General features: G+C 45.3%; 51 protein-coding genes and 1 pseudogene (2 of these 52 running past the window's edge). 34 read left to right on the top strand and 18 right to left on the bottom strand.

Annotation, left to right across the window (positions count from 1 at the left end; all coding sequences use genetic code 11):
- The 8 genes from fabF to MSG33_RS15210 all read left to right on the top strand — a co-directional run.
- On the top strand, positions 1-1,231 hold the 3' portion of the coding sequence (gene fabF / locus MSG33_RS15175; RefSeq protein WP_005396984.1) for a beta-ketoacyl-ACP synthase II. The gene continues 20 nt to the left of window position 1, outside the view; only the last 1,231 of its 1,251 coding nucleotides appear in the window; its start codon lies beyond the left edge, outside the window; its stop codon occupies positions 1,229-1,231.
- A 107-nt stretch (positions 1,232-1,338) separates the two neighbouring features.
- On the top strand, positions 1,339-2,154 hold the full coding sequence (gene pabC / locus MSG33_RS15180) for an aminodeoxychorismate lyase (RefSeq protein ID WP_248381377.1): 816 nt from the start codon (positions 1,339-1,341) through the stop codon (positions 2,152-2,154).
- A complete protein-coding gene (gene mltG / locus MSG33_RS15185) occupies positions 2,151-3,167 on the top strand; it encodes an endolytic transglycosylase MltG (protein ID WP_248381378.1) in 1,017 nt (338 codons plus the stop codon). The genes pabC and mltG overlap by 4 nt, the downstream gene beginning before the upstream one ends.
- The gene (gene tmk / locus MSG33_RS15190; protein WP_031780597.1) at positions 3,164-3,796 is read left to right on the top strand and encodes a dTMP kinase; all 633 of its coding nucleotides are present in this window, start codon (positions 3,164-3,166) and stop codon (positions 3,794-3,796) included. Before mltG ends, tmk begins: the two co-directional genes overlap by 4 nt.
- A 27-nt stretch (positions 3,797-3,823) precedes the next feature.
- Entirely contained in the window at positions 3,824-4,786 is a 963-nt protein-coding gene (locus MSG33_RS15195) for a DNA polymerase III subunit delta' (protein WP_248381379.1), read from the top strand.
- Positions 4,777-5,544 (top strand): YchF/TatD family DNA exonuclease, encoded by a 768-nt coding sequence (locus tag MSG33_RS15200; RefSeq protein WP_248381380.1) that lies wholly within the window; start codon positions 4,777-4,779, stop codon positions 5,542-5,544. Before MSG33_RS15195 ends, MSG33_RS15200 begins: the two co-directional genes overlap by 10 nt.
- Before the next feature lie 444 nt (positions 5,545-5,988).
- Positions 5,989-7,419, top strand: a complete 1,431-nt coding sequence (ptsG, locus tag MSG33_RS15205; RefSeq protein WP_006743155.1) for a PTS glucose transporter subunit IIBC — start codon at positions 5,989-5,991, stop codon at positions 7,417-7,419.
- Positions 7,420-7,629: 210 nt separating this feature from the next.
- A complete protein-coding gene (locus MSG33_RS15210) occupies positions 7,630-8,031 on the top strand; it encodes a hypothetical protein (RefSeq protein WP_005396996.1) in 402 nt (133 codons plus the stop codon).
- 64 nt (positions 8,032-8,095) lie between these two features.
- Here MSG33_RS15210 and MSG33_RS15215 read toward each other — a convergent pair whose 3' ends face one another.
- The 3 genes from MSG33_RS15215 to MSG33_RS15225 form a co-directional block, all read right to left on the bottom strand.
- Complete coding sequence (locus MSG33_RS15215; RefSeq protein WP_005372963.1) at positions 8,096-8,191, bottom strand: MetS family NSS transporter small subunit; 96 nt, start codon at positions 8,189-8,191, stop codon at positions 8,096-8,098.
- On the bottom strand, positions 8,188-9,654 hold the full coding sequence (locus MSG33_RS15220; protein WP_005398219.1) for a sodium-dependent transporter: 1,467 nt from the start codon (positions 9,652-9,654) through the stop codon (positions 8,188-8,190). The genes MSG33_RS15215 and MSG33_RS15220 overlap by 4 nt, the downstream gene beginning before the upstream one ends.
- A gap of 570 nt (positions 9,655-10,224) precedes the next feature.
- Positions 10,225-10,815, bottom strand: coding sequence for an outer membrane beta-barrel protein (locus MSG33_RS15225; RefSeq protein ID WP_005398217.1), 591 nt, complete (start codon positions 10,813-10,815; stop codon positions 10,225-10,227).
- 127 nt (positions 10,816-10,942) lie between these two features.
- Here MSG33_RS15225 and MSG33_RS15230 point away from each other — a divergent pair, with 127 nt between their 5' ends.
- The gene (locus MSG33_RS15230) at positions 10,943-11,035 is read left to right on the top strand and encodes a YnhF family membrane protein (RefSeq protein WP_005372970.1); all 93 of its coding nucleotides are present in this window, start codon (positions 10,943-10,945) and stop codon (positions 11,033-11,035) included.
- Between the two features lie 44 nt (positions 11,036-11,079).
- A complete protein-coding gene (locus tag MSG33_RS15235) occupies positions 11,080-12,231 on the top strand; it encodes a patatin-like phospholipase family protein (protein ID WP_048625754.1) in 1,152 nt (383 codons plus the stop codon).
- A gap of 120 nt (positions 12,232-12,351) precedes the next feature.
- Here MSG33_RS15235 and pyk read toward each other — a convergent pair whose 3' ends face one another.
- Positions 12,352-13,794 (bottom strand): pyruvate kinase, encoded by a 1,443-nt coding sequence (pyk, locus tag MSG33_RS15240; protein ID WP_248381381.1) that lies wholly within the window; start codon positions 13,792-13,794, stop codon positions 12,352-12,354.
- 412 nt (positions 13,795-14,206) lie between these two features.
- Between pyk and MSG33_RS15245 the strand changes: the two genes are divergently transcribed.
- Positions 14,207-15,424 (top strand): ROK family protein, encoded by a 1,218-nt coding sequence (locus MSG33_RS15245; protein ID WP_005398213.1) that lies wholly within the window; start codon positions 14,207-14,209, stop codon positions 15,422-15,424.
- A gap of 370 nt (positions 15,425-15,794) precedes the next feature.
- A complete protein-coding gene (locus MSG33_RS15250; RefSeq protein WP_005398212.1) occupies positions 15,795-16,748 on the top strand; it encodes a chemotaxis protein CheV in 954 nt (317 codons plus the stop codon).
- Positions 16,749-16,823: 75 nt separating this feature from the next.
- On the opposite strand, the gene MSG33_RS15255 is transcribed toward MSG33_RS15250, so the two are convergent.
- From MSG33_RS15255 to MSG33_RS15270, 4 genes are all read right to left on the bottom strand, one after another.
- Positions 16,824-19,898: an error-prone DNA polymerase gene (locus MSG33_RS15255; RefSeq protein WP_248381382.1), complete on the bottom strand. Its 3,075-nt coding sequence runs from the start codon at positions 19,896-19,898 to the stop codon at positions 16,824-16,826.
- A 27-nt stretch (positions 19,899-19,925) separates the two neighbouring features.
- Positions 19,926-21,329 (bottom strand): DNA polymerase Y family protein, encoded by a 1,404-nt coding sequence (locus tag MSG33_RS15260; protein WP_248381383.1) that lies wholly within the window; start codon positions 21,327-21,329, stop codon positions 19,926-19,928.
- Positions 21,330-21,333: 4 nt separating this feature from the next.
- Positions 21,334-22,026 carry a translesion DNA synthesis-associated protein ImuA gene (imuA, locus tag MSG33_RS15265; RefSeq protein WP_248381384.1) on the bottom strand — a complete coding sequence of 231 codons (693 nt, stop codon included), beginning with the start codon at positions 22,024-22,026 and terminating at the stop codon, positions 21,334-21,336.
- 129 nt (positions 22,027-22,155) lie between these two features.
- Positions 22,156-22,902 carry a YciK family oxidoreductase gene (locus MSG33_RS15270; protein WP_046874431.1) on the bottom strand — a complete coding sequence of 249 codons (747 nt, stop codon included), beginning with the start codon at positions 22,900-22,902 and terminating at the stop codon, positions 22,156-22,158.
- Between the two features lie 254 nt (positions 22,903-23,156).
- Here MSG33_RS15270 and sohB point away from each other — a divergent pair, with 254 nt between their 5' ends.
- From sohB to MSG33_RS15310, 8 genes are all read left to right on the top strand, one after another.
- A complete protein-coding gene (gene sohB, locus MSG33_RS15275) occupies positions 23,157-24,218 on the top strand; it encodes a protease SohB (protein WP_005385819.1) in 1,062 nt (353 codons plus the stop codon).
- Between the two features lie 208 nt (positions 24,219-24,426).
- Complete coding sequence (gene cmk, locus MSG33_RS15280) at positions 24,427-25,107, top strand: (d)CMP kinase (protein ID WP_005397113.1); 681 nt, start codon at positions 24,427-24,429, stop codon at positions 25,105-25,107.
- Between the two features lie 110 nt (positions 25,108-25,217).
- The gene (gene rpsA / locus MSG33_RS15285; protein WP_005385817.1) at positions 25,218-26,888 is read left to right on the top strand and encodes a 30S ribosomal protein S1; all 1,671 of its coding nucleotides are present in this window, start codon (positions 25,218-25,220) and stop codon (positions 26,886-26,888) included.
- 213 nt (positions 26,889-27,101) lie between these two features.
- Positions 27,102-27,383, top strand: a complete 282-nt coding sequence (ihfB, locus tag MSG33_RS15290; RefSeq protein WP_005385816.1) for an integration host factor subunit beta — start codon at positions 27,102-27,104, stop codon at positions 27,381-27,383.
- Positions 27,384-27,647: 264 nt separating this feature from the next.
- The gene (locus MSG33_RS15295; RefSeq protein ID WP_005397112.1) at positions 27,648-27,944 is read left to right on the top strand and encodes a lipopolysaccharide assembly protein LapA domain-containing protein; all 297 of its coding nucleotides are present in this window, start codon (positions 27,648-27,650) and stop codon (positions 27,942-27,944) included.
- 18 nt (positions 27,945-27,962) lie between these two features.
- Positions 27,963-29,138 carry a lipopolysaccharide assembly protein LapB gene (gene lapB / locus MSG33_RS15300; RefSeq protein ID WP_005376665.1) on the top strand — a complete coding sequence of 392 codons (1,176 nt, stop codon included), beginning with the start codon at positions 27,963-27,965 and terminating at the stop codon, positions 29,136-29,138.
- An 83-nt stretch (positions 29,139-29,221) separates the two neighbouring features.
- The gene (pyrF, locus tag MSG33_RS15305; protein ID WP_248381385.1) at positions 29,222-29,923 is read left to right on the top strand and encodes an orotidine-5'-phosphate decarboxylase; all 702 of its coding nucleotides are present in this window, start codon (positions 29,222-29,224) and stop codon (positions 29,921-29,923) included.
- Between the two features lie 497 nt (positions 29,924-30,420).
- Positions 30,421-32,259 (top strand): extracellular solute-binding protein, encoded by a 1,839-nt coding sequence (locus tag MSG33_RS15310; protein ID WP_248381386.1) that lies wholly within the window; start codon positions 30,421-30,423, stop codon positions 32,257-32,259.
- A 64-nt stretch (positions 32,260-32,323) separates the two neighbouring features.
- Here MSG33_RS15310 and MSG33_RS15315 read toward each other — a convergent pair whose 3' ends face one another.
- The 9 genes from MSG33_RS15315 to dsrO all read right to left on the bottom strand — a co-directional run bounded on the left by MSG33_RS15315 (position 32,324) and on the right by dsrO (position 43,467).
- On the bottom strand, positions 32,324-32,563 hold the full coding sequence (locus MSG33_RS15315; protein WP_005397103.1) for a hypothetical protein: 240 nt from the start codon (positions 32,561-32,563) through the stop codon (positions 32,324-32,326).
- A 208-nt stretch (positions 32,564-32,771) separates the two neighbouring features.
- Positions 32,772-33,350: an ABC-type transport auxiliary lipoprotein family protein gene (locus MSG33_RS15320; RefSeq protein ID WP_124008334.1), complete on the bottom strand. Its 579-nt coding sequence runs from the start codon at positions 33,348-33,350 to the stop codon at positions 32,772-32,774.
- Positions 33,350-34,996 (bottom strand): intermembrane transport protein PqiB, encoded by a 1,647-nt coding sequence (gene pqiB / locus MSG33_RS15325; RefSeq protein WP_145473695.1) that lies wholly within the window; start codon positions 34,994-34,996, stop codon positions 33,350-33,352. Before pqiB ends, MSG33_RS15320 begins: the two co-directional genes overlap by 1 nt.
- Entirely contained in the window at positions 34,989-36,320 is a 1,332-nt protein-coding gene (locus tag MSG33_RS15330) for a paraquat-inducible protein A (protein ID WP_046874435.1), read from the bottom strand. Before MSG33_RS15330 ends, pqiB begins: the two co-directional genes overlap by 8 nt.
- A gap of 305 nt (positions 36,321-36,625) precedes the next feature.
- Positions 36,626-37,678, bottom strand: a complete 1,053-nt coding sequence (locus MSG33_RS15335) for a c-type cytochrome (RefSeq protein WP_248381387.1) — start codon at positions 37,676-37,678, stop codon at positions 36,626-36,628.
- 8 nt (positions 37,679-37,686) lie between these two features.
- A complete protein-coding gene (locus tag MSG33_RS15340) occupies positions 37,687-38,298 on the bottom strand; it encodes a c-type cytochrome (protein WP_248381388.1) in 612 nt (203 codons plus the stop codon).
- A 164-nt stretch (positions 38,299-38,462) separates the two neighbouring features.
- Positions 38,463-41,555: a tetrathionate reductase subunit A gene (locus MSG33_RS15345; RefSeq protein ID WP_248381389.1), complete on the bottom strand. Its 3,093-nt coding sequence runs from the start codon at positions 41,553-41,555 to the stop codon at positions 38,463-38,465.
- A 17-nt stretch (positions 41,556-41,572) separates the two neighbouring features.
- Entirely contained in the window at positions 41,573-42,703 is a 1,131-nt protein-coding gene (gene nrfD, locus MSG33_RS15350) for an NrfD/PsrC family molybdoenzyme membrane anchor subunit (RefSeq protein ID WP_248381390.1), read from the bottom strand.
- Complete coding sequence (gene dsrO, locus MSG33_RS15355) at positions 42,700-43,467, bottom strand: sulfate reduction electron transfer complex DsrMKJOP subunit DsrO (RefSeq protein ID WP_248381391.1); 768 nt, start codon at positions 43,465-43,467, stop codon at positions 42,700-42,702. The genes nrfD and dsrO overlap by 4 nt, the downstream gene beginning before the upstream one ends.
- Positions 43,468-43,647: 180 nt before the next feature.
- Between dsrO and MSG33_RS15360 the strand changes: the two genes are divergently transcribed.
- The 5 genes from MSG33_RS15360 (at position 43,648) to MSG33_RS15380 (ending at position 49,292) form a co-directional block, all read left to right on the top strand.
- Positions 43,648-45,474 (top strand): sensor histidine kinase, encoded by a 1,827-nt coding sequence (locus MSG33_RS15360; protein WP_248381392.1) that lies wholly within the window; start codon positions 43,648-43,650, stop codon positions 45,472-45,474.
- 25 nt (positions 45,475-45,499) lie between these two features.
- Complete coding sequence (locus tag MSG33_RS15365) at positions 45,500-46,102, top strand: response regulator (protein WP_047010025.1); 603 nt, start codon at positions 45,500-45,502, stop codon at positions 46,100-46,102.
- A gap of 102 nt (positions 46,103-46,204) precedes the next feature.
- Positions 46,205-46,603 (top strand): hypothetical protein, encoded by a 399-nt coding sequence (locus MSG33_RS15370; protein WP_248381393.1) that lies wholly within the window; start codon positions 46,205-46,207, stop codon positions 46,601-46,603.
- 65 nt (positions 46,604-46,668) lie between these two features.
- Entirely contained in the window at positions 46,669-48,780 is a 2,112-nt protein-coding gene (locus MSG33_RS15375) for a protein-disulfide reductase DsbD domain-containing protein (protein ID WP_248381394.1), read from the top strand.
- On the top strand, positions 48,777-49,292 hold the full coding sequence (locus MSG33_RS15380) for a protein disulfide oxidoreductase (protein ID WP_248381395.1): 516 nt from the start codon (positions 48,777-48,779) through the stop codon (positions 49,290-49,292). The genes MSG33_RS15375 and MSG33_RS15380 overlap by 4 nt, the downstream gene beginning before the upstream one ends.
- A gap of 49 nt (positions 49,293-49,341) precedes the next feature.
- On the opposite strand, the gene MSG33_RS15385 is transcribed toward MSG33_RS15380, so the two are convergent.
- Positions 49,342-49,875: a hypothetical protein gene (locus MSG33_RS15385; protein WP_012841605.1), complete on the bottom strand. Its 534-nt coding sequence runs from the start codon at positions 49,873-49,875 to the stop codon at positions 49,342-49,344.
- Between the two features lie 314 nt (positions 49,876-50,189).
- Here MSG33_RS15385 and MSG33_RS15390 point away from each other — a divergent pair.
- The 9 genes and pseudogenes from MSG33_RS15390 to MSG33_RS15430 form a co-directional block, all read left to right on the top strand.
- Positions 50,190-50,486: pseudogene (locus MSG33_RS15390) on the top strand (hypothetical protein); the annotation flags it as partial.
- A 25-nt stretch (positions 50,487-50,511) separates the two neighbouring features.
- On the top strand, positions 50,512-51,267 hold the full coding sequence (locus tag MSG33_RS15395; RefSeq protein WP_248381396.1) for a class I SAM-dependent methyltransferase: 756 nt from the start codon (positions 50,512-50,514) through the stop codon (positions 51,265-51,267).
- A gap of 19 nt (positions 51,268-51,286) precedes the next feature.
- Positions 51,287-51,712 carry a GNAT family N-acetyltransferase gene (locus tag MSG33_RS15400; protein WP_025502999.1) on the top strand — a complete coding sequence of 142 codons (426 nt, stop codon included), beginning with the start codon at positions 51,287-51,289 and terminating at the stop codon, positions 51,710-51,712.
- Between the two features lie 3 nt (positions 51,713-51,715).
- Positions 51,716-52,276: a GNAT family protein gene (locus tag MSG33_RS15405; protein ID WP_229628260.1), complete on the top strand. Its 561-nt coding sequence runs from the start codon at positions 51,716-51,718 to the stop codon at positions 52,274-52,276.
- Positions 52,277-52,503: 227 nt separating this feature from the next.
- The gene (locus tag MSG33_RS15410) at positions 52,504-53,637 is read left to right on the top strand and encodes an efflux RND transporter periplasmic adaptor subunit (protein WP_248381397.1); all 1,134 of its coding nucleotides are present in this window, start codon (positions 52,504-52,506) and stop codon (positions 53,635-53,637) included.
- Positions 53,630-54,901 carry a TolC family protein gene (locus MSG33_RS15415; protein ID WP_248381398.1) on the top strand — a complete coding sequence of 424 codons (1,272 nt, stop codon included), beginning with the start codon at positions 53,630-53,632 and terminating at the stop codon, positions 54,899-54,901. Before MSG33_RS15410 ends, MSG33_RS15415 begins: the two co-directional genes overlap by 8 nt.
- On the top strand, positions 54,898-56,112 hold the full coding sequence (locus MSG33_RS15420; protein WP_248381399.1) for an ABC transporter permease: 1,215 nt from the start codon (positions 54,898-54,900) through the stop codon (positions 56,110-56,112). The genes MSG33_RS15415 and MSG33_RS15420 overlap by 4 nt, the downstream gene beginning before the upstream one ends.
- Before the next feature lie 2 nt (positions 56,113-56,114).
- Positions 56,115-57,398 (top strand): ABC transporter permease, encoded by a 1,284-nt coding sequence (locus MSG33_RS15425; RefSeq protein WP_140116105.1) that lies wholly within the window; start codon positions 56,115-56,117, stop codon positions 57,396-57,398.
- A gap of 22 nt (positions 57,399-57,420) precedes the next feature.
- Positions 57,421-57,671, top strand: the beginning of a protein-coding gene (locus MSG33_RS15430) for an ABC transporter ATP-binding protein (RefSeq protein ID WP_248381400.1). Its footprint extends 454 nt past the window's final position; only the first 251 of its 705 coding nucleotides appear in the window; it begins with the start codon at positions 57,421-57,423; the stop codon falls past the right edge of the window.

Below are 57,671 nucleotides of genomic sequence, written 5' to 3' on the forward strand. Positions count from 1 at the left end.
TGTCACTGGCATGGGTATGTTGTCACCGGTAGGCAACACAGTAGAATCATCTTGGAAAGCCCTGCTAGAAGGTCAAAGTGGTATCGTGAATATCGAGCACTTTGATGCTACGAACTTCTCAACTCGTTTTGCAGGTCTTGTTAAAGATTTCGATTGCACAGAGTACATGTCTAAAAAAGATGCTCGTAAGATGGATCTTTTCATCCAGTACGGCATTGCAGCGGGTATTCAAGCTCTTGATAACTCTGGCTTACAAATTACCGAAGAAAATGCGGCTCGAGTTGGTGTTGCTATCGGCTCAGGCATTGGCGGTCTAGATCTGATCGAAACAGGTCACACTGCATTAGTAGAAAAAGGCCCTCGCAAAGTTAGCCCATTTTTTGTTCCTTCGACCATCGTAAATATGGTTGCAGGTAACCTATCTATCATGCGTGGTCTTCGTGGTCCAAATATCGCGATTTCTACAGCATGTACTACTGGCCTACATAACATCGGTCATGCTGCACGAATGATTGCGTACGGCGATGCAGATGCGATGGTTGCTGGTGGCGCAGAAAAAGCGTCTACGCCTCTTGGCATGGCTGGCTTCGGTGCAGCTAAAGCGCTATCTACTCGTAATGACGAACCTCAAAAAGCGTCTCGTCCATGGGATAAAGGCCGTGATGGTTTTGTTCTAGGTGATGGTGCTGGCATGATGGTGCTTGAAGAGTACGAACACGCGAAAGCACGTGGCGCGAAGATTTACGCAGAACTGGTTGGTTTTGGTATGTCTGGTGATGCTTACCACATGACTTCTCCAAGCGAAGATGGCTCTGGTGGTGCACTTGCGATGGAAGCGGCAATGCGTGACGCGAACATCACAGGTACCCAAGTGGGTTATGTGAATGCTCACGGTACATCTACTCCTGCTGGCGACGTTGCAGAAATCAAGGGCGTGAAACGTGCTCTTGGTGAAGAAGGTGCGAAGCAAGTACTTGTATCATCAACTAAGTCTATGACTGGTCACCTATTAGGTGCAGCAGGCTCTGTTGAAGCAATTATCACGGTTATGTCTTTGGTTGACCAAATCGTTCCACCAACGATTAATCTTGATGATCCAGAAGAAGGTCTAGACATCGACCTTGTGCCGCACACTGCGCGCAAAGTTGAAGGTATGGAATACGCTATCTGTAACTCGTTTGGCTTTGGTGGTACAAACGGTTCTTTGATCTTCAAAAAGTTCGCTGAGTAACACTATCTAACCTTATTTAGATAAGCGAAACTTGTATTCTAACGGCTCGATGCTTAGCATTGAGCCGTTTTGTTTTATTTGTTGTCTGCTAATTTGAAGGTACGCGAATGTTTTGGGTAAATGGAGTTCCACAAACGCATGTAGAACTGGGTGATCGCTCATTCCAATACGGTGATGGAGGTTTTACCACCATCCTGACCCAAAACGGAGAGTTGGTTTACTGGCAAGAACACATTGAGCGTATGAAGTCCTGCCTTGACGCATTGAAGATCTCTTCCCCTGACTGGCAAGTTGTGCATGATTGGGCAAGCAAAGCGGCTTTATCTGACGCACAAGCGGGGGTGAAAATTCACGTTAGCCGTGGTATTGGTGGGCGAGGGTATAGTCCTAATGGGATTGAAGGCCCTATCGTGACGATCTCGAATTTTGCGTTTCCTTCTCATTACTCTTCTTGGCAAGAAAAAGGCGTGGATTTGGGCGTTTGTGAGACTCGTCTCGGGATCCAACCTTTACTTGCTGGACACAAGCACAACAACCGTTTAGAGCAGATTCTCGCCAAGGCTGAAATCGACGATACCGAGTTTGCAGATGCAATAACGTTAAATGTGCAAAACCATGTCATTGAAACTACAATGGCCAACCTTTTTTGGGTTAAAGGTAATAAAGTATTTACACCGGATCTGACCTTATCTGGCGTTGCGGGCGTAATGCGTCGTAAGGTGCTTGAGTTACTAAAAGTAAGTCATATTGAAGTCATCGAAGGGCGTTTTATACTTCCAGATTTGCTGAGCGCAGACGAGGCTTTCATGTGTAACTCAATATTAGGTGTCGCACCAATTCGCAGCATAGTGGCATCTAACTCTAAGACTATATTTCCGATAGGAAAATTGACTCAACGACTGCAAGGGAATTTAACTACGTGATTAAAAAACTGTTGGCTTTTGTTGTGCTGATCGCAGTGATAGGCGCAGCAGCTGTTTTTTATATAATTTCACAGGCTAAACAATACGTTGAAAAGCCTATTCTATTGGAACAACCTCAGCTGTTTACTGTAGAAAGTGGTACAAGCTTTCATCATGTCATGCGTGCCTTAGTTGAAGATGAGGTAATTGAAACGTCGGAGTACATCCGTTTAATACCTCACTTATATCCAGAACTGTTGCAAGTGCGAGCGGGTACTTATCAACTAGAGCCTAGTATGTCGCTTTCGCAAGCATTGGAGCACCTGAATACCGGAAAAGAATACCAGTTTGCGATCACTTTTGTTGAAGGCAGCCGCTTTTCTGAGTGGGTAGAGCAATTGAAAAGTGCTCCTTATTTAGAGCATGATTTAACCGATCTTTCAGAAAAAGACATGGCTGCGAAGCTTGGAATTGAGAGAGAAAAGCTAGAAGGGTTGTTTTTAGCAGAAACCTACCATTACACAGCGGGTGCGAGTGAAAGCCAGTTGTTAAAACGAGCGCATCGAAAACTCAATAAAATACTGGATGCTAGCTGGGAAGCTCGTCAAGAAAAGCTGCCATTGCAAGACAAATATGAAGCCTTGATTCTGGCGTCTATCATCGAGAAAGAGACGGCCATTGACTCTGAGCGTGAGCGCGTCGCTTCTGTGTTTATCAACCGATTGAACAAACGCATGCGTTTACAAACGGATCCGACGGTTATTTATGGTATGGGTGATGCTTACGACGGAAATATTCGTAAGAAAGATTTGCGCACGCCGACACCATATAACACCTATACCATCAATGGCTTACCTCCAACCCCAATTGCGATGGCAGGTGAAGCCTCTATTGAAGCGGCTTTGAATCCAGAAAGCAGCAACTATTTATATTTCGTAGCAAGTGGAAAGGGCGGACACGTATTTTCGAAATCCCTTGCAGAGCACAATCGTGCTGTTCGAGCCTATTTAAGAGAACTAAGAAAGAACAAATGATGAAAGCAAACTTTATTGTCGTTGAAGGCCTAGAAGGCGCGGGTAAAAGCACTGCGATTAAAACCGTTTTAGATACGCTAAAAGCGGCAGGTATTGAAAATATCGTAAATACTCGTGAGCCAGGAGGCACGCCGCTAGCAGAAAAGATGCGCGCTCTGGTGAAAGAAGAGCATGAAGGCGAAGAACTTAAAGACATGACGGAGTTGCTTCTTCTATATGCTGCACGTGTCCAGTTGGTTGAGAACGTGATCAAACCAGCTTTGGCGAATGGTCAGTGGGTGGTGGGTGACCGCCACGATATGTCATCGCAGGCTTATCAAGGTGGTGGTCGTCAGATTGACGCGTCGCTAATGAAAAACCTTCGAGACACAACGCTTGGTGATTTTAAACCTGCTTTCACTCTCTATATGGATATCGACCCTCGCGTTGGGCTTGAGCGTGCGCGTGGGCGTGGTGAGCTCGATCGTATCGAGAAGATGGATATCAGCTTCTTTGAACGTACACGAGAGCGCTATTTGGAGATTGCTCATGCTGATCCTTCTATCATTATCATTAACGCTGAGCAGGCGATCGAAGACGTGTCGCGTGATATTCGGGACGCTCTTAACGAGTGGTTAGCTCGTCAATAATAAGTGAAACTTAAATTTAGGTGACTCATGTTAAATGATTATCCATGGTTGCAGCCAGTATGGGATAACCTCAAAGTAGGGCTAGAGTCGGACAGAGTACCAGGTGCGCTTTTATTGCAAAGCGAGCAAGGCTTAGGCATCGAAAAACTTATCGAGTTTTTTAGCCAAGCACTTCTTTGCCAAAATTACGCCAGTGAAGCGTGCGGTTTTTGTCATAGCTGTCAATTAAATCAATCACACAACCACCCAGATTTACACTGGATCAAACCAGAAAAAGAAGGAAAAGCGATAACGGTGGACCAAGTTCGATCTTGCAACCGTCTTGCTCAGGAATCATCACAGCTTAATGGTTATCGCCTATTTGTTATAGAGCCAGCGGACTCTATGAATGAATCGGCATCGAATGCATTGTTAAAAACGCTAGAAGAGCCTGGGGCAAAGTGCTTGTTTTTGCTCGTTACCCACAATCAGGAGCACCTGCTTCCAACGATTCGTAGCCGTTGCCAACACTGGGTTGTTGCGCCGCCGTCAACGGAACAAGCGATGCAATGGATGCGCGAACAAGGGGCGCAGCAAGTTCCTGCTTACGCCTTAAAACTGAATATGGGCTCTCCGATAAAAACATTGGATGCGTTAAATAATGGCGATCTCGATGCTTACGTGGCTTTTGAGCGCACTTTTATTAAGGCGATGTCTTCTCCTGCCTCAGACATTTCTGAGTGCGCTTCTTTAATGGCTAAACACTCGGAGCAATCACTAGACTGGGCGTGGTATTTACTGACAGACGCTCAGAAAGCGCAGTTTGGTGTATCAGAAGCACAAATGCTTCCTGGCGCTATAAAGTTTCAGCCTAACAACTACAACGGTTTGTACTCATCAGCGAAGGCGCTGATGGACCTCAAAGCTCAGGTGCAAGCCTTTCCTGGTCTAAACCTTGAGCTACTATCAATGAACTGGTTAATTGAATCACGAGAGGCATTATGTTCGTAGATTCTCATTGTCATTTAGACAAATTGAATTACGACGATCTCCACATCAATGTGGAAGACGTTATTAACAAAGCTAAACAAGCAAAGGTAACCGAGCTGCTTTCTGTGGGAGTTACGCTGGATTCTTTCCCTAAAATGATGGAAATGATTGAGCCTTATGAGAATGTTTATGCTTCGTGCGGTGTACACCCACTTGATGTTGAAAGCGACTTTTCGATGGACGTGCTACGTCACCACGCATCGAATGAAAAAGTCGTTGCCATTGGTGAAACAGGCTTGGATTATCATTACAAGCCAGAAACGGCAGCGTTACAGAAAGAGCGTTTTGAGCAACACGTTGATCTGGCGGTGGAGCTCGACAAACCTTTAATTATCCATACCAGAAACGCACGTGCGGATACTCTAGATATTTTGCGTAAGGGTGGGGCGGAGAAATGTGGTGGTGTTATCCACTGTTTTACAGAAGATCTTCCATTTGCTGAAGCTGCACTTGAGCTGGGGTTTTATATTTCTATCTCGGGGATTGTCACTTTCCGTCAAGCTACAGAGTTGAAAGAAGTGGTGAAGACTCTACCTCTAGAGAAGCTTCTCATTGAGACAGATTCTCCTTACTTGGCTCCAGTCCCTCACCGAGGTAAAGAGAATCAACCTGCTTATGTTGTCGAGGTGGCTTCTTATATTGCGCAACTCAAATCGTGCTCTCTTTCTGAAGTGGCACAAAAAACCACCGAAAATTTCCGAAATCTTTTTTTGCGATGAAAAATCAATAAGAGCATAAAAAAGGAGCGTATGCTCCTTTTTTGTTGATAAAAACAACAGATATACTCATGAGTTTAATGTTTACTAAAAATGTTGATTTAATAACATTCAAAAATCACAAATGTAATTTTGTTACTAAAAATAACATTGGGGCGTATTTTATTTACGCCTTAAAATTAATTATATAAATAATAAACTCTTTATAAAACAGTAATATAACCACAATGCAAACCTTTTCATCAGCTGTTTTTGGGTGTGATCCAAGACTTGTTTTGAAACTAAATTTCGTAACTGTGTGGAAAGTTTGAGGGTCATCAATATATATTTAGAGCCGGAAAATATAATGCAGTTGTGGTTACATTTTCATTGGGTGCTAACCTTTAGGCTACGGGGGTGTGCCGTTAGTGCCCAAATAATACTTATAAATTTATCAGGAGCATAAACATGTTTAAGAACCTTTTTGCTAACCTGCAAAAAGTTGGTAAGGCGCTGATGCTTCCAGTATCAGTTTTACCAGTTGCAGGTATTTTATTAGGTGTGGGTGCTGCCCATCTAAGCTTTATTCCAGAGATCGTTTCTAATCTTATGGAACAAGCTGGTGGTTCAGTATTCGGCCAAATGGCACTTCTATTTGCAGTAGGTGTAGCTCTAGGCTTCACTAATAACGACGGTGTTGCTGGTCTTGCAGCAATTGTTGGTTACGGCATCATGACGGCAACGCTAGGTGTAATGGCGGGTGTTATGGGTGTTGAGAAAATCGATACAGGTGTACTAGGTGGTATCCTTGTCGGTGGTGTGGCTGCTTGGGCATTCAACCGTTTCTTCAAAATTCAACTTCCAGAGTATCTTGGCTTCTTCGCTGGTAAGCGTGCAGTGCCTATCATCACTGGTTTTGCAGCGATCATCCTTGGTGTTATCCTTTCTGTAATTTGGCCACCAATTGGCGGTGCAATCTCTGCATTCTCTGATTGGGCTGCGCACCAAAACCCACAACTAGCATTCGGTATCTACGGTGTTGTAGAGCGTTCTCTAATCCCATTCGGCCTACACCACGTATGGAACGTACCGTTCTTCTTCGAAGCTGGTTCTTGTGTTAACGCTGCTGGTGAAGCTCAAAACGGCGTACTAACTTGTTACCTAGTTGCTGATGAAGCATCTCGTGCTGCTGGTAATGGCTTCGGTCAGCTAGCGGGTGGTTACATGTTCAAGATGTTTGGTCTACCAGCTGCAGCAATCGCAATTGCTCACTGCGCTAAACCAGAAAACCGTGCAAAAGTAATGGGTATCATGGCGTCAGCTGCACTGACTTCATTCCTAACTGGTATTACTGAGCCTATCGAATTCTCATTCCTATTCGTTGCTCCACTACTATACGGTATCCACGCTCTACTAGCTGGTTCTGCATACATTGTTTCTAACACTCTAGGCTTTGTACACGGTACTTCTTTCTCTCACGGTCTGATCGACTTCCTAGTTCTATCTGGTAACGCTCAGAAGATGGGTCTAATGATTGCTGTTGGTCTAGTATACGCAGTGATTTACTACGTAGTGTTCCGTGGCGTAATCACAGCACTTGACCTAAAAACTCCTGGTCGTGAAGATGAAACAGAAAGTGCGGCAGCAACTTCTGGCTCTGACATGGGTGGTGAACTGGTTGCAGCGTTCGGTGGTAAAGCTAACATTACTGGTCTAGACGCATGTATCACTCGCCTACGTGTAGCGGTTGCAGATACAGCAGCTGTTGACCAAGACAAACTGAAACAACTTGGCGCTGCTGGTGTTGTAGTTGTTGCAGGTGGTGTACAGGCTATCTTCGGTACTAAGTCTGACAACCTAAAAACTGAAATGGATGAGTGGATCCGTAACCACGGCTAATCACCGTCATTCATAACAATGAATAAAAGGAGGCTTCGGCCTCCTTTTTTAGTTCCTCTCCCATTGCTAAAAGTGCTTTCTGAGTGTGATCCTAAACTCATCTTTACTTTTGCCAGTCTTTTCATACATCGCGCTTACTCATCGTTGACATATTGAAACACCACTATGTTTGAATAACGCATGATGTTTTTTTAATAATTGATAACGTGTATGAAGAGCAAATTAATTTTATTAGCAGGACTAGTTTCTAGTACCGCAATGGCGGCAAATGAGCCAACAAACTTGTCTGTTGGTATGGCTGTCGATCAACAGTTGAGTGTTGTTGTTGAGTTAGATAATAAGTATCGCGGCATTATCGGTAACGATGGTATGGCGTTTGATTACATCGCTAAACGTGGAACATTCGATCAAAACATGCCTGTGACTTGGTATGTTGGCGTTGGTGGTTGGTATGAATGGGATGATGAGTTTGGCGTGCGTGTACCTCTCGGTGTGAACTGGGATTTATCACGCGGCTGGGATCTTTATGGTCAAATACACCCAGAGCTAGATCTTTACAAAGGTGCTGACTTACAACTTGGTGGTGCCGTTGGCATCAAATACAGTTTCTAGAATAAAAGAAACATAAAAAACGCCGGTAAATACCGGCGTTTTTTATGTTTGGAATGCAATACTGCTATTGTTTATCCATGGCTCGCTTGATACAAACGGCAGCGCCGCCCCAAGTGATACCTAAACCAATAACCATCATAATAATTGCGCTGATTGTCATTTCGCTGTCTCCTTGCGATTCACTGCGTTAATCACTAGACCAAAGATAAATAGTGCGGCGATAAGTGCCCAGCCTACAGTTAGATCATAACCACCGTAGCCTTCAGTAAATAAAGCATAAAGCTTAGTCGCTAAGATAATGGCGAGCATAATCGGTGTTACGAAGCGTAAACAGATCTCAAACCATTGACCAATAGAGAAATCAGAGCGCTCATTTACGTAATTACGTACTTCAGGCACGCGTTTCAATAGCCACGCCATCAATACAATCTCAACCAAGCCGCCTACCATAATGCCAACGTTGTTTGCGAAGTGGTCTACTAGGTCTAGCAGCAATAGACCGCCATTTGTTGCGAACGCCATAGAAACCACAAAACCAGTTCCGATTACAACGTTGGCAGCTTTTTTTCGGCTCCACTTTAGCTTATCGATGATGGCGGATGTTACGGCTTCCATGATAGAAATGTGCGAACTTAGACCAGCAACCACCAGTGCAAAGAAGAACAGAGGACCAAGAATATATGGTGCGGGTAATAAGTTAATTGCCGCAGGTAAAGTAACAAAAGCAAGGCCAACGCCTGCAGATACCACTTCTGTTAGCGGTTTACCTTGTTCTTGAGCCATGTAACCCAAGACAGAGAAGATCATAATACCAGCTAGGATGGAGAAGCCACAGTTGATCAACACGGTCATAAACGCGTTATTCGTGATGTCTGACTTTTCTGGCAGATAACTAGAGTAAGCCAGCATGATCGCGAAGCCGATGCTTAGGGTAAAGAAGATCTGACCGTACGCAGCTGCCCATACTTTCACATCCCAAATTTTGCTGAAATCGGGTTCAAACATGTAGTTAACGCCATCCAAAGCTCCTGGCAAGAAAACCATACGTCCGATTAAAAAAATCACCATCAAAAATAGTATTGGCATCATGATTTTAGATGCGCGCTCAATCCCTGATTTCACGCCTTTGGCAATGGCGGTGTAAGTAATAGCCCAAGCAATCACCATAGATAAGGCAATTTTCCATTGAATACTGCCTAAGTCTGTTGGTGAGTTATCACCTAACTTTAGGTACTCACTAAAGAAAAATGCGTTTGTATCGGTTCCCCAACCTTGAGTGAACGACAACCCAAAGTAAGAAATTGACCAACCGATAACTGCAACATAGTAAACGGCGATAACTGCTGCAACACCAACTTGGAACCAGCCAAGCCATTCAAATTTAGAATGAATTTTCGCTAGCGTTTTTGGTGCTGAGCCTCGGTACTTTTGTCCCATACTGAACTCAAGGATCATAAATGGAATACCGGCCGTGATCATGGCGAAAATGTAAGGAATAAAAAATGCGCCGCCACCGTTTTCATAGGCCATATATGGAAAACGCCAAATGTTTCCCAAACCGATAGCAGACCCGACTGCTGCTAAGATGAATCCCGCTCGGGATCCCCATTGTTCTCGCTTCATATTTGACTCCTATACGACTCCCTGAGGAATGAAGCTCTCTCCGTAACACAGTAATATTTGCGTAAACTGTTGGAAGAAAGGACCGCTGTTATCTATCAGCTTTTCTATCCTTAATTCTAGCTTATTATAATTTTCTAGAGCTATATTCTGGTTACTGTGAGAGAAAGTAGATTATTAATCTTAAAATTTTGATGTGTGTTTGATAAAACTGAAATATTTATCTGTTTTCACTAATCAGACTAACTTCTAATAATACTTAGCGCAATAGAATCTAAATGTTAACTCAGATGCGTTGTCTGGTTTTAATCTTGTTAAATTTGAGTTTGATTATGGTTTTGTGTGGGGGATTGGTTGGTTGTATGGAATAAATGACTAGAATCCAATAATCGACTTGGTGTTTAAAACTATTTTGATGAACTAGGGCGTACGGCTATCTTTTGCGCACCCCGCTAGAGAATGCTTCGTTACTTTTCTAAGCGATGATTTTTAGATGATATTTTCTATCTGCTTTGTGTAGGACTCGCCCAGCACTCTTTGCGGAGAGCCCTACGAAGTGAAGTGTACAAAAAATTAGAAACGGAAACTAAAACCAATATTTGATTGGAATTGATTCATCCAATCGGTATCGAACTTAATGATGCAGTTTGAGCCGTCATTAGGTAGGGTGCAGGCTCCAGAGGTATCGTTATCAACGACCGTTCCTAACCATCTCAATTGGGCTGTCAACGCAAAGTTCTTTGAAAACTCATATTCCAGCCCTGCAAAAGCGCTAGCCGAAAATCCGTATTTTTTGTCTACCCAATCAACATCGGTGTAAGAGGCTCCCAAGCCAACACCAATATAGGTTTGCCAGTTTTCTGCAACAGGGTAGTACATGCTGCTTTGAAATTGCAGGTAATGGATGTCTGCCGAATTTGATAACTTTTCAAGTTCTGTTGATTGGTTGGAGTAAAATAATCCAATTCTTCCTTTCTCAAAAGGCGTCTCGATTGAAAGTGCGTAGTTCACTGCGGGATCGAGGTCGTATGTATTGCCACTTTCGTCTTCTACTTGACCGCCACCTGTATAGCCTATGAATGGAGTAACGATAATATTGGCTTGTGCACTTACCGCGGTGCTGAGCAGTATGCTTCCTACCAGCCAGCTGAGTTTTTGGTTCATGTCCTATCTCCTTATTATGACTAAGCTAATTGTGATGGGTTAGTCAAAATTGCGCGACTAAATTAAGCAAATCTTGAACATATTTCACACTGGTGTTATTAATTTGTTACATATTAAGGAGGTGTTTATGGAACACGATCTAAAATCCGCATTAATCATCGTGGTGACTGTTTTTGCAGTACTTTTGTCGTTTGGCATCATTGCGATTACAACGGCTTAAGATAACTACTTTTACCAAACGTTTTAACAAAATGGCGTGAGCCTATGATACGTAACAGCGGTATAATCACAGAAAGCCACACTGAGCTTGATGTCAAAGTTTATGAGCATTTCAGGCATGGAAAAACTGCTTTAGTCACGCAAGGTGGAGGGCAGAGAGGGATTTTTACCGCTGGCGTATTAGACGCATTTTTACTTTCCAACTTTGATCCTTTCGATGAATTCTACGGTACCTCTGCTGGGGCACTCAATTTATGCTCTTACTTATGTCGTCAACACGGTATGGGCAAAGCTTTTATTACCGAACTGACAACGTCTCCCGAATTTTTTAATCTGTTTCGTTATATTCGAAAGCAGCAGTACTTGGGTTTAGAGTGGGCGTTAGAGCGGATTCAAGATTTCCCTTACAAGCTCGATCTTGATTTAGGCCGCAGTGCACTAGGAGGACGAGGTGCGTTTGCAGCGGTAACAAATGTAGAGACGCTATCGGATCAATATTTACCAATCCTGGGTGAAACGTGGTTTAACACCATGTTAGCAACATGCGCGATTCCTAAGTTGTACCACGGACCTGTCGACGTTAATGGCAATAAGTTTGTTGATGGTGGTGTGTCGGCTTCTATCCCTGTTCAAGAAGCGTGGCGTCAGAATGCTCGCAACATTATTGTCATCCGAACAGAACCGTTCTCGGAGATTGAAGCGAGAGCGCAAAGTGAAGTAGGGGATGTGCCTGTCGAGTGGTATCGAGAGTCTATCAATTCGGTGCAGCAATCATGGCAGCAAAAAGTGAATCGATGGAAGTTGGATTGGGCTTCGTTCTTCCAACAAAAAATTAATGCCGCCCATCAGTCGAAGCTTGCCGGAAAAATGCTATTGAATGGAGGCCGTTGGTTGTTCGGTGCTGATAATTTGTATCGTCTAAGCCATTTAATCGGTGAGAATTTTGACTCAGGTTTAGCCGACATGCTGATGATTCACTATCAAACATTTGAGCTCACTCAGGCCTTTATATCTGCTCCACCTGACGATACTTTCATTTTACAAATTGCGCCTAAAGAGGGGCTTCGTTCTTCTTCTTTGTTAAGTGACCAAGAATCATTAGAGCATGATTATCAACTCGGACTTCAGGCGGGGTTTAATCTGGTTCAACTCTATGACCAACTGAATATTGAAATTGATGGCAGAGAGAGTGCATAACCTTTTGTATTAACGACATACGCTAAATACAAAGTGAAGTGTAAATAAATGAGGCTCCGTTTCGGAGCCTCATTCGTGTGCGTACCTAATCTCTGTGGTTAATAGGGTTAGGTATAAAGGTTATGCTTGCAGAATTCGCATGCAGTTGGTTGAACCAACGACATCCATTACATCGCCTTGAGTGATCATGACTAAATCACCCTTGTGCAAGAACCCTTGTTCTTTAAGGCTGGCAATCGCAGCTTGAGCTGTCGGTAAACCTGCATCACTTCTTGACTCGAAATATACCGGTGTCACGCCTCGGTATAGTGCAGCTCGATTGAGCGTGGATTCATTACGTGATAAGGCAAATATTGGTAAGCCAGAGCTTAAGCGAGACATCATCAACGCAGTCCTGCCAGATTCTGTTAACGAGATCATCGCTTTAATTCCTTCCATGTGATTCGCAGAGTACATGGTTGCCATTGCGATGGTTTCTTCAGCGGTTTCGAAGGTGCGATCTAAGCGATAAGTGGATAGGCTTGCCTCAGACATCTTTTCTGCGCCCACACACACCTCGGCCATGGATTTGACCGTTTCTACAGGGTATTTACCTGCTGCGGTCTCTCCAGATAGCATCACCGCGTCAGTGCCGTCTAGAACCGCATTGGCCACGTCCATCACTTCAGCACGCGTCGGCATCGGGCTAGTAATCATGGACTCCATCATTTGTGTCGCAGTAATCACGATGCGGTTTAAGCTGCGTGCGCGGCGAATCAGCTTTTTCTGGACGCCAATAAGTTCAGGATCGCCGATTTCTACCCCCAGATCGCCACGCGCTACCATCACCACATCGGATGCGAGAATAATATCGTCAATAGACTCATTGGTCGCGACGGTTTCTGCTCGTTCGACTTTAGCCACCAACATGGCTTCAAGGCCTGCATCTCTGGCTAGACGTCGAGCGTAATGCATGTCTTCGCCGTTACGTGGGAACGAAATAGCAAGGTAGTCCACTTGAATTTCTGCGGCGGTAAGAATGTCGGCTTTATCTTTCTCTGTGAGCGCATCGGCTGACAGTCCGCCGCCTTTTTTGTTGATACCTTTGTTATTAGATAGTGGGCCACCAACAATCACACGGGTATGAACTTTATTGCCTTCGACGCTGGTGACTTGCAGTTGAACGCGTCCATCATCGAGTAACAGAATGTCGTTTGGTGACACATCTTGCGGCAGTTCTTTATAATCTAGCCCTACGGACTCTTGGTTGCCTTCATCTTTTGGTAAATCACTGTCTAATGTGAATTTATCGCCCACATTTAACATGACTTGGCCGTCTTTAAAGGTCGATACGCGGATTTTAGGGCCTTGCAAGTCACCAAGAATTGCAACCTGACGCCCAAGTTTTGCCGCAATAGTACGGACTTTTTTGGCGCGTTGAATGTGGTCTTCACTGGTTCCATGTGAGAAATTCATACGGACAACGTTTGCACCGGCTTTGATGATCTCCTCAAGTACATTGTCCTTATCCGTTGAAGGACCAAGCGTGGTGACAATTTTTGTTCGTCTTAGTTTGGAAGTCATAGATTCTCCGATGAATGTATGTGTAAAGGTAACTTGAACTCTATCCTTACTTTCCTCAATCGCTCTCAAGGTCTGCCTCGTTGCTGAGCCCACACCTTAAAGCTGCTTGAGTATAAGTATATGCACAGAATGTTTACATTAAGAGTAATCCCGGTAAAACAGACAGATATTCCATAGGCTTCAGCTCCTATTGATGAGAATGCGCTGGTGTAACAGGAGTTGCTTCATAATTTAGTGAATAAAAATAAGTTATTTTTCAAACAATTTAACAGGAGTAGATTCTTCGTTATTTGATTGAATACACAAACAAACAGGTTTATACGTGATGCTTGTCACGGGGATTTATTAATTCACTTCACAATTAGTTCGCAAAGTAAAAAAATTGTCTCGTTATAGAATTTCGGAGTGCAAGATGTACATGGCTCAACCGGGCCATATTGATCATATCAAACAGGTCAATGCTGGTCGTGTATATAAACTAATTGACCTAAAAGGTCCTATTTCTCGAATTGATTTGTCCAAGCAGAGTGAGCTTGCTCCTGCCAGTATCACCAAAATCACTCGAGAATTAATTGAAGCGCACTTGATTCATGAAACCACAGTACAAGAAGCGACGAGTCGTGGTCGACCTGCCGTCGGTTTGCAGGTCAACAACGAAGGGTGGCAATTTCTTTCAATGCGTTTGGGGCGAGGTTATTTAACTATTGCTCTGCATGAGCTAGGTGGCGATGTGTTGATCGATACTAAAATCGAGATACACGAACGTGACCAAGACGATGTGCTTGAGCGTCTGCTCTACGAAATTGATGAATTCTTCCAAACTTACGCGGATCAACTTGACCGTGTTACCAGTATTGCAATTACGCTGCCTGGCCTTGTGAATTCAGAGCAAGGTGTCGTGCTGCAAATGCCTCATTACAATGTCGAAAATCTTGCTCTTGGACCAGAGATATACAAAGCAACGGGCTTGCCAGTTTTCATTGCCAATGACACGCGAGCTTGGGCATTAGCAGAAAAGCTTTTCGGCCATTCTCAAGACAATGACAACTCCGTTCTTATCTCTATTCACCATGGTTTAGGTGCCGGCATCATTCTGGATGGGCGCGTTTTGCAAGGCCGTCACGGCAACATTGGTGAGCTTGGGCATATTCAAATCGATCCAAATGGAAAACGTTGTCATTGTGGCAACATTGGTTGTTTGGAAACCGTTGCCAGTTCTCAAGCCATTCGTGAAGAAGTCGTAAGACGAATTGCTGATGGCGAAGACTCTATTCTTGCTGAGCAAGAAGAAATGAGTATTGAGAGCATTTGTGAAGCGGCAGCGAATGGTGATCCGTTGGCAGTTGATGTGATTGAAAAGCTTGGACGCTATTTAGGCTCTGCAATAGCTATTGTGATCAACTTATTTAACCCTGAGAAGATCTTGATCGGTGGTGTGATTAACCAAGCAAAAGATGTACTTTATCCTGCGGTGCGTCGCTGTATCGAAGAGCAGAGTTTACCGGTTTATCACCAAGATCTTGAGCTGGTGGAATCTCGTTTCTATAAGCAAGCAACAATGCCTGGTGCCGCGTTGATCAAGCAAGCGTTGTACGATGGTCAGTTATTGATGAAGGTTGTGGAAGGCTAATTGCTTCAAACATGATGAAGTGCTTAGGTGTCGAGCCTATACATTTTTAGATGATTTAGGGTGAGGCTTAACAGCTCACCCTTTTTGATCGCCTATTACTAGAAGGTGAATTTGAGTTGTGCTGCATTGCTATATCTGCGCCATTCATGTAATTTCCTAAAAAGCTCAAGTAAATAAACCCAAATGGCTTTCAATGTGTAGAGTGACTTTGTGTCTGATACAAATAGAAGGGAAGTAATGCGCTGAAACCGTTGTACTTTCAAGCCATGCTCGAAAAACAAATATCTTAAGGTTATTTGGGTTTAGAACATTGATGTGTCTGTATTGATTTCGAGTAAAAATAAGAATTATCCATAATTTAGGTAGTAGTATGTCCGGAGTGTTAAATACGGTTGACCAGCGTACAAACTTGGTTGGTGAAAACCGACTAGAGCTTCTGCTGTTCACTTTAAATAGTCGCCAATTGTTTGCGATTAATGTGTTCAAAGTGAAAGAGGTCATCAAGCTGCCACCGTTAACCAAGCTTCCTGGCTCACACTACAACATTCGTGGGGTCGCTTCTCTACGAGGTGAAGCAGTGCCAGTGATTGATTTGCGTGGCGCGATAGGTTTCCCAGCTTTGCGTGGTGAAGCGGAAGAAGAAAATTTGATCGTGACAGAGTACAACCGCACGGTGCAGGGCTTCTTAGTCGGTCCGGTCAAGAATATTATTAATACGGCATGGACTGAAATTCAGCCGCCTCCTTCCACGTCTGGTCGCTCGAATTACCTCACAGCTATCACGCAAATCAAAGAGGGGGATGCCTCTCAAATTGTCGAAATTATTGACGTTGAAAAAGTTTTAGCAGAGATCGTGCATTACGACGTCACGATTTCAGCGGACATTCTTGATCAAGAACTTGCCCAAGCAATGGTCGGGCGTAATGTTCTGATTGTGGATGATTCATCTACAGCTCGTAATCAAGTTCGCGATACGCTTTCTCAATTGGGTATGAATATAATCGAGTGTCGTGACGGACTAGAAGCGCTAACAGTTTTAAAACGCTGGTGTGATGAAGGGAAAGACGTAGAAAAAGAGCTGTTGATGATGATTACGGATGCTGAAATGCCTGAAATGGACGGTTATAAACTGACTCATGAAGTGCGCCAAGATCCACGTATGTCTAAGTTGTTTATTACGTTGAACACCTCTCTGAGCGGCAGCTTTAATGAAGCCATGGTACAAAAAGTAGGTTGTGATCGTTTTATCTCTAAATTCCAACCAGATCTGTTGGTTGAAGTTGCTCAAGACCGGTTACGCCAGATGCTTTCTAAAAGTGCATGATTAGATATAGTGAAATCAGAGGGGGAGCAGCTCTCCCTCTGGTTTTTTAACGCCTCGCTTATTAATATCTCTGTACTAATGAAAGTCGCGAGATTTACTTTGTAGATTATTCAAATAGTGCGTGCAATCAATCAACTTGCCAGCAATAACGTGCGTGACTTCTCCCTCTCTTTCAAGAATGCCTTTCACCATTAATACTTTAGCGCCTAAATACGCTTGCTTTTGGGCTCGTGCTGTCGCTTGCCAAACGACCACATTAATGTTGCCTGTGTCATCTTCTAACGTAAAAAATGTCACGCCAGCGGCGGTGCCTGGAGATTGTCTTCCCGTTACCACGCCTACCACTGTGACCAATGACCTATGCGGTTTCTCTGCCAGTTGCCTCATGCGGGTAAAATGAGGGAGTTTGCCCGTTTCTTCTAATAATTTAATCGGGTGGCGGCTAAGAGATAGTCCCGTGCTCGCGTAATCCTCAATTAAATTTTCATATTCTGAGGGCTGAGTTTGGTAGCTAACACTGGGTTCTTCGACCTTGTGAAACAATGGTAGGTCAGATAAGGAATCCATTGCTGCCCAGCGTGCGTTATAACGATTCCCCGATAGGATCTGAAATGCATTGGCTGAAGCCAATAATTCAATGTCACTTCGGCTTCTTAATATCTGCTTTACTTCTTGAATCGAGCGGTAACCATTAAGTGGTTTGCGCTCAATAAGCCTTTGCGCACTTTCTGCGTTAAAGCCTTTCACCAAGCGAAAACCAAGTTGCACGCCGAGCCTGCCATTCGGGCGTGAGACGAGATGATGCTGATATTTTGAATGATTGACGCACACCGGCAATACTTCGACGCCATGTCGGCGAGCATCTTGTACTAATTGCGATGGGCTATAAAATCCCATTGGTTGGCTGTTCAACAGTGCAGTGTAAAATTCTGCTGGGTAATAATATTTTAACCATGCAGAACAATATGCCAGCACTGCGAAAGACGCTGAATGACTTTCAGGGAAGCCGTACTCACCAAAGCCGCAAATCTGATCGAAAATGCGCTCAGCAAACGCTAAGTCATAACCTCTCTCTTGCATACCATTGATCAGTTTTGGCCTGAATTTAGCCAGATCGCCATTCTTTTTCCATGATGCCATTGCTCGACGGAGTTGATCGGCCTCACCGCCGCTAAACCCAGCTGCTACCATGGCTAACTTGATTACTTGCTCTTGGAAAATTGGGACGCCCATAGTCCGCTCAAGAACGCTTTTTACTTCTTCCGATGGATAACTGACAGGCTCTTTGTGATCACGCCGTTTTAAAAAAGGATGCACCATATCACCCTGAATAGGGCCTGGACGAACAATCGCAATTTGAATCACTAAATCGTAATAACAAGCGGGCTTTAAGCGAGGGAGCATGCTCATTTGTGCATGAGATTCAATTTGGAATACGCCTATCGTGTCGGCCTTTTGAATCATGCGGTACACGTGTGGATCATCTTGTCGGCGAGTGATCTCGGAAATAGAGAGGGAGCGCTGGTGGTGTTTCTCGACCAGTTGAAAGCACTTTCTGATGGCGTTTAACATGCCGAGTGCGAGCACATCGACTTTTAATAGCTTCAAGCTTTCTAAATCGTCTTTGTCCCATTGAATGATAGTGCGATCTTCCATCGAGGCATTTTCAACAGGTACTAACTCATATAAAGGGCCAGATGAAATTACAAAACCACCCACGTGCTGAGATAAGTGGCGTGGGAAGCCAATTATCTCGTTGACCAATTGGATAAACTGCTGCCCTTTGAGAGATTCTGGTTGTAAGCCAAGTTCAATAATTTGAGCTTGCCAGCCTTGGCTGCGATCTCGGCGATTAACGTTCTTAATGAAAAAATCTAATTGGGTCTCTTCAATCCCTAGCGCTTTACCGACTTCACGCACGGCACTTTTAAAGCGATAGCTGATCACTGTTGCAGCAAGTGCTGCACGCTCACGGCCATATTTTTTGTAAATATATTGGATAACCTCTTCACGGCGCTCGTGTTCAAAGTCCACATCAATATCCGGCGGTTCCTTACGTTCTTTACTGATAAATCGTTCGAATAAGACAGCGATTTGCCGAGGATCGACGGCGGTAATTTCCAGGCAATAACACACCACAGAGTTTGCAGCGGAACCCCGCCCTTGGTAAAGAATGCCTTGCTGTTTCGCGAACATTACGATGTCGTGAATAGTAAGGAAGTAGTAGTGGTATTTCAGCTCTTGAATAAGCGCCAGTTCATTCTCGATGGTTTGATTGACTTCTGCTGGCACGCCTTCAGGAAAACGCAGCTTTTTACCGCGCTCGACCAACATACGTAAGTAAGAGTCGGGTGTATAACCATCTGGGATCAGCTCGGTAGGATATTCGTATTTTAAATCTGAGAGCTTAAACTCGCATAAATCGGCGATGTAAGTGCTTTCTTCCAGCCATTCTGGTTTGTAAATCCGAATCAACTTTTTAAAAGGACGAAGCGCTCGCTCTGTATTCGAAATACGATCAAAACCGAGTTTATCGACGCTACACCCATGCTTTATAGCAGTAAGTACATGCTGTAATGGCAAGCGTTCAACATCATGCATGAGAACGCCTCCGCAGGCAGTTATAGGTAATTGAAATTCATGTGCTAACTGCTCGCAGTGCGCAATGTACTCAGTATCGTTGTTACTCAAATGGCGCTGAATCGCTACCCACAAACGATTAGCGTGGTGTTGATTGAGCCAGCGCCCCCAATAGTGATCACTTTCTTTATGTGTGGGCAGCCACAATACCAAACAATGTCGAACCGACATCAAATCCCATTCGAACAGTTGATAGTTGCCTTTTTCACTGCGTCTCCTTGCGTTTGTGATGATACGACACAACTCGGCATAAGCCTTGCGACAAGGGCAAAGCAGTACGATTTGGCATTCATCATTTAACCAAAACATACTTCCAACGATTTGTTTGATATCGAGTTTATGTTGTTCGATGGTTGCATGGGCTTTGACAACGCCCGCGACCGAACATTCATCCGTTATAGCTAAAGCTTGATAGCGATAGAAAGCAGCTTGGAGTACCAGCTCTTCTGCATGAGAAGCACCAGTCAAAAAAGAGAAGTTAGACTGACAAAATAGTTCCGCGTAACTCATAATGACCCAACAAAAATAACTGTCGATTTAACAAAAATAGCCATGAAGAAACCAGTGCTTGTGCTGATCGCGAAATATCCATAACCAGCGGCCTTGCTTGGTGTGTGCAATGTAGTAATCACGCATGATCTCATCACCATCCCACCACCCAGAAACTATTCGCTCAGGTCCGTGGACCAAAGAAACTTGCTCTTGCAATACAATGGGAGTCGGTAATTGCATTGCTGGGCGTAGTATGGAGGGTATGGCGTGCCCCTTTTCATCCGGAGCATCAGCAGGGCGATACTGACTGGCCTTTTCTGGTCTAGGATCGCAAGCAATATTGGGTTTTAAAACGGCACTTTTTCCCAATTTAGCTTGCAGTAAAGAGAGCAGCTCTAAAGCATTCATGTTTCCTTTCTGCCCAGCAAAGAGATCGCGTGATGCACTAAGAGGCTCACCTTGACGGATGACTTTTAACGTTAGCCCTGTGACTGGGCCATTAAGCGAGAGTGACTCTAAGCTCAAACTCGCTAACTGTTGCCAACGCTGACATAGGTAATCACCTTGCGCAGAAGTGAGTTGAAGGTGTTGCTCTTGTTTCTCACGCTGGTGGAGTGTTAAACACAGTTCAAAAGCGACCTTATCTCTTAATTTAAGAAAGGTTTCGAGTTGACGAAGTAATTTGGCCAACGGTTTTTCAATCCATTGGACGTTTTCGCTCTCAAACAGTAGCTCCAAATAAACCTGGAAGGATTCGGTTGGATGATAAAAGTCGACCGGATGCTTGAACTGCCCAGTCAGTCGACCAACGTAGTTCACCAAATCGATATCAAAGCGTCGTGCGATGTCTTGCAATGGCAGTTCAAGTAACCCTTTTAAGGAAGTAACGCCTACGCGGTGCAGCTTTTCAACCATAGAGATCGATAAATCGGTTAGAGGCAGAGGTAATGGGAATAACATTTGTTCGATAAGAGATTTGTCGTCACTAAGAACATTTGCTCCTGCCAATGCCATTAACTTGGCCGACAGAGGTGAAAAGCCACAACCAAATTGAAAGCTTAACTGCAGTTTAGTTAAGTGATTACTGACTTTATTCCAGTAATTGTCCAACCCTTCATATAGGGTGAGCATCGGTGTGGCACGCAGTAAAATACCTTGGTTTGGCATCAACACAACGTCAGATGTGATCAAATACAGCCATTGAGCAATTTCTTGTAACTTGCTCCATTCGGTGTGCGGATGATAAGGATGCACTTGTAAATCTCGACACAAGGACGCAGCACTGCCTAGGCCCATACCTGGCTTAATGCCTTGTTGTTCGGCAATCTCGTTGTATTGAATAATCTGGCAACGTTGGCTTTCGACAATCACCACGGGTTGTTCTTGGTTATCACCAAAGAGTGCGTCTAGCTGCAGGCGAGGGAAGTGCAAGTAAATCCACAGAGCCATATCACTAACCTTGGTTCGCCAGTGGGAAATTGACCACAGTCGAGTGCACAGTTTCAGATGATGGTTTCACCAGTTGCGGGTAATGGTGTTGGAAGCCGATACTAACGCTACCTCTATTCCAGCCTCCTTTCCTTTTCAGCACTTCAACATTAATCCCTTGCTCGTCGCCTTTCAGTTTTAAACTGAGTGACACAGGCAAAGACAAGCGGTTGGTAGTATCTGTTTTAAGCATAAAGAGAGGGCAACTCCCTTGTTCACTTGCTACCTGTAAGCGTTTCACTTGATGTATTTCAAGCTCTTCTTGCCATAATAAAACATTACTGCATACCCCACTTTTCAGACATTGCTCTGCAGCCCAAAGAGCATCTTTGGGGTGAGTTGGAGTGACGACCCACACTTGGTTTATATCCAAACCGATGTAGTGTAAGAACAGAGAATTCACTAACGCGGGAGGTTGAATAAATGCAGTCACACCATTGGTCTGGGTGGCTTTTAAATAAGGAGCGAGCAAACGCAATTCACCAATACTACCAATAGATTCCATCTCCACTACGCCATGAGGTGGAAAGCCTCCGCCGAGCAAATCATCTAATTCAGAAAACCCGGAACTAGTCCGCAACTGCTGAGGATCTGTTTTCGTTAAATTTGCTTGCCAAACAAGGTGCTGGCTTTTTAAGTGCTGAATAATATCGTGCATAATAAATACCTGTATATATGTACAGTATATTTCTGTGGCAGAAAGTCGCAAGATTTTTATGAAGAGAGAAATGAAAAAAGGCAGCGTTTGCTGCCTTTTCAATCGATTATGTGAGGTAACCTGAATTAGTTATTTACGCTTCGGTTGAGCGTCGATGCACTGACCATTCACATCGGTAACCGCTGGATCCATTAAGTGCAAATATAGCGGCATGATATCCAATGGCGTTTTGAGAGTATTTGCATCTTCACCCGGGTATGCTTTTTCACGCATGCGAGTACGAGTTGCTCCAGGGTTAATTGCGTTAACACGGATCGGCGTATCACTCAGCTCGTCAGCCAAAACTTGCATCATGCCTTCTACGGCAAATTTAGAGATAGCGTATGGCCCCCAGAAAGCGCGACCAGAGTGGCCGACGGTCGAAGAGGTAAAGATAATACGCCCAGCTTCTGATTTACGCATCACAGGCAGTAGTGCTTGAGTCATTAACACTTCTGCTTTCACGTTGATCTGCATGATATCGTCGAAATCTTCCTCTTTGATTTGATCAAATGGACACAGCGAACTCAAGACACCTGCGTTGTGTAATAGGCCATCCAAACGACCAAACTGTCCTTCGATTGTCTCTGCCATATCAATGTAATTTTGCTTAGTTGCACCCTTGAGATCCAGAGGAATGATAGCAGCTTGTGGGTAGCCAGCTGCTTCAATCTCATCATAGATAGATTCAAGGTTTTGCACATTTCTACCCAAGAGAATAACAGTTGCACCGTGCTCGGCATAAGAAAGCGCGGCTTGACGGCCGATGCCATTACCAGCGCCAGTAACAAGAATGACTTTACCTTTTAGAGCATCAGCTGAAACGGAGTAGTTCACGGCGATAAATCCTTATTATTGTAAGAGGGTCCATGATAGTTAATTGACGCTAAAAAACGCCTGTTTCTCAATGGAAAATCTTGGTAATCGTGACAAGATGGTTACAATACACCAATTCATGTGTTATACCAATTCCAGAACTTTCGTTAGGTATGCTATCAATCAGAACAAGTGGTTACAAACCGCGCTGCCTTCTCGCTGATGTTTCTGCGTAACATACTAACGTCATCTGAAATGAGATAAAGGAGCTCTCGTTGGAATTTTTATTAGATTATGGTCTGTTTCTGGCCAAAATTATCACGGTGGTTGCTGCGATAATTGTTCTGCTCATTATTGCAAAATCGGCTGGTGGCAAATCGGGTGCGGCGAAAGGGGAGTTAGAGATTACCAACCTTTCAGAGCAACACAAACAATCTGTTGAGCAGTTAGAACATCATTTGCATGACGATGCTTTCATCAAGGCTCGAGATAAAGCGGTCAAGAAAGAAGAGAAAGAGAAAAACAAATCTCGTGAAAAAGAGATCAAACAAGCGAGCAAAGACGGTTCATTAGATAGCAAGCGTGAACCACACCTATTCGTTCTTGATTTCAACGGCAGCATAGACGCAAAAGAAGTCGCGTCTCTACGTGAAGAGATCACTGCTATTTTGGCTGTCGCACGTGAAGGTGATGAAGTATTACTTCGTTTAGAATCTGGCGGTGGTATGGTTCATGGTTACGGCCTTGCCTCTTCTCAACTGGACCGAATCAAAGCTGCGGGTCTTCCTCTGACCATCTCTGTTGACAAAGTTGCGGCAAGTGGCGGTTACATGATGGCATGTGTCGCAGATAAGATTGTTTCTGCACCGTTTGCAATTGTGGGCTCTATTGGCGTTATCGCGCAAATTCCTAACTTCAACAAACTGTTGAAGAAACATGACATTGAATACGAACAACTAACCGCGGGTGAATATAAACGCACGCTAACGATGTTTGGTGAGAATACCGATAAAGCGCGCGATAAGTTTAAGCAAGAGCTTGAAGAAACACATGTCTTGTTTAAAGACTTTATTCGCGAGCGTCGTCCTAGTTTGGACCTAGACAAAGTAGCTACAGGTGAGCACTGGTTCGGTACACAAGCGAAAGAGCTTGGTTTGGTGGATGATATTAGTACATCTGATGATATCGTTGTTGCGGCATGCAAAGATAAAACCGTACTTTCTGTGCATTATGTGCAGAAGAAAAAACTGGCAGACAAGCTAGCAGGTGTCGCGGGCAAAGTTGCTGACAGTGTGATCTTAAAGTTAGCTGAGCGTGGTCAAAAACCGATTGTTTAATCGAACCTAAGATCATGACATTTGAAACGGCGAGGGTGGAAGCTCTCGCCGTTTTTGTTGAACCTTATGTTTATTGATGAATCCAATTGCGCATTAGGTGTAATGCTTTACACGACATTTTTCCTCGCTCCAAAAGGCGATTACCCGTATAATGCGCGCCTCGAAAACCGAGCAAATTGCTGAAAAGAAACTATAGGTGGAGAAGAACATGTCCTCTCAAACTCCGGTTGTAACCGTAGATGGACCTAGTGGTGCAGGTAAAGGCACTTTATGTATGTTGCTGGCGAAAAAGTTGGGTTTCCAACTCTTAGATTCTGGCGCAATTTATCGTGTACTTGCACTCGCTGCGATTCACCACGGTGTCGACACAGAGTCAGAAGACGCACTTGTCCCACTGGCAACACACCTAGACGTTCAATTTATCGCAGAGGGTGACTTAGTTAAGGTCGTTCTAGAAGGCGAAGATGTGTCAGGGGAGCTTCGCAAAGAAGAAACGGGTATGGCAGCATCTAAAGTTGCGGCTCTGCCACGTGTTCGTGAAGCATTATTACGTCGTCAGCGTGCATTTGAAGCCGCTCCGGGCCTAGTGGCTGATGGTCGTGATATGGGCACAATTGTATTCCCAAGTGCACAAGCGAAAATCTTCCTTGATGCGAGCGCAGAAGAGCGTGCAAATCGACGCCTTAAACAGTTGCAAGAGAAAGGGTTAGATGTTAAATTTGCTGACCTTTTAAGCGAGATCCAAGAGCGTGACGACCGAGATCGTAACCGCCCAGTGGCGCCACTACGCCCTGCTGAGGATGCGCTTGTGCTAGATTCTACGTCGATGACTATCGACGAAGTAGTAGAAAAGGCACTACAATATATCGAATCGAAGCTAGCTGAGTAATGATACTCGGCTAGACTAAGAGCGTTGGTCGCAAGGATGATGACTGGCGAATTTAATAACCCCATGCGGTAGGATACCCGTGGAAGTTTAATTTATTGAAGATTAACTAAATGACTGAATCTTTTGCTCAACTCTTTGAAGAGTTTCTAAACGAAACAGAATTCCAACAAGGCAGCATCGTTAAAGGTACTGTAGTAGCTATCGAGAACGGTTTCGTTCTTGTTGACGCTGGTCTTAAGTCTGAATCTGCTATCCCTGCTGAACAGTTCAAGAACGCTGCTGGCGAACTTGAAGTTGAAGTTGGCGCTGAAGTAGACGTAGCTCTAGACGCTGTTGAAGATGGTTTCGGTGAAACTCAACTTTCTCGTGAGAAAGCTAAGCGTCACGAAGCTTGGATCGTACTTGAGAAAGCTTACGAAGAAGCTGAAACTGTTGTTGGTATCATCAACGGTAAAGTTAAAGGCGGTTTCACTGTTGAACTAAACGGTATCCGTGCTTTCCTTCCTGGCTCTCTAGTAGACGTACGTCCAATCCGCGACACTGCTCACCTAGAAAACAAAGAGCTAGAGTTCAAAGTTATCAAACTTGACCAAAAACGTAACAACGTAGTTGTTTCACGTCGTGCTGTTATCGAATCTGAAAACAGCGTTGAGCGTGACGAGCTTCTAGAAACTCTACAAGAAGGTTCTGAAGTTAAAGGTATCGTTAAGAACCTTACTGACTACGGTGCGTTCGTTGACCTAGGTGGCGTTGACGGTCTTCTACATATCACTGATATGGCTTGGAAGCGCGTTAAGCACCCATCTGAAATCGTTAACGTTGGTGACGAGATCCAAGTTAAAGTTCTTAAGTTCGACCGTGAGCGTACTCGCGTATCACTAGGTCTTAAGCAACTAGGCGAAGATCCATGGGTAGCAATCGCTAAGCGTTACCCAGAAGGTCACAAACTAACTGGTCGCGTAACTAACCTAACTGACTACGGCTGCTTCGTTGAAATCGAAGAAGGCGTTGAAGGTCTAGTTCACGTTTCAGAAATGGATTGGACTAACAAGAACATCCACCCTTCTAAAGTTGTTAATGTTGGCGACGAAGTTGAGGTTATGGTTCTTGAAATCGACGAAGAACGTCGTCGTATCTCTCTAGGTCTGAAACAGTGTAAAGCTAACCCATGGCAGTCATTCGCTGAAGCACAAGCTAAAGGCGACAAAGTTACTGGTAAGATCAAGTCTATCACTGACTTCGGTATCTTCATCGGTCTAGAAGGCGGCATCGACGGTCTAGTTCACCTATCTGACATTTCTTGGAATGTTGCTGGCGAAGAAGCTGTACGTGAGTACAAGAAAGGCGACGAGATCTCTGCAGTTGTTCTAGCAGTAGACGCTGAGCGTGAGCGCATCTCTCTAGGCATCAAGCAAATGGAAAACGACCCATTCAATGCTTACGTTGCTGACAACAAGAAAGGTGTTCTAGTTAACGCTACTGTAACTGCTGTTGACGCTAAAGGCGCTACTGTTGAAATCGCAGAAGGCGTTGAAGGTTACATCCGTGCTTCTGAAGTATCTCGCGATCGCGTAGAAGATGCTTCTCTAATCCTAAGCGCTGGTGATGTTGTTGAAGCGAAGTTCACAGGTGTAGACCGTAAGAACCGCGTAATCAACCTATCTATCAAAGCTAAAGACGAAGCTGACGAGCAAGAAGCAATGGCATCTATCAACAAGCAAGATGACAATGCATTCGGTAACGCAATGGCTGACGCTTTCAAAGCTGCTAAAGGCGAATAATATACTCGCTTAAGCAAAAAAGGAGCCGCAAGGCTCCTTTTTTATATTTGAGCATATTTAAGTAGTAATACTAATGACGGTAAACTATCTTAATAAAAGGCATTTCTTCATTGCGCATTTTGCATAAAATTTGTCTAGAATTGTCAGCAAGTGTTTGTTGGAATTAGTATTACTTACTATAATAAGTGATAAAGATACTCAAAGAGGGCAACTATGACTAAGTCTGAACTGATTGAAAGACTCTGCGCTGAGCAAACACACTTATCAGCGAAAGAGGTAGAGGATGCTGTAAAAGATATTTTAGAGCACATGGCCTCTACGCTAGAGAGCGGTGACCGTATCGAGATCCGTGGCTTTGGTAGTTTTTCTCTTCATTACCGCGAGCCTCGCGTAGGTCGTAACCCTAAAACGGGCGATAAAGTGGAATTGGAAGGTAAATACGTTCCACATTTCAAACCTGGTAAAGAGCTTCGTGAGCGTGTAAATATTGGCTAACGCACTCTTATTAGTTTGAAAAAAAGCGGCATACGTTTGTGTATGCCGCTTTTTTGTAATGTATCCAAGCAGTTTACGAAGCGAGCTGTTGGTTCTGACTGTTTTCTTTGCAGCTTTCTATACCCAAGTAACTTTAACTTCTAGGCGTGTCTACAAACTAAGCATCTTGAGGTTACTTGGGTATAGATTATTGCTAATATACGTAGTCTGAAGAAGCATTTTCCTGCATAATCTTACCGACTTACTCCTAGAAGGGTGATGTAAATGAAAATTATAAAAATCGTTGCTGTTTTAGCTCTCTTTTTAATTGCATTGGCGTTAGGTTCTCAAAACCAAGAGCTCGTGACTTTTAACTATCTTCTAGCCAAAGGAGAGTTCCACTTATCTACACTATTAGGTGTGGTATTTGTGGTTGGCTTTGCTTTAGCGTGGGTTATCTTTGGTAGTATCCAGCTGAAAACTCAGCTACAAGTTCGTCGTTTAAAGAAAAAACTGAAAAAGTACGAACCTACAGATGCAAACAAACCTGCTGATAAGCCAGCCATCGAAAAACAGGCATAAGGATAAGGCTTAACTTTAATGCTTGAACTACTCTTCTTGTTATTGCCTATAGCTGCTGCGTATGGCTGGTATATGGGGCATCGCAGCGCTCAGCAAGACAAGCAGAAGCAATCTCATCAAATCTCTCGTCAGTATATGACGGGTCTTAATCTGCTGCTCTCTGACCAATCAGATAAGGCTGTTGATCACTTTATTGAATTGCTCCAAGTTGATAACGAGACAATCGATACTCACCTTGCGTTGGGTAATTTGTTCCGGTCTCGTGGCGAAGTCGACCGCGCAATCCGAATTCACCAAAATCTCATTTCTCGCTCTGGCTTAACACTGGATCAAAAGAATCTTGCACTTCAACAGTTGGCGAAAGATTACATGGTCTCTGGTTTTCTCGATCGTGCAGAGAAAATCTTCGAACAGTTAGTCGAAGAGCCAGATTACAAAGAAGCGGCCCTTCAGCAATTAGTAACCATTTACCAACAAACACGTGAATGGGAAAAAGCAATTTATTACGCCAATCAATTGGCTAAGTTGGGTAATAAACGCTCCAGAATGCGTGCGAATATTGCTCATTTTTGGTGTGAAATTGCCATGCTCGACCAAGCCGATGGTAATACTAATAAGGCAATACAGCACTTTAAAAAAGCCCTAGCAGAAGACCCAAAGTGTGTTCGAGCGAGTATTGCTTTGGGACGAATTTATCTAGAGTCTGAAGATTATAAACACACGATAAAATACCTGACGGGTGTGCTTGAGCAAGACAAAGACTTTATCAGCGATGTCTTACCAACCATTGCAGAGTGCTACCATCATTTGGGCCAGGAAGATGAACTTGTAGAGTTTCTGCGAGCTTGTATTGATAAGAAAGCAGGCGTATCAGCCGAGTTAATGTTGGCTCAGTTGGTTGCTCACCACGAGAACGTCGGGGCTGCACAAGAGCTGCTGACAAAACAGCTGCTGAAAAACCCAACCATGAAGGGCTTTTATCGATTAATTGACTACCATATTGCAGAAGCAGAAGACGGTCGCGCGAAGGACAGTCTATCGACGCTACAAGCGATGGTGGGTGAACAGTTAAAAGTGAAACCACACTACCGATGCCGGAAGTGTGGGTTTTCTACTCATTCCCTTTATTGGCACTGCCCGTCCTGTAAAGGGTGGGGGACGATCAAGCCAATCCGCGGATTGGATGGTGAATAATTTTAATGCAGCTGACAGAGTTTCTGTCCGCTGCATTTTTTTAACTTTTTATTTAATAAGAACCAAAATAGTTAGGAGATGAAATGATCGACCAAAAAGTTATTGTCGCACTGGATTATGATAACCAAGCAGACGCACTTGCGTTTGTAGATAGAATTGATCCTGCGTCATGTCGCCTAAAAGTTGGCAAGGAAATGTTTACGCTATTTGGTCCTGATTTCGTACGTGAACTCCACAAACGTGGTTTCTCAGTCTTCCTGGATTTGAAATTTCACGATATTCCAAATACGTGTTCTAAGGCGGTCCGCGCAGCCGCGGAATTAGGGGTTTGGATGGTGAATGTGCATGCGAGCGGTGGTGAGCGCATGATGACGGCATCACGTGAAATTCTTGAGCCATACGGTAAAGATCGCCCACTTCTGATTGGAGTAACGGTACTAACCAGTATGGAACAAGGTGATTTAGCGGGTATTGGTTTGAACATTGCGCCTCAGGATCAAGTTATTCGTCTGGCGACATTGACCAAAAACGCTGGTTTAGATGGTGTCGTATGTTCAGCTCAAGAGTCTTCATTGCTTAAGAGCGAACTTGGTCAAGACTTTAAGTTAGTTACACCAGGAATCCGACCTGCCGGCTCTGAGCAAGGTGACCAGCGCCGTATCATGACACCAGTAGAGGCTATTCATTCAGGCTCTGATTATCTTGTTATTGGGCGTCCAATTACTCAAGCTGTGGATCCTGCTGCAGTGTTGAAATCGATCAATGATAGCTTGTCTAGTATGTAAGCACAGTCTTGTATTGTATAAAGAAAGGTGAGGCTGTGATGCCTCACCTTTTTTGTATCTAATAAAAATACCAACCGTAGTAAGTAACTGCTCATTTTAACCAGTTATATCTGCTCGCTTACTTGCTTGCTTTAATTGGTGTAGGGGGGAGCTTATTCGGATAAAGGTTCTACGGTTTATTATGAGAAAAGTAGGGCTTGGTACTATATCGATCACACTTTTGTAACATAACTCACTGTGATGCATAGAAAATGCGACCATGTATTATTGATGACTTGCGTTACAAAAGCCTAAAGAATACTATGGCGAAGATGCATTCACTGCGTTGTAAGGTCTAGGATGACCTAGTGAAACTCTTTGAAATTAATATAGAAGCTGGCAGGAAGTCACTTCATATTACGCTCCTATTATTTCCTATCTGCGTATTTTCTATTTGCAGCTTTCACACGCCGTCTTCCTTGCTACGACCTTAATCGCAAACACAACAAGGAAGAAACATGACTAAAAAACTGCCATTTTCAGTACTTGCAACACTGACCGCTGCCAGTTTTCAACTGAGTGCGGCAGAGCTACCTGCTGATATAGAATGGATTTCAAATAACAATGAACCTCTGTTCGCCTCTGAAGAAGCGGTACGAGGTGGTACTTATCGTACTTACATTCAGAGCTTTCCTCAGACATTACGAAGTGTTGGTCCAGATGCGAACTCCGGTTTGCGCCAATATTTAATGGATGGTTCACCAAAGCTTGCTCAGCGTCATCCAAACACTGGTAAATGGATCCCCCAACTTGCTAAGTCATGGGCATTTGGAGAGGACAACAAAACCGTATTCTTTAAGCTTGATGAAACGGCCGAGTGGTCAGATGGTGAAAAAATTACGGCAGATGATTACGTCTTTATGATGAAGTACTACACGTCAAAAGACATTATCGACCCGTGGTACAACGACTTTTTCACGAACAGCGTTGTTGGTGTTGAAAAAATTGACGACTACACGATCAAAGTCAATCTTGCTGTAGCTCAAAGTCATGACTCGCTCATGGTTATGATTAACATGCCGAGTAATGGTTTTCAGCCTCGTCCGGAACACTTCTTTGAAGGAGAAAAGGACGTAAATAACGATGGCATGCCTGATAACTTCGTCAGAAAGTTCAACTTTAAATCTGAGCCAACTGCGGCGCCTTACTACATTGATAAAGTGAAGAAAGGTAAGAGCGTGACATTCAAACACGTGGGCGAAGATTGGTGGGGGTATAACAACCGCTACTATAAAAACCGTTACAACGTAGAAAAAGTCCGCATTAAGGTGATTCGCGATCCTGATATTGCCATGAAGCACTTTGAAAAAGGTAACTTAGATTACTTTGAGATGGTGCTACCAAGCTTTTGGCATGACAAAACCGATAGTGATGTGTACAAAAAAGGCTATATCCAAAAGTACTGGGGCTTTAACGAAGCACCACAAGGCGCTGGTGGCCTTTGGATGAACACCGCGATGCCGATGTTGGATAACCTAGAAGTGCGCAAAGGCGTTATGGCAGCTACTGACTATGACGGCATGATTGAAAATATCATGCGTGGGGATTATTCACGCAAGCCGCATGGACTCGGCTTTGGTCATGGCGAATACGATGATCCTAACAATACACCGCCTAAGTTTGATGCCGATGCGGCGGTTAAACATTTCGAAAAAGCAGGCTTTGACAAAGTTGGCGCAGATGGTATTCGTGTCAATGACAAGGGCCAACGCTTGAGCTTTGCTATCACCTATGGATACAACTCTTGGACACCGCGTATTGCGTACTTGAAAGAGCAAGCGAAACTTGCTGGTCTTGAGTTCACGTTAAACTTGGTTGATGGTTCATCTGCGTTTAAATACATTCTTGAGAAAAAGCATCAGTTAGCGTTCTTGAATATGGGTTCTGGTGAGATTCCTGCGTATTGGGAATATCTACACTCGGATAATGCGAATCGACCACAAACGAATGCCCACACCAACTACAGCAGCCCTGAGCTGGACCAGTTGATTGAAGCTTATGACTCTGAGTTTGATCAGGAGAAGCGTTACGATTTATCGCATCAAATCCAAAACTATGTCAGCAAAGCGAATATCATCGTTCCTGGATACATGGTGCCTTATTCTCGAGTTGCACACTGGCGCTGGGTTAAAATTCCTAAAGATGGCATGACAAAAGCGACAGAATGGGTGCTTCATCCAATGGATATTGGTAATTTCTGGATCGATAGCAAAGTAAAAGAAGAGACTGAGGAAGCGATGGACGAGGGTAAAACCTTCCCAGAGACAACGGTCATTGATGATCGCTACAAGTTGTAACTCCACAACTTAGCGGCGATAAAATGAAAGCCCCGGTAATTAAGTTACAGGGGCTTTTTTATTTTTACTTAACTAAGTAAGACGCTTCTAAAAGGTAGGTTTTCACATCACCAAGCAAAGAGAAGGCCTTGTCGATGGTTTTAAATCGCTCATCAAGTGAGTCACTAGATATAAGTTGGCTGAACGTTTTTACCGAGAAAGCTTCGTTTGCTTTAAAGAACTGATGCACATTTTCAAGTTGAACTTTATGAATATGCTCCACCTTATTTAGGGCGGTGGTTAAATCGGAAATGTTAATCGACATTGCTACTCAAGAACCTTATCAACAAGACCTCTACATAAGGTCATAGGATGGGGCTTTATATTTTGCCGTAGAGTAGCACCAAAGAACGGATTGCAGTCTGACTAAGATCAATTTGTCTCGCTTGATTATCTACATCTATTTCGATCGAAAAAACTTCTTGCAGTACAAAAAAGGGAAGCGACTTGCTTCCCTGTAATTAACATCGCTCTTAGATTTTTTGGGCAATCTCCGAAGTCAGTTTTTCCAACCCGACGGACAGTGCGTCGACAAGTGCTCCATAGCCTTCGTCCTGTAGAGGCTGAGAGATTTGTATTGGTGCACTCTTTTCTACCTTACCTTCAGCATTAATGAGTAACCATTCCCCCTCAATTTCGATATTGCCTTTGTAGCTACCATTAAATTTATTTAACGTAAGCTGTAGTTTGGCTTCACCATTTTGATCCAACAGGTTGTTCATTTCAGTCGGCCAGTAATGAGTCTGTTTGTGGCGTAGTTCTGTGACGACTCTCTGAGTGATTTGCTCGGAAATACTATGCGCCCATTGATTGTTTCTTGCCTGGATAACTTGAGTCTCAGAGGTTCGGTAAACGATACCACTATCGTTTAAATAACTTGCCAGTTTTACTGGACGAACAACTAAAGTAGGGCGCTGTGAGATATCAGAAGAGCTCAGCGTCACTGGTTCCGCCTTAGGTAGAAGGTACAAAGCTCCTTTAGTTTCTGGAGTGCTACTGCAACCCGTTAGACCGACAAATAGCGCGATAGACAAAAAGAATACTCGTTTCATTAGTTTTGGCCTTTAACTGGGATTGGGTCACTGATTTCATCTTCTCCAAACACGAGAGAGTTTGGCTTTTCGTTTAGCTGTTTAAGTACGGGTTTAAACTCTGTCATCACGCTTTCTAGTTCTTTGAGCGTGGCTTCCATTTCATTGTACATGGTTGAGTTTGGTCCATAACCATCGAGTGTTTTTTGCAACTGCTGCAAGCTTTGGCGAATATCTGTTGGGATCTCTTGCGTCTCTTTTTGATTTAACAGTTTATCAATACTGTCCGCGACACGTTCTGCCGACGCCAACGTCTTTTCCGACGTTTTTAACGTTGAATTGAGAGAGTTAAGCGTTTCTTCCATTGGTAAGCTATTAATCTTATTTAGGAAGTCATTAACTTGGCGCTGAACTTGGGCAAAACCACCACGCATGGTTGGAAATACATCTAAACCTTCAAATTCACTTGGAACGTACTGATCATCATTAGGATAAAAGTCTGCATCAATATAAAGCGCGCCAGTTAACAAGTTACCAGTCTTTAAGGTGCCACGGAGACCGCGAGCAAACTCTTCCTTCAACTTCTCTTTGAACATAGATAAAGATTGGGATTCTAAATCTCCGTACACTCGACCGAGCTCAACGCGCACCAAAACAGGAATTTTTTTCGCAGAGAAGTTTTCTTCTGGTGTTGGTAAACGCATCGGTACTCTCGTCACGGTACCGATACGAAGACCGCGGTACTCAACAGGCGCATTCGCTTTTAAGCCACGTACCGATTCATCAAATAACATGACGAACTCAATGTAGTCATCGTACATGCCTTCTCTCAGCTGCTTAATATCATCGTACAAGCGGAAGTTAACCATGTCTTCTGTGAGTAGTTCGCCGGACTCAAGACCTGGAACGGTATCGAAGGTAACGCCACCCGTTAGCATGCTCTCTAGCGAGCCAAACTTAACTTCAAACCCTTCGGCATTGAGCTGTAAATCAACACCAGAATTCAGCCAAAACTTAGTACGAGTGCGCACTAAGCTGTCATAAGGTTTGAAAATAAAGAGTTGATACAGCGCCTTGCGAGTATCAACATCAAAGCTGGTTTTCTCTACACGACCAACGGTAAAGCCTTTATAAATAACCGGGTCCCCAACACCTAGTTTGCCAGCTTCGCGGTGTGTTAACACAAGACGTAGGCCTTCTGCATCAGGAGAAGCGACTGGTGGTACATCTAATACTGTAAAGTGCTCCTTTTCTACTTTAGATTTACCCGGCTGAAGTTGGATATAAGCGCCAGAGAGCAAGGTCTCTAAACCTGAAACACCATCACGGCCAATACGAGGCTTCACCACCCAGAACATGGTGTCATCTCGCAGCATGCGCTTCGCGTCTTTATTCATCTGCGCCTTAGCGATGATGTGATCGTAGTTTTCACTGAGAGTAACTTCGGTAATCAGACCGACTTTAACATTCAATGCTCGGATCTCGGTTTTACCAACCTCAATCCCATCTGCGGTTGGCAGTTGGAGAGTAATTTGTGGGCCTGTACTGTTGATGTATTGGAACAGCATCCACGCTCCCATGGCTAGCGCAAGGATCGGTACAATCCAGATCGCAGAAATCTGCTTTTGCGGTTTTATTTGAGCGGTTACGTTGTTCTCATCACTCATATTTGGCTTTCTCGTTTAAGTTGTCAGAAATCGGCTCCTGCACTTCGTTTTGTGGCAACTGCCACAACAAACGTGAGTCAAATATCATTGCAGAAAGCATAGTGAAAATGACCACTGCCGCGAAAGAGAGCGCAGCAGGGCCTGGATAAATCGCCATTAAGTTTTGCAACTGAACCAGTGCAACTAAGATGGCTACGACAAAGATATCGATCATGGACCAACGACCAATAAACTCAGTTAAGCGGTATATCTTTAAGCGTGAAATACTTTCTTTAGGAGGAAGATATCGCGCTTTTTGCGCATTGTAATACAGCCACGCGAGTGCCAGCATTTTCGCCATTGGAATGAATACGCTAGCAAAGAAAATTACCATCGCAATAGGGTAAGAACCTAAATGCCAAAGCAGTATTACCCCTTCCATGATAGTTGAACCTTCTGAATGTCCAAGGCTTACGGTATACATCATTGGATAAAGGTTCGCGGGGATATAGAAAATGACTGACGCAAACAAAAGCGCCCAAGCTTTTTGTAAATTATCTGCTGGGTTGTATTTATGAATAGGGCTTTTACAACGAATGCAGTATTGGTGCTTTTTCGCTTCAATTGGGTTGAGTTGGTGACATGTATGGCAACCAATATGGTTGTGGTTATGGTGTGTATCGCCCTCATTTACATCGGGCAGCACGATGGCTGGAATGAAGTGTCCCCAGAGCCAACTTTTGTCAACCATAGAAATACATTTGACTACCAGTACGGTATAAACGCAGAACGCCCAGAATGAAGTCCCCATTCCAATGTCTGCCAGAGAAGCGATTTTAATTAAGCTGACTAATACGCCAATCAAGAATACATCGACCATCAGCCAGGGTTCGACTCGAAACAGAAGGCGACATAAAACTTTCGCCATCCGTTGCTGTTTTTTGGATGGCGTATGTTTACGCGCTTTTAATGCTTCGAGATGAAGAAAGAGAATGAGACCGACATAGATAGCAGGCAATACGACGACCGTTGCGAGAAGCAACACACCTAAAAGTACATTTTGAAATTCAGCCAGCATTTTGGCTGCATGCAATAAGGTGATTTCTTGCGATAGCCCTTGCACACTGAACGACATAAAAGGGAAAGAAATGCTTAACACCAACATGATCAAACATGCCGATGAAATGGCGATCACGCTTTGATAGGGCTTAGCATTCACTTTTGTCAGAGAATGCGCGCATCGAGGACATTGAGCTTTTTGCCCTTGATCGATATCGGGAATACGAACAACAAGGCCGCACTCTTCGCATGAAATTAACTGACGGGAATTAGGTTGAATACTCATCGGGTAGGTTTTGGATTCATTTGTCCTAAGAATACTCTTTTTTAATTAGACACGCTTGTTTTGATTCAGGAGTTTACGAGTTTCTTACTTTTGGCACCATAGTATATGGAAGCTCTAAGATATAAACAAAGTCGCGTTTGGCGCATTATTTTACTGCGAAGATTGGTATGTTGGAAGCCGAAAACCACTTAACGTTGCTGGTTTGGAGAGGGTAAGTGAATTGCTTCAGGAGAGTAAAACAACCCTGCTCAGAGAACGTGAGCAGGGAGGTGGGAGCACTGGTATTTAAGATGAACGGTTGTTTTTTACTCGACGGTTCCGCTCTTGAAAGCATTCGATCCAACTTGCTTTCCACTAATTGTTTTTCCGTAATAGCCTTGATGTTGGTGATATCTCTCTGCGTTTGCGGCCACGTTGCCTTTAAATCGAGGATCTTGTGGGCGTTCGTGGCTATTGACGTATGCCGCGACATCCCACGCTTCTTGTTTGCTTAACTGGACACTTTTCCCAAGCGGCATGTTTTCGTAAATAAAATAGGCCGCGGTGTTAATCCGGTGCATACCTGCACCCCAGTTATACGCAAATTCGCCCCAAAGCGGAGGAATGTATGAATGGCCGTCGGTGCCTTTGATACCCGAGCCGTCGGCGCGATGGCAAGTTTCGCAGTTCTTTTCGTAGACTAATGCCCCTCGCTCTATTGATGGTTCTTGCTCAGGGGCGTTGATTTTTGGGTAGCCACGCCCAGAGAGATTACCTCGTTTTTCAATTGGTAATGCTTGTGCGATGGCTTCGGGCAACGGGAAGTCTTTTGCTTTTCCACCAATTTGCAACGCTTTTGCGTCTAGCTCTGGAATGGGTTCATCCGCCATACCATGTTTGTCAAGCAAGCCGCCCATCGCTAACCAGTAGGCGTAAACACTAAGGGCAACAATTTCTGGCGAATCGTAAGCGGGCGCTTTACCGTTCATGGAATACTCGAAACAACCCTGGATACGGTCTGCATAGCTGTTTACGCGATCGTTTTTCTTACGATATGCCGGGTATGCCATGTAAGCCGCCCACAGTGGCGCAGCGTTTGCTTTTCGTCCTGCCTCCATATGGCAATTGACACAGTTTTGTTCGTTGCCAACGTATTTTCCGCGCATTTGTTGTGAGTTAACAAAGAGCGAGTAACCACGTTTTACTTGCTCACCAAATGCGGTGTTTGGAATTGTGCTGAGATCACGCGGTTTTAAGTATTCACCGTGCTTTTCTTTTTCTATCGCAGGTAGCTCTTTCTGGCGGTCCGGTAATGGATCGTTAGCTAGTACGAGCGTAGAAATGAAAGGCAGTGCGAACAAAGAATAGAAACGTTTCATGACTGCTCCTAGTAACGTAATGAGGCAAAGTAGTAAGCAAGATTTTCGATCTCTTTGTCAGTGAGATTTTTTGCGATGGTCCCCATCATATTGAGCGGGTCGCCACTGCGAGTGCCGTTTTTCCATGCCATCAATTGCGTTTTTAAGTAATCAGCATGTTGGCTTGCGAGGCGAGGGAACTTGTCGACGCCCATACCGCTGGCTCCATGACAAGTCGCGCAAGCTGGAATGTTTCTATCCCAATCGCCTTGGAAAATTAATTTACGATAAGGGTTACGAATATCAGCTTGGTCGCCGCGTTGTTCTGGATTCGTGAACTCATAGCTCGGGAGGTTAGCAAAGTACTCCATAACTTCCTTACGGTCTGCGGGATCGCTGAGTTCCTTCGCCATGCCTTGCATGACCACATTTTGGCGTTCGCCACTAAGGAAGAGTTCTATTTGGGTGTTGAGATAATTCGCGTTCAGACCGGCAATCATAGGCGCAATGTTTGGTTGACCCATACCATCTTGGCCGTGACAACCGCTGCACACGCTGGCTTTTTCAGGAATAGACGAGGCGCTTGCGCCCATTGTGGTTGCCAGCAAACAGGCCGTCACCACAGGTAGTATTTTTGACATGCTGACTCACTTTAATTGTTATTAATATCTCCAAGTGTCTACTGTGATAGTGACTTGGGTTCTGTATTGTCGGCTTTGTCAATAACTAAAGGTATTGTGGATTTCCACATATTTAGAGGATGTGAAGAGCTGCTAAATGGCAGCTCTTCAGGTTTGGTTGTCTACTAAGCTTTGCGGATTTTGGCTGGTAATGATTGGCGAGCAGCGGCTCCTACCACCCAATCTAACAACACGCCTTTCCCTTCTCGGGTTGGGTCAATTAATCCGATGTCGTTAATGTTGACTCCATCTTGGCTGCGAGTTTTTACTGGTTGCTGTTTATCGCCGATCCAGTGCGAGCGTTGTCCTAGCTCGGTATGACCAAACCCATGTTCAAATCCGAGTGTGCCAGGGCGAATTCCGCTGACTATCATCGCAAGTGCGTTGGTGCTTGCAGATGGAGTCTCGATAACAAACTCATCACCCGTTTTAATGCCTGAGCGCTCGGCATCGATTGGATGGATGTACACTGGGTTTACGCCTTTGATCGAGTTCAACCTTGGCGATAGGTTGGATACCGCACTGTGAATGTTGGATTTAAAGTTCGTCAGGCTGAAAGGCCATTCTGAGCTTGGGAACTGGTCTTCCATTGGTGTGCCGTCGGCCAGTTTTTGTGGATGCCATGTTGGGCAACCCGTGTAGAAATCACCGGTCATGGTGTTTCTTGCGCTGCCGACACGTTCATTCCATATCGCAACTGGTCGTGTCCATTTATGCTTCATCTGCTGACCTTGATACGTTTCGCTGGCATTTTCAAAGCGTCCACCGCGAGCAAAAATAAACGCCACACGTTTCATCTCATCCGCTGTCAGCGTCTTCTGCATCGCTGGCATTAAACGCTCTAAGCCTGACCATGCAATGTCTTCTGCCGAAACTTCAGGCACGCCGCCTTTCACATAAGCCAAGTTTGCCGCAGCTCGCAAATAGAAATCTTCGGCGCGATGGAGAGCGTGCCAGTTGCCTTGTGCATCTTGAATTGCGTTGTCACCAAAGCCGCCTAGTTGCATTTTCTTAGCGACATCAATCAGAAAGTTCTCTAAGCAAATCGAGCGACCGTCGGCGGTTTTCTCTGTTCGCGCTTCCACAATCGGCCAACGAGCGGTGACGGTTTTCACTGGAACATCGTGCCAAGGCGTTGCCATGCCCCAGCTTTCGTAAGTAACGGTGTCTGGCACAATGTAATCCGATAACGCGGTGGTTTCGTTAATGAACGCATCAACAGACACAATCAAACCGAGTTGTTTTGGATCTTTAAGCTTATCTTCCAGCAGCGTTTTCAAACCGGGTACACCATACATTGGGTTCGCCATGTGGTTGATCCACGCTTTAACGCGGTATGGATAACCATCAATAGCCGCAGACAGATGCTCAGTCAGCAGTGGCGCGGCAAACGGATACCAAGGGGCGCGAGTTGGGTAAGGGGATTCACCTGCCTCAACGCGACGTTTGTATTCGCTGGTCTTGTGGTATGGGAATTTACTGCGCGATAGAAAGACACCTCTCGGGCCGACTTTGCCAGCAAACTTGGTGAAGTCGTAACGAGGACCCGCAGCGGAAGTTGGGTAGCCACCCGCTTTCGCCATCGCTCCGCCTTTCATGTTGATGTTTCCAATCAACGCATTGAGCATCATGATGGTAAACGAGTTATAGAACCCATTGGTGTGCATGTTGCCACCGTGGGTATCGACTACCGCTTTTGTTCCGTAACTGGTGAAGCGCTTTGCTAGTTCAACAATTTGTTCGACAGGAATCTCACATTGTTGGCTGTAGAACTCAAGGCTGTATTTAAACGCCTCTTCTTTGAGTCTTTGCAGGGAAGATTTTACTCGCACTTCGCCTGATGCAAGCGAAACCGTTTTATCGACAAACAGTGCCGCTTCCCCTGTCTGGGTATGAACACCAAATTCGCCGCTTTGATCATCCACGATGACGTACGGATCGGAGTCAGACAACGCTTCGCCTTCGAATGGCAGATTCAAATCCGACGCGCGTAAAAACGTGCCGTTTCTCGGGTGCTGCTCATCGCTTATCACGAGATGCGTAGCATTACACCAGTGCGCGGTGCCGGCTCGCTTCATCGCGTTTGCCCCCGGCTGCGCTAAGAAGGTTTTGTTGTAGCGTTGGTTTTCGATAATCCACTGGATCATGCCAAGCACGAGGGCAGAGTCGGTGCCTGGTTTGATTGGTACCCAGCGGTTATTGTCACCTGCCGCCAAGCTCGATGAACCCGCAGGCAAACTTGGCGTGATGATGGTGTATTCCAAGCAACCTTCTGTTCGCGCATTGGCGAGTTGACGCGCCTGACGCTTAAAAGGGTTGCCAGCTTGAGCAGGCGACATACCAATAAAGATGATGTATTCGGCATTATCGAAGTCTGGTTTTAAATGGGCAAATTTATCCAAATCATTCATAAATGCGCCGCTGCCAGCACGAAATGCGTAGCCGCAGTAAGAGCCATGATGCCCAAAGTTTCGCGTACCATAGCTGTTGAACGCGAAGCGCTTGAAGATGTCGTCTCGGCCTTCGTTACCGGCGTTGGTCATTAACAGTTGGTTGGCTTTCGGGCCATATTCTGGGTTTTCAGGATCAATGGGCGTTGTTAAATCGCGAATGTCGCGCAAGCCATCAACATGGCCTTCACCAAATAAATCACCACCTTCAACGACTTCTTCTATCAATTGCTCGTAGCTGATCGGAATCCATTTTCCTTCGCCGCGTTTGCCAACTCGTTTCAGCGGTTGAGTGATGCGGTACGGACTGTTGCGAATTTCTAGCATCCCGTTTCCACGTGCGCAGGCGGTGGAGCGACCTTCAAGGCCCGCTTCTCCTGCCAAACTTAAATAAGCATCTTTGACTGGCGTTTCGAACGGAATGTGTTGCTGATGAGAGAGTGGGTGATATGGGTTGCCAGTAATACGCAAAATCTCGTCGTTGCGGTTATCAATGCGCACACGCAACCCGCACAGTGACCAACAACCAAAGCACATGGATGGCGCAACGCGCTGATTTGGATTCGGGATCAGGTTGCCTTTGTTGTTGACCGTGTATTCTGGTTCAAGCGAGTTACCGTGGTGAATATCACGCGTTTTTTCTCCAGCGGTGCCTTCGAGCGCACCTTCGACCATATGTTTGGTGGTGGTGGCGTAACCCGCAGCGAATGCGCCAAGCCCACCCACTGCAATGCCTGATTTCAAAAACTGACGGCGTTTGTTATCCATAATGAAATCCTCTTTGATTAGCGTTCAGTTAAGGTGAGTGATGTTGGTGTCACTTCGGAGTTTCGCTTTGGCTGGATTAACTCTGAAGCGAGTAATGCCAGTGCAAGCCATAATCCGAGCATGCCGATAATGCCTATCCAGCCATTTCCATCCATAGTGAGTTGGTATGGATACAGCCCTGCATCGAATTTAGCTATGGTTTGCACTTCCATGATGGTGAACCAGCGGATCAGCCATGCGCTTGCCAACGTGATCAACGACAGGCACAACGAGCCCATGACACGATGTATACGAGACGTTGTTGACGATTTGGTGTCTCTCATCGTCATAAACGCGAAGGTAATGCTGCCCAAAATAACCAAAGTGAGCAGGGCAATGTTGTGCATCCATTGCTCGCTAGAATAGAGCGAAAAAGCGGAATTGTTGGATGCCCAAATCGGTAGCAGTATCAGCGTTAATACACCGCTGGTAACCACCGATTTTTTCAGTAAATTAGTATCGCCAGATGTTAGCGTCTTTGACTGACTAGGCAGCAAGAGCCAAATCAGCAGAGCGAAACCGACCGAGCCCATAAATGCAGTGACAAACCAAAGAATTGGTGACGCGGGTTGGTGCCATAACGAGCGCGATTTAACGACCGCAATTTCAGCGCCTGTGTAGACAGCGATGGTGATGCCTGATAGTACCGTGATGGCGGACACCATAAGCATGGCTCTACGAGAGAGCACCCACTCACCCAGTGATAGCTTTGAAATTAGAGGCAGTACTTTCCCTGGCTGATTACGTAAGTTGCTTAGATCCTGGCGGAGATACAGCCATGCAGTCACTACCGCTAAACCTGAGAAAACAGGCAAGAAAAGCGATCCTAAAGACATCCATGACCACTGCGTGATGTGCGCGTAAAAATGCCAAGCTCGTCCCGGCTGGTGAAGGTCGCCAGTTAACGCTAATGGCCCCACGATGGCGCCGATGGCCAGCGTCAGCACAAGCGCAGCACGCAGTCTGTGACTAGTGTGTTTTTCAAATAATAGGGCGATTAGGAACAAAATAGCGGCAGCATAAGCCGAACCGATGTAGAAGAAGTACTGCACCGCCCACGGTAGCCAAGCCATCGCTTGAGGTTGGACTAACACTTCGGTGATATTCATGCGTGCTCTCCTTGTGGGTCGTAAATGGCCGGTTGTCCGTCGATATGGCTGGTAAAGCGTTCATCCATGCCGATATAAAACACGTGAGGCTTGGTGCCTTCTTTGGGTTTCAATACTTTGATGTCGTCCTGATGTTCTTTGATTAAGCTGCGAATCTCGCTTGTTGGGTCGTTTAAATCACCAATCACACGCGCACCGCCAACACAGGTTTCCACGCAGGCAGGTAATAGGCCTTGTTCTAAGCGGTGTGCGCAGAAGGTGCATTTGTCTGCGGTGAGCGTGTCTTCACTGATAAAACGTGCATCGTAAGGGCAGGCTTGTACGCAATACGCGCAGGCGACACAGCGACTGTTATCCACCATGACGATGCCGTCTTCGCGCTGAAAGGTCGCTTGAACCGGACAGACAGCCACGCAGGGTGGGTTTTCGCAGTGGTTACAAAGGCGAGGCAGCATAAAGGCCTTTGCTTCTCGTGTGGCTTTCGAACCGTCATCCAGCGTGACTTCGTACTGCTTTACTGTGGTCCGGAACTGACCGATAGGCGCTTGGTTTTCAATGCTGCAACCCACAGTGCAAGCCTGGCAGCCGACGCATTTACGCAAATCCACCACCATGGCATAACGTTTCCCCACTTGTCCTTTTCGGTCAGCGGACTGGTTATTTCGAATAATGTTTCCCGCAGTTGCCGTGCCAATGCCTGCGACTGGAATTAACGCGGCTCCGGCTGTGACCGCGCTGAGAAAGCGACGTTTGGTGGAATCCATAACTCACCTGCTTTTTTTGTTGTATTTGAATTGACTGATTCCATTGTGAGAAATGCACCGCGAGGCTTATATTGTGGATTTCCACATACCCAGACCAAACTTGATCTAAAACAAATGTGGTTTAGGGAAGGTAGCTGTTATTCTTGCTTCATTATTTTCGAAGGAACGATTCGACTCATCATGAACAAAACGCCACGGTTGCTTCAGTTTTGGATTCTTTGCTTGGTTGTCTTTGCATCTTTAGCTCAGGGCGCTGTTTCTGAACAAGCAGATCTGCAAGAGCAAAAGGCAGTGCAGCCAGAGGCCAAGCAGAAAGTCGAAGTGGGCGTGTTAGCGATACGTGGTCATCTTTATGCTGAGCAGAGATGGCAACCGACCATTGATTGGCTCAATCAGCAAATTTCTGATGTGCATTTTGTTCTTCATCCCCTTAACTTGGATGAAATGGGCGAAGCGGTGAAGTTTCAGACGATGGATTTCATCTTAACTAACCCAGGTCAGGCAGTGCGATTGGGTAGGCAATACGCGCTATCGTGGATGGCAACGCTAACCAGCCGAGCGCCGCAAAATTCGAACTACGGCATTGGTTCGGCGCTGGTGGTTCGAGCCGGTTCAAGCTATCAAACATTGCAAGATGTCTCAGGGCTTCCCGTTGCTGCTGTATCAGAAAAAGCCTTTGGCGGTTACTTAACGCTGCGTTACCAGATAGTCGAAATGGGTCTTAATCCTAACGATTTCTTTGCTGATGTCCGTTACCTCGGCTTTCCTATTGACGCCAACCTGTATCAATTGCGTGATGGTAATGTGGAAGCCGCTGTCGTCCCTGCTTGTTTATTGGAACAGATGCAAAATGAAGGTCTGTTACAGCAAGGGGATTTTCGAGTCCTAAATCAACAGCCAAATGAACATTCTTCGTGCGCTGTTTCTACGCCGTTATATCCAAACTGGTCATTTGCCAAAACAGAGCGTGGCTCAGCTCAGCTCGCCAAACAGATTGCGCAAGTCTTGCTTGCTATGCCGCCAGATCACCCTGCGGTTATTGCGGCAGGCGCGTCAGGTTGGACGTCACCCGTCAGCTTGCTGAGCATCGACAAACTTTATCAGGCTCTAGACCTCCATCCGTTGCAACAACCTTGGTGGAGTGAGGCACTGCGCTGGCTGCGTAGCCATCAAGAATGGGCGTGGGCACTGTTTATTTTTGTGATTGTATTGAACGCTTACCACTTTTGGCTTGAGTATCGATTTAGCAAGAGCAAGCAAGCGTTGGAGCATACATCGTTACGTTTAAAAGAGAAAAGTGAACAGTTAGAGCATTCACAAAGAGTCGCGATTGTCGGTGAAATCGGCACCAGTCTTGCCCATGAGCTCAATCAGCCATTGGCGGCCATTCGCAATTACAGTGAAGGCGGTTTACTTCGCTTGGCCAAAAAGCGCCCTCATGAAGATATTGTCCCAGTGCTTGAGAAAATACAGGGGCAAGTTGAACGAGCCGATGCAATTATTCAGCGCTTAAGAACGTTGATCCGCAAGCGTAGTGTCGACAAAGCGCCGTGCGATCTTCAAGTTCTTATTGATGACACGATTGAGTTGCTCCATTTTCGAATGCAGAAGCAAAATATTTCGATTGTGACCAGTATCGAAGGGAACGTCCGCCCGGTACTTGTCGACGCTGTGGGCGTTCAACAGGTTTTAGTTAATGTGATCAGTAACGCGATTGATGCGTGTACTTTGTTCCAAGAGAAATATCACTCGTCAGGTTATCAAGGTAAAATTGCCCTGCATAGTGACTACCAAGTCAATCAACTTTCCATTCGAGTATTGGACAACGGCACAGGGTTGCAGCAAGAGAATCCAACTCAAGCGTTTGTGAGTAGCAAAGAAGAGGGGCTCGGGCTGGGGTTAGCCATTTGTCGTGATGTAATGGAAATGCATGGTGGCGAGTTTCTCATCAGCTCGACAGCGCCACATGGCTGTTTGGTTGAGCTCGTGTTTCCGTATCAAAACTAATCTGAACTAGGCATAGGAGCATTCAATGAGCAGCGGTGAAAAGCAGTTACCTGTTTTTGTAGTCGACGATGATGAATCGGTGCGTGACTCGCTCGCTTTTATGTTGGAAGAACATGACTTCAACGTCACCACTTTTGCTGATGGGCAGTCTTTCCTCGATGAGGTGGACGTTCAGCAAGCGGGGTGTATCATTCTTGATAGTCGAATGCCAAATCTTCGTGGTCAGCAAGTCCATCAAATTTTAAATCAAGCCAACAGTCCCTTGGCCGTTATTTACCTGACCGGACATGGTGATGTCCCGATGGCGGTCGATGCATTACAAGCTGGCGCGGTCAATTTTTTCCAAAAGCCAGTCAAAGGAGATGAGTTGGCACAAGCCATTTTGCAGGGGCAAGTGCAGTCGGCTGCAAACCTTGATATGGCGGCGGCAAAATCGGCGTATGAATCGCTCACTCCCCGAGAAAAAGACATTTTACGTTTGATCATTGCAGGCAAGCGGAACATTCGAATTGCTGATGAGCTTTGCATTGCAATGCGAACGGTTGAAGTACACCGCGCCAACCTATTGAAAAAGTTCTCAGCGAAAACCGTCGCAGAGTTGGCATATATTTATGGCAAGCTAGATTAGAGCTTAGTGAGTGACGCTTCTTAATGCTATTTTGTGGATACAACTTGAGCTTTATGACGACTCGCGTATTATCTTCTTCGTTCCTACTTTATCTGAATTCTTATGAGTTTATTGACTAAACGACATCACACGCCACATAAACGGGTGAAATGGCTACTAGCGATTATTGGCTGGGTGGTTGTCGTGTGTCTGATGCAAAATTCAGGTTTTGCATCGTCATGCTCTATGAAGTACGAGACGGTATCGCCTGTTGTTTCACTTACTGATGAGGGTTCGAGCGTCAAGTCGATTGATGCTAAAGAAACCAGCAAATGCGAATTGTCTGAAAAGTTAATTCAATTTTCTCAACATCAACTCGATGCATTTATTGTTGTTCTGTTTGTCGGTCTTTTGGCGTCGGCTATTTGGATGTGCTGCGCTTATATTCGCGCACAACATTGGACGGAGCCGATAGGTCGTAAGTATCGAGTCCATCTGACTTTCTGTGTATTCCAAGAATAAAAACGTGCTTTCTGACCAATAACGTCAGCGGTTTAGCACATTTGTTTTTATTATTAGGAATTACTATGAATCAAATTACCAAACTGACTCAGTTCGCGTCTATGTTCTTTATGACGCTGGCTTTGAGTTTGTTCTCTCTGAATATTTCAGCACAAACTACCGATACCGGTTGGATGACCAACCCGCAACATCCTCCAGTGCAAACGCGCTTTGTACTAACGGGTCAACAAGATCCGCAAGCCAAAACACTTACAGGTTATTTGGATGTCAAGTTAACCGGAGAGTGGAAAACTTACTGGCGATCGCCGGGCGAGGGTGGTGTCGCGCCATCGATAGATTGGCAAAACTCGCAAAACCTGAGCAAGGTTGATTGGCAATGGCCATATCCGCAAAAGTTCGAGTTATTGGGCATTGAGACTCTCGGTTACAAAGGCGACACTTTGTTCCCAATGACGATGCATATCGACGATATGTCGAAACCCGTCACGATTGATGCAGTGCTCACGCTTTCTTCCTGTACGACGATTTGTGTGCTGACGGACTACCAAATCCAATTGACGTTCTTACCTTCTGAGCTGAAAGTGGACGAAGACGTGATGTTCAGTTACGCCCAAGCGGTGAGTAATGTTCCTCAACCTTCGCCTTTTGTTGAGGTCACGCAAACAAATTGGGATGCGACGCAATCCAAATTACAAATCAAACTAAAGAACACGCAAGGTTGGCAAAATCCTCAAGTGTTGGTGGATGGTGTTGGTGATGCGATTCGTGACTACAGCTTCAAGTTGGATGGACTTCAGCAAGAAGGTGATATCGTCACAGCAAATTACTCGGTTAATACCTGGCTGGGTGAGGTAGAGCTTAATGAACAATCGTTATATGTTTCTATCAAAGATGATAACTTGCTGGTCGAAGAGGTAACACAAGCACAAGCAGGAGCGGTTACATCGTCACTGCCAACTACCTCTTTAGCGAGTATTTTCTTATTTGCACTGTTAGGCGGTTTGATTTTGAACATCATGCCGTGTGTGCTGCCTGTATTGGGGATGAAGCTCAGCAGTATTGTGGCTGCGCATGGTGTAGAGCGCCGTCAAATTCGTACCCAGTTTATCGCTTCTTCTCTGGGGATTCTCACTTCGTTCTGGCTGATAGCTGGATCCATTTTGGTGTTGAAGCTTACGGGTAATGCGATCGGTTGGGGCGTGCAGTTCCAAAGCCCTTGGTTCCTAGGATTGATGGTACTAGTCACTGCTTTGTTCGGCGCCAATATGTTGGGATTATTTGAAATCCGTCTGTCATCGGGTACTAATACATGGCTCGCATCGAAAGGTGATAACTCTCTAGTGGGTCACTACGTTCAAGGTATGTTCGCTACTTTGCTTGCGACACCTTGCTCCGCACCGTTTTTAGGCACCGCCGTTGCTTTTGCCTTGGGCGCGGACGTATTAACGTTATTTGCTACCTTTACAGCATTAGCATTGGGCATGGCACTGCCTTGGATCTTAGTCGCTGTGTTTCCAAGTGTCGCGCTGAAACTACCTAAGCCCGGTCCATGGATGAATGTCGTTAAGATCGTGTTTGGCATAATGATGTTGGCAACCAGCGTTTGGCTGCTTTCATTAATGGCAAATCATGTTCCGATGTTATGGATTGCACTCATCGCTGTGGTTGCTTTTGTCGTCATGATGGCAAGAGTTAAGCGTGTGTATGGTGAGAAAGCACTTGCTGTATCGGGGACCGCATCGTTAGTGTTAATAGCTGGCGGCTTACTACTTGGCAGTGTCACTGCTGACCAATGGGCAACGCCACTTCCGGATGATCTAGCTTGGCAAAAGCTTTCTAATTCAGCGATTGAAGAGCACGTTAATAATGGGCGAGTGGTGTTTGTGGATGTGACTGCGGATTGGTGTGTCACGTGCAAAGCGAACAAGATCGGCGTGATCTGGCAAGATCCTGTCTACTCATTGCTGCAAAGCCCTAATGTGGCGACGTTAAAAGGAGATTGGACACATCCGGACGGCTCGGTAACGGACTTTTTACGAGCTCATGGGCGTTACGGTGTGCCGTTTAACATCGTCTATGGCCCGGCGGCGCCACAAGGTATCCCGTTACCTGTTATTCTGACTGATGATGTTGTTTTAAGCGCCGTGAAACAAGCGAGTGGGGGAACCATTCAATGAGTTCGACAAAGCAGCGTAGAACATTCCGATATTGGCTCGTTCAAATCGTACAGATGGTGCTCATGGTCACCGCTATTTCTATCGCGATGGATTGGTATCGCACCAAAGATATTCCGAGACAGGAGGCACCACCATTGAGCTCAGTATTGAGCGATGGTGAATACTTCGATGCAATCGCGCAAAGTCATGAACAACCTGTCGTTATTTATTTTTGGGCGACTTGGTGTCCCGCTTGTAAATTTGTAAGCCCAAGCGTGAGCTGGCTGAGTGATGACTATGCCGTAGTTGGCGTTTCTGGCTCATCGGGGCCGAATGAGCGCGTGGCGCAGTTTATGCAGGCAAAAGAATATCGTTTTGAAAACATAAACGATCCTTCAAGCGATATTATGCGTGAATGGAAAATTAGCGTGACTCCAACCATTTATATTTTAAGAAATGGTGAAGTGACCTCTATTACGACAGGCATCACAACGCCGATAGGAATATTGGCGAGAATTTGGTTGGCTCGATAACGAAATAAAAATCCGATATTCAAAATACTAAATATCGGATTTTTTCTTTTTATTTTCTCGCTCCAACGGGAATCATAATGTGTGCGTATGGCGTGCCTTTCCACATCACGTATGGGCCACCATAACTTGGGTCGGTTGGTAGAGAGTCCAGCAACGCTTGGTCTGGGGTAATAATCATCAAGTGTGGTCCTTCCACAATCCATTGATTATCGTCCGTCATCCCTTCTGCAAATGGGTCGGTGTTACTGGCACCGCCATCACCCGCTAACATGTAAGAAATACCTAATGCTTTGGCTTGGAAAGGTTTTTTGTTCATCCAAGCGTCTGCCCATTCCATCCAAGGACCATCCATACACATTGGCGCTGTGCCTTCCAATTGAGGAGGCGTTGGGAAGCAAGTGTATTGGCTAGAACCTTCTTGCAGAACATTATTGTTCCAGTCCATCACTGTTACTTTATCGCGAATAGTCGGTGGTGCAGCACTCAGAGCATCTTCTAAAAGTGCTTTTGAATCATCGGCTGCGAATGCGCCAAAAGCGCAGCTGACCGAAACAACAGCAGTTAAATAAGGAGTTAGTTTCATAAATTAAACCTCAAGTTAATACAACATGAGAATTTGAGCACTTTAATTATAGAATGATATTAAAAATAAGAATCATTATTTAAATGGAAAATAATAAGCGATAGGTTTGTTATGTTAATTTAAATATTGTTTTTATATACAGCGAATAGAATGATGGAAATAAGATTCGCTGAATAATCGAAGCAGATTATCAGGACATATTTTTTCTTTATGCACTTAAAAATTCCATCGGAATCACGGGCTAGTACTTTTCAAAATTTCATCTATTTCTACTGGTTAGCGCTGAATAACCAGTCGGTTACGTTTCATAGAAAATTAGCTATTCAATAAGTGCCTAGGTACGTATTGCGTGTTACATTCGAGCATCGTTCTGGTTATCAAGGACGAAATGATGGATGTTTCAATACCACGATCCGGATGGACAAGATTTGCCTCGAAATACTTATAGTGGATCGGTCGTGCATACGGCATATACCGAAAGTGAAGTTGAACAACTCTGTCAGCAGGCGGGGTTGGAAGTGGTTTCCCTAGAAAATGTGATTGGTTATGTATCTGGTGTTGGTTATGTGTGTCGATACGTGATGCTAGAGCTGAAAAAGTCACACCGCTGAAATAAGTAACAAACAAGGACTGTTTTTGAAAACACAAGATTTAACCGAGTTCGGGTCGGGCATTGAATACGATGCCCAATACGAGCAGCATTACCATCACGACATTGCTTTCATCACAAGGTTAATCGAAGAGACCAATGCTCTAAGTGTACTGGATGTCTGTTGTGGTTCCGGCATTGTCACGATTCCAGTCTCTGAGCAACTCAACGAAGCCATTGGCATTGATATTTCTGAAGGGATGCTCAAACACGCAAAGGACAAAGCCAAAAGCAGGAGTAACTTGCGTTTTCTTCACCTCGACGCAACCCAGTTTTCGTTAGGTAAGAAGTTTGACCTAGCCATAATGACAGGGAATGTATTCCAAGCCTTTTTAAGTGATGAGATGCTAGCAGGTGCACTGAGCTCAATATCAAGACACCTCGAAAAAGGTGGGCGATTTGTCTTCGATACGCGGTTACCAACGCCAGAGAATCTAGAACTGGATAATGAGATGGCGCTGTGGCAAACCTATGTTTCTCCAACCTATGGTGAAGTGAATTATTTCGGTATGAAGGCCGAGTATGACTTGCAAACATCCATCATGTATTTGAAGAAAGAGCGCCATTTTGAAGGTGGAACGATTGAGTATTCCAGCATTGATTTAAAATATCGTCCGCTGGAAGACATAGAGGTTTTCCTTGAACAAGCGGGATTCAGAATCATAGAGAAGTACCAGTCTTGGTCAGCGCAAGTATTTGAGGCGAATGCCAACTCGCTTGTCTGTGTGGCTGAGAAAATATAAACCAATGTTGAGGGATACAATGCAAGGGTTTCGAATTACTACATTGTTAGATGACATGGATTTAGACGTTATCTACCAGTTCATTTCAAACAGTTATTGGGGAAAGGGCATTCCAAGAGAACGCCTTGAGAAGTCATTGCGCCATTCGTTCTGTTTCGCGGTTTTGGATGACGAAAATCAACTCGTCGCTTTTGCTCGGTTAATTACCGATCGCACCACGTTTGCGTATCTTGCCGATGTGTTTGTAGTGGAGGCACACCGTGGTAAAGGCATCAGTAAGTGGTTGATCTCAGAAATTGTTGCTCATCCAGAACTACAAGGCTTACGCCGTATGATGCTTGCAACCCGCGATGCTCATGGGTTGTACGAACAGTTTGGGTTCACCCCTATTGCTCCAGTAGAAAACTTTATGCAAATCTGGAAACCGAATGTTTATCAGAGCTAAATCATGATGAGAGTTGAAGCTCAACAAGTGGCAATCAGATACCTCAAAACAACAGACGCTGCTCCCCTGTTTGAAAACTATTTAGGCGATGAGCAAGCATGTCGCTTCCTCAATCGCCAAGCCCACCAAAATTCAAATCAAACCCTTGAAGCTATCGAAAGATGGCGTGCTCAATATGATCAAAAGTCTCCCAATCTATTAGTCTTCACCATTGAAGAACTTACTTCTCAAACTCCTATAGGCTGTCTGGTGCTGATACCTGAGCAAGACAGCAGTGAAATCCATTTTGGTATTTCTGCTCGCTATCAGGGAAAAGGCTATGCAACCCAAGCCTGCAAACTTGGCGTTGTTTACCTGCAAAGCTTGGGTATAACGCGCATTCGCACTGCCCCGCATATTGGCAACCACGCGAGTATTCGTGTGTTGGAGAAATGTGGCTTTATCAGCCAAGGCATTTTAAAAGCGCATGCGGTTTTTCCTGCTCTAGGACGTGAGGCGCAAGACTGTATGGATATGCGATTGGAGGATACAGAACTGCGCCATTTTGCACGTTGTTCAGAATGAAAAGGGGGGCGGTTGAAACGAGCGGTTACAGAGCTTGTTAGTCGCCATCGTAGACAGCGTCTTTGCTGAATGATTCGTCGAGATTTTTTAGTCTTTGATTGTCAGAGGCGACTGACAAAGCCTTACCAACTGTGACAACCAAACCGCTATTAAAGCAGGATATTATTCCTTCAACTTTGTGTTTTAGGAGTAGTCATTAGACTACCCAATAATTGTTGGAATAAATAATGACGAAACGTTGGTTTGTCTCCGCTGTGAGCATCGCGCTGCTCGGCGGTGGTACGTATTTCTATCTCCAATCTGCTGCTCAACCAGAATTGCTGCCTACATTGATTGTGGAAAAAGGCACGATTGAAAAACAAGCGGTGGCTGTTGGTAAAATTGTCCCTGCACACTCCGTGTCTATAAAGTCACAAATCGACGGTATCGTCGGTGAAATTTACGCGAAAGTTGGTGAAAAAGTGAAGCAAGGCCAGCCGCTGATCAAAGTACGACCAAACCCAACTCCCCAAGCATTAACGGATGCATCGGCAGAACTCATGCGTAGCGAAGCCGATCTGGAATCCGCCAAACAAAAACAGTCCAACTTAGAAAGCTTGGTCAAGCAGGACATTATTCCAAGTAACTACGACGAATACGTAAGTGCGTGCTCGGCAGTCAAATCTGCGCAAGCGGACGTATTGCAAAAGCGCCAGAATCTCGAACTCATCCGCAGTGGTGAGGCGTCTATCGGTGATGCGCGTTTAACGTCGACGATCTACGCGCCAATTGATGGCACAGTACTCAACCAGAAAGTAGAGGTCGGAGAGCCGATCATCTCGACTCAATCAAGCCAAGCCGCGACTGAAATGATGTCATTGGCCGACATGAACAGTCTGATTTTTAAAGGTAGCGTCAGTGAGCATGATGCTGCGCAGTTGTCTCCGGGAATGCCCGTTATGTTGACGGTTGCGCCTTATCCTGATGTGGCGATTTCTGGTGTGCTAACCAAAGTGGCGATTCAATCTGAGAACCTTAACTCACCAGAAGGCAACGCTTCGGCAAAAAGTTTTGATAACGGTTTTGAGGTTGAAGTGGGAGAACTCAAGATCCCACAAGATGTGTTGCTTCGTTCTGGTTTTTCATCGACGGCTCAAATCATTCTGAAGAAGTCTGAAAACGTGCTCACTCTACCGGAGCGCGCTCTGCAATTTGATGGTGACGCACCGAATGTTCTGATCCCCGATAGCTCAGAACAAGGGTTTCATAAACAACCTGTGAAACTCGGTCTGTCAGATGGCATCAATGTTGAAGTGCTTGACGGCGTGGAGCTTGATGAAGAGGTTATCGACAACAGCATGATGGGAGCGGCGCATGGTTAAGCTGCAACGATCAAAAATCGCCTTTGCATTGTTGGCTTCCACGCTCAGTTTGCCGACCTACGCAATTTCTATTGAACAAGCTTGGCAACAAGCAAAGCAGAACGATCCAAATTACGAAAAAGCGAAAATCGGCGTCCAGCTTGGCGAGGTTGGCGTACAGAGTAGCCGCAGTGCGTTATTACCGGGTTTAAGTGCCAGTGCGTCAGCGGATTGGAATGAGTCCTCAAGCCATTCCAACAGTTACGGCGCTACCTTATCTCAAACTATTTGGGATAGCAGTTTGTGGTCGGAACTGGATCAAGCGAATGCCAATTATCTCAAAGCACAGTTAGAGCTATCTCAATCGCATAACGAGCTTGCGCAGAAGTTGCTCAACGCTTACCTAGATGTGGCAAGCGCACAGGGCGACCTCAAATTGGCGCAGTCCAAGCTGGAGGAGGGGAAGGAACTTCTCAACATCATTGAGAAACGCTATCGAGCAGGCAAAGTGAAGTCGGTTGATGTCGAAGAGATGCGAGCGAATCAAGTCTCTGAGCAAGCAAGTATCCTCAATGCAAAAGCCGATCTCGAAGTGAAAAAAGCAGAGCTTGCGGCGTTAATCAATCAAATGCCGGAGAGTGTCGACCAAATTCGAACGGATTCTTTAATTCAGCCGCCGATGCTGGTGGACTCTCTGGAGCAATGGCTAAAGCTGGCGAAAGACAGCAGTCCAGAGCTGCTGGTGGCGGCGCAGATGGTGAAAGCGAGCGAGTTCGCGAAAGATTCAGCTAAAGGTGGATACTACCCAACCGTCAAAGGCAGTGTGGGCTACAGCGATGGTGACAATCGTTCAAACGGCGAGTTTAACGCTGGGATTAGTTTGAGTTTGCCGATTGACCTCAATGGTGCAGTGCGAGCGAAAGTGGACGAAGCATCGTTGAACATTTTAAGCGCCAAGCAAGATATGCGTAGAGTGGAAATTGATATTCAGAAACGAGTTATTCAGCAGTTTACGCAGGTCGATATCAATTGGAATCAAGTTTTAATAGCGAACGAGCTGGTTGAGTCGCGCGCCAGAGTGTTGCAAAGCAAAGAGAAACTTTACGACGCTGGTCTGCTTGAAGTGTCGGAAGTTATCAGTGCACACAACAGCTTGTTTGAGGCGAAAAACAGTCTGCAAACCAACTTGTACAGCTATTGGCGTAAGAGAATCGGCTTACTGCAAACCGCAGGGAAACTCGATGACGATACAATGGCGTTGATCTCTCGGGCTTTTCATTCATGAGCAGCCTGTTGCAGCAAACTTGGCAAACGTTGATGGCGCACCGTATGAAGAGCGTGCTAGCCATTATCGCGATTGCTTGGGGCGTGATCTCTGTGGTGGTGTTAATCGCACTTGGCGAAGGCTTTTATCGCCATCAGACCCAGTCGTTTTCATTTATGATCAACAATGTGCAAGTGGTGTTTCCGTCGAGTACCAGTAAACCGTGGCAAGGGTTACCTTCAAGACGACAAATTGATATTCCACAAGAAAAAGTCGACATGATCAAACGGTCGGGCTTCGTGCAACAGGCGTCGAGCGTTTACGCCAAATGGGATGCGAATATCACCAATCTCAAAGGACAGAATTTATCGAGTACGGTCAGCGGTATTGATACGTCTTACTTTCCTTTAATGCAATGCAAGCTGCAATCCGGTTCGAGAAACCTGTCACCAAGTGATATGGACAACCACACTCGCGTGGCGGTGTTAGGCGATCAAATTGCGCAAATGGGCGGAATCCAAATCGGGGATAGGCTCAAAGTCAACGGCATTCCGTTTTTGGTGATTGGGATAACCGTTGGTGAGGACACTGGCATTTCATTCGGCGATAGCCGCACGGTTTTCATTCCTCAAACAACGTACCGCGATTTGTGGGATGCGAAACCTTGGATGGTATTGATGAAGCCGAGAGACGGGATGGATGCACCGTCGTTTCGACAAAATATCGTAAACTTTTTCGCCAAGCAGCTTCATTTTGACCCAAGTGATAAAGATGCGGTCGAATTACCCGATTTTAGTGAAGGTGCAGCGGTCATCAGTGGAATTTTGCGTGGCATTCAGATTTTTCTTGGAGCGAGTGGCGCGATGACCATGGCGGTCGGTGCGCTTGGCGTTGCCAACATCATGTTTTTATCCGTCACCGAGCGCACGCGTGAAATCGGTGTGCGTTTGGCGATCGGGGCGACTCAAAAATCCATACTCAGTCAGTTTATTCTTGAGGGGCTTATTTTGGTAGCCGTGGGCACGGCATTAGGTCTGATGTTTTCGTATGCCGTGGTGTCTGTCCTAAGCAGCATGGCATTACCGGAATGGATTGGTTTACCTGTGATCACGCCAGATTCCATTGCTTGGTCTTTACTTGTGACGCTTATCTTGGCATTGATGGCATCGTATTTCCCAGCAAGGCGAGCATCGCGTCTCACGCCAGTCATTGCTTTGAGTGCGAGGGCCTAGTCATGTTGTTACCGATGAGACAAATTTTCCAAGAAATGGCTGCAGAAAAGCTGAGATTGGGTTTGACCATTCTGGCTGTAGCGTGGGCGACCCTCTGTATCGCTGCTATGTTGGCGGTAGGTGAGGGCATTCGTCAGGGGGTATTGAAAACCGCACAAAATGGTAACGGCAACTTGATCTATTTGACCGGAGGGATGGCCACCGTCGACCACGGTGCTTTTCACCAAGGTAAGTTTCTGACGTTAAAAATGGACGATTCAGAGATCGTTCGAGCATTACCCGATGTAAAAAGCGTTGCGCCAACTGCGAAGTGGAAAGAGCGCATCACCGTTGGTGACAGAAGCTCGTGGCAAGAGCCGTTAGCGGTCACGAGCGAGTTTCAATCCATGACCAATTTGGTGCCGATGGCGGGGGGACGATGGTTAAATCCACTCGATCAAAAAGAGACGCGCAAAGTCGTTGTACTGGGTTATGAACTGGCAGCCGACTTATTCAACCCGAATGAGGACTTTAGTTGGTTTGCGACAGTCACATTGCAAGTCAACCCTGTGGGACAAAAGGTAAAAATCGGCAATGAGGAGTTCACAGTTGTGGGCGTATTGGAGAAAAACAGCGCCCAAATAGAACAGGGGGATCTTATCAACTATTCCAGCTTTGTGCCGTTAGCGACGTGGAAGCGATTTCATGTCAACGGTGAAATTGGTGGCATCAATGTGCAACCACAAGCCGATGTAGACCGAGAAGCCTTAGCAAAGACGATCAGGCAAGTGATTGCCCGTAAGCACGGGGCAAGTGTCAGTGATGAACAGGTCGTCCAAGTCGATGATATGTTCCTTAAACAAAAGAGTATGCAGCAGTTTCTGATAGGTTTGCAGAGTTTTCTTGGCATTATCGGCTTCGTGACGTTAGCTGTTGCTGGCGTCGGCATTGCCAATGTGATGTATGCCACCGTAAAGCGATCTACGCGTGATATCGGCGTGCGCATGGCAGTCGGTGCAACCCCAACGGCTATTCGTATGCACTATTTAGTACAGTCTTTATTGACAATGATGATGGGGGGCGCGCTTGGATTAGCCGTGACGTACGCGCTGGTGTCTGCCATCAGTTCCATTCCTTTAGAGGGCAATGCCTTTTATGAACAACTGGGTAAACCTGTCCCTGAGTTGTCGTGGGTCGTTGTCGCGATTGTCATCCTCACCTTAGTGATCATAGGTGTGGCATCTGCATGGTTACCTGCAAACCGAGCCGCAAAAGTCAGCCCGTTGGAGGCGCTACAAAGTGAATAACAATAATAACTCTGGAGAGAACATGTCGAACAAGCCGCTTGTTGAGCTGACCAACATCTGTAAATACTACTCAAGCGGGGAGGCGGAAGTTCGCGCGCTAGACGGCGTTGACTTAACCATTAATCAAGGCGAGTTTCTTTCGATTCTTGGCCCGTCCGGTTCGGGTAAGTCAACGTTGATGAACATGCTCGGCTGTTTAGATAAGCCCACCGATGGCGAGTACCAACTTGGCGGTCAAAACGTCGCAAGTTTAAGTGCGAATGACCTGGCTGG

It is taken from the genome of Vibrio sp. 1CM7H, from assembly GCF_023161645.1.
Classification (GTDB): Bacteria; Pseudomonadota; Gammaproteobacteria; order Enterobacterales; family Vibrionaceae; genus Vibrio; species Vibrio diabolicus.

Bases quoted from the DNA above. Each gene is read 5' to 3' on its own strand.
- pabC (WP_248381377.1), top strand. From the start codon at position 1,339: ATGTTTTGGGTAAATGGAGTTCCACAAACGCATGTAGAACTGGGTGAT.
- tmk (WP_031780597.1), top strand. From the start codon at position 3,164: ATGATGAAAGCAAACTTTATTGTCGTTGAAGGCCTAGAAGGCGCGGGT.
- MSG33_RS15195 (WP_248381379.1), top strand. From the start codon at position 3,824: ATGTTAAATGATTATCCATGGTTGCAGCCAGTATGGGATAACCTCAAA.
- MSG33_RS15200 (WP_248381380.1), top strand. From the start codon at position 4,777: ATGTTCGTAGATTCTCATTGTCATTTAGACAAATTGAATTACGACGAT.
- ptsG (WP_006743155.1), top strand. From the start codon at position 5,989: ATGTTTAAGAACCTTTTTGCTAACCTGCAAAAAGTTGGTAAGGCGCTG.
- MSG33_RS15210 (WP_005396996.1), top strand. From the start codon at position 7,630: ATGAAGAGCAAATTAATTTTATTAGCAGGACTAGTTTCTAGTACCGCA.
- MSG33_RS15215 (WP_005372963.1), bottom strand. From the start codon at position 8,191: ATGACAATCAGCGCAATTATTATGATGGTTATTGGTTTAGGTATCACT.
- MSG33_RS15220 (WP_005398219.1), bottom strand. From the start codon at position 9,654: ATGAAGCGAGAACAATGGGGATCCCGAGCGGGATTCATCTTAGCAGCA.
- MSG33_RS15225 (WP_005398217.1), bottom strand. From the start codon at position 10,815: ATGAACCAAAAACTCAGCTGGCTGGTAGGAAGCATACTGCTCAGCACC.
- MSG33_RS15230 (WP_005372970.1), top strand. From the start codon at position 10,943: ATGGAACACGATCTAAAATCCGCATTAATCATCGTGGTGACTGTTTTT.
- MSG33_RS15235 (WP_048625754.1), top strand. From the start codon at position 11,080: ATGATACGTAACAGCGGTATAATCACAGAAAGCCACACTGAGCTTGAT.
- pyk (WP_248381381.1), bottom strand. From the start codon at position 13,794: ATGACTTCCAAACTAAGACGAACAAAAATTGTCACCACGCTTGGTCCT.
- MSG33_RS15245 (WP_005398213.1), top strand. From the start codon at position 14,207: ATGTACATGGCTCAACCGGGCCATATTGATCATATCAAACAGGTCAAT.
- MSG33_RS15250 (WP_005398212.1), top strand. From the start codon at position 15,795: ATGTCCGGAGTGTTAAATACGGTTGACCAGCGTACAAACTTGGTTGGT.
- MSG33_RS15255 (WP_248381382.1), bottom strand. From the start codon at position 19,898: ATGAGTTACGCGGAACTATTTTGTCAGTCTAACTTCTCTTTTTTGACT.
- MSG33_RS15260 (WP_248381383.1), bottom strand. From the start codon at position 21,329: ATGGCTCTGTGGATTTACTTGCACTTCCCTCGCCTGCAGCTAGACGCA.
- imuA (WP_248381384.1), bottom strand. From the start codon at position 22,026: ATGCACGATATTATTCAGCACTTAAAAAGCCAGCACCTTGTTTGGCAA.
- cmk (WP_005397113.1), top strand. From the start codon at position 24,427: ATGTCCTCTCAAACTCCGGTTGTAACCGTAGATGGACCTAGTGGTGCA.
- rpsA (WP_005385817.1), top strand. From the start codon at position 25,218: ATGACTGAATCTTTTGCTCAACTCTTTGAAGAGTTTCTAAACGAAACA.
- ihfB (WP_005385816.1), top strand. From the start codon at position 27,102: ATGACTAAGTCTGAACTGATTGAAAGACTCTGCGCTGAGCAAACACAC.
- MSG33_RS15295 (WP_005397112.1), top strand. From the start codon at position 27,648: ATGAAAATTATAAAAATCGTTGCTGTTTTAGCTCTCTTTTTAATTGCA.
- lapB (WP_005376665.1), top strand. From the start codon at position 27,963: ATGCTTGAACTACTCTTCTTGTTATTGCCTATAGCTGCTGCGTATGGC.
- pyrF (WP_248381385.1), top strand. From the start codon at position 29,222: ATGATCGACCAAAAAGTTATTGTCGCACTGGATTATGATAACCAAGCA.
- MSG33_RS15310 (WP_248381386.1), top strand. From the start codon at position 30,421: ATGACTAAAAAACTGCCATTTTCAGTACTTGCAACACTGACCGCTGCC.
- MSG33_RS15315 (WP_005397103.1), bottom strand. From the start codon at position 32,563: ATGTCGATTAACATTTCCGATTTAACCACCGCCCTAAATAAGGTGGAG.
- MSG33_RS15320 (WP_124008334.1), bottom strand. From the start codon at position 33,350: ATGAAACGAGTATTCTTTTTGTCTATCGCGCTATTTGTCGGTCTAACG.
- pqiB (WP_145473695.1), bottom strand. From the start codon at position 34,996: ATGAGTGATGAGAACAACGTAACCGCTCAAATAAAACCGCAAAAGCAG.
- MSG33_RS15330 (WP_046874435.1), bottom strand. From the start codon at position 36,320: ATGAGTATTCAACCTAATTCCCGTCAGTTAATTTCATGCGAAGAGTGC.
- MSG33_RS15335 (WP_248381387.1), bottom strand. From the start codon at position 37,678: ATGAAACGTTTCTATTCTTTGTTCGCACTGCCTTTCATTTCTACGCTC.
- MSG33_RS15340 (WP_248381388.1), bottom strand. From the start codon at position 38,298: ATGTCAAAAATACTACCTGTGGTGACGGCCTGTTTGCTGGCAACCACA.
- MSG33_RS15345 (WP_248381389.1), bottom strand. From the start codon at position 41,555: ATGGATAACAAACGCCGTCAGTTTTTGAAATCAGGCATTGCAGTGGGT.
- nrfD (WP_248381390.1), bottom strand. From the start codon at position 42,703: ATGAATATCACCGAAGTGTTAGTCCAACCTCAAGCGATGGCTTGGCTA.
- dsrO (WP_248381391.1), bottom strand. From the start codon at position 43,467: ATGGATTCCACCAAACGTCGCTTTCTCAGCGCGGTCACAGCCGGAGCC.
- MSG33_RS15360 (WP_248381392.1), top strand. From the start codon at position 43,648: ATGAACAAAACGCCACGGTTGCTTCAGTTTTGGATTCTTTGCTTGGTT.
- MSG33_RS15365 (WP_047010025.1), top strand. From the start codon at position 45,500: ATGAGCAGCGGTGAAAAGCAGTTACCTGTTTTTGTAGTCGACGATGAT.
- MSG33_RS15370 (WP_248381393.1), top strand. From the start codon at position 46,205: ATGAGTTTATTGACTAAACGACATCACACGCCACATAAACGGGTGAAA.
- MSG33_RS15375 (WP_248381394.1), top strand. From the start codon at position 46,669: ATGAATCAAATTACCAAACTGACTCAGTTCGCGTCTATGTTCTTTATG.
- MSG33_RS15380 (WP_248381395.1), top strand. From the start codon at position 48,777: ATGAGTTCGACAAAGCAGCGTAGAACATTCCGATATTGGCTCGTTCAA.
- MSG33_RS15385 (WP_012841605.1), bottom strand. From the start codon at position 49,875: ATGAAACTAACTCCTTATTTAACTGCTGTTGTTTCGGTCAGCTGCGCT.
- MSG33_RS15400 (WP_025502999.1), top strand. From the start codon at position 51,287: ATGCAAGGGTTTCGAATTACTACATTGTTAGATGACATGGATTTAGAC.
- MSG33_RS15405 (WP_229628260.1), top strand. From the start codon at position 51,716: ATGATGAGAGTTGAAGCTCAACAAGTGGCAATCAGATACCTCAAAACA.
- MSG33_RS15410 (WP_248381397.1), top strand. From the start codon at position 52,504: ATGACGAAACGTTGGTTTGTCTCCGCTGTGAGCATCGCGCTGCTCGGC.
- MSG33_RS15415 (WP_248381398.1), top strand. From the start codon at position 53,630: ATGGTTAAGCTGCAACGATCAAAAATCGCCTTTGCATTGTTGGCTTCC.
- MSG33_RS15420 (WP_248381399.1), top strand. From the start codon at position 54,898: ATGAGCAGCCTGTTGCAGCAAACTTGGCAAACGTTGATGGCGCACCGT.
- MSG33_RS15425 (WP_140116105.1), top strand. From the start codon at position 56,115: ATGTTGTTACCGATGAGACAAATTTTCCAAGAAATGGCTGCAGAAAAG.